The sequence below is a fragment of the Azospirillum baldaniorum genome, assembly GCF_003119195.2.
GTDB lineage: Bacteria > Pseudomonadota > Alphaproteobacteria > Azospirillales > Azospirillaceae > Azospirillum > Azospirillum baldaniorum.
The window spans coordinates 1,675,895-1,732,492 of sequence record NZ_CP022254.1; the positions used below are offsets into that span (position 1 = coordinate 1,675,895).

General features: G+C 67.3%; 48 protein-coding genes, 2 tRNA genes and 2 pseudogenes (1 of these 52 running past the window's edge). 29 read left to right on the forward strand and 23 right to left on the reverse strand.

Going from position 1 to position 56,598, the window contains the following annotated elements; genetic code table 11:
* Positions 1–340 carry the 3' portion of a GFA family protein gene (locus Sp245p_RS21905; RefSeq protein WP_014198418.1) on the forward strand. It extends 77 nt beyond the left edge of the window, so the window shows 340 of its 417 coding nt (coding positions 78–417); the start codon falls outside the window, past its left edge; its stop codon occupies positions 338–340.
* A gap of 141 nt (positions 341–481) precedes the next feature.
* On the opposite strand, the gene Sp245p_RS21910 is transcribed toward Sp245p_RS21905, so the two are convergent.
* Complete coding sequence (locus Sp245p_RS21910) at positions 482–979, reverse strand: hypothetical protein (RefSeq protein ID WP_041812437.1); 498 nt, start codon at positions 977–979, stop codon at positions 482–484.
* On the reverse strand, positions 955–1,371 hold the full coding sequence (locus tag Sp245p_RS21915; protein WP_014198420.1) for a hypothetical protein: 417 nt from the start codon (positions 1,369–1,371) through the stop codon (positions 955–957). Before Sp245p_RS21915 ends, Sp245p_RS21910 begins: the two co-directional genes overlap by 25 nt.
* Positions 1,372–1,796: 425 nt before the next feature.
* Here Sp245p_RS21915 and Sp245p_RS21920 point away from each other — a divergent pair, with 425 nt between their 5' ends.
* Positions 1,797–2,543: an SAM-dependent methyltransferase gene (locus Sp245p_RS21920; protein WP_014198421.1), complete on the forward strand. Its 747-nt coding sequence runs from the start codon at positions 1,797–1,799 to the stop codon at positions 2,541–2,543.
* Between the two features lie 45 nt (positions 2,544–2,588).
* Here the strand turns inward: Sp245p_RS21920 and Sp245p_RS21925 are convergent, their stop codons facing one another.
* Both Sp245p_RS21925 and ruvX read right to left on the reverse strand, forming a co-directional pair.
* Positions 2,589–3,518 (reverse strand): AEC family transporter, encoded by a 930-nt coding sequence (locus Sp245p_RS21925; RefSeq protein ID WP_014198422.1) that lies wholly within the window; start codon positions 3,516–3,518, stop codon positions 2,589–2,591.
* A 7-nt stretch (positions 3,519–3,525) separates the two neighbouring features.
* The gene (gene ruvX, locus Sp245p_RS21930; RefSeq protein ID WP_014198423.1) at positions 3,526–4,101 is read right to left on the reverse strand and encodes a Holliday junction resolvase RuvX; all 576 of its coding nucleotides are present in this window, start codon (positions 4,099–4,101) and stop codon (positions 3,526–3,528) included.
* Between the two features lie 135 nt (positions 4,102–4,236).
* Between ruvX and Sp245p_RS21935 the strand changes: the two genes are divergently transcribed.
* Positions 4,237–4,776: a GNAT family N-acetyltransferase gene (locus Sp245p_RS21935; RefSeq protein ID WP_014198424.1), complete on the forward strand. Its 540-nt coding sequence runs from the start codon at positions 4,237–4,239 to the stop codon at positions 4,774–4,776.
* 37 nt (positions 4,777–4,813) lie between these two features.
* Here Sp245p_RS21935 and Sp245p_RS21940 read toward each other — a convergent pair whose 3' ends face one another.
* Positions 4,814–6,490, reverse strand: a complete 1,677-nt coding sequence (locus tag Sp245p_RS21940) for a methyl-accepting chemotaxis protein (RefSeq protein ID WP_014198425.1) — start codon at positions 6,488–6,490, stop codon at positions 4,814–4,816.
* A gap of 265 nt (positions 6,491–6,755) precedes the next feature.
* Between Sp245p_RS21940 and gatC the strand changes: the two genes are divergently transcribed.
* The 4 genes from gatC (at position 6,756) to Sp245p_RS21960 (ending at position 12,223) form a co-directional block, all read left to right on the forward strand.
* Entirely contained in the window at positions 6,756–7,043 is a 288-nt protein-coding gene (gene gatC / locus Sp245p_RS21945) for an Asp-tRNA(Asn)/Glu-tRNA(Gln) amidotransferase subunit GatC (RefSeq protein ID WP_014198426.1), read from the forward strand.
* Entirely contained in the window at positions 7,043–8,524 is a 1,482-nt protein-coding gene (gene gatA / locus Sp245p_RS21950; protein WP_014198427.1) for an Asp-tRNA(Asn)/Glu-tRNA(Gln) amidotransferase subunit GatA, read from the forward strand. Before gatC ends, gatA begins: the two co-directional genes overlap by 1 nt.
* A 21-nt stretch (positions 8,525–8,545) precedes the next feature.
* Positions 8,546–9,997, forward strand: a complete 1,452-nt coding sequence (gene gatB / locus Sp245p_RS21955; RefSeq protein WP_014198428.1) for an Asp-tRNA(Asn)/Glu-tRNA(Gln) amidotransferase subunit GatB — start codon at positions 8,546–8,548, stop codon at positions 9,995–9,997.
* Positions 9,998–10,096: 99 nt separating this feature from the next.
* Positions 10,097–12,223: a PAS domain S-box protein gene (locus Sp245p_RS21960; RefSeq protein WP_014198429.1), complete on the forward strand. Its 2,127-nt coding sequence runs from the start codon at positions 10,097–10,099 to the stop codon at positions 12,221–12,223.
* Between the two features lie 20 nt (positions 12,224–12,243).
* Here the strand turns inward: Sp245p_RS21960 and Sp245p_RS21965 are convergent, their stop codons facing one another.
* Positions 12,244–12,477 (reverse strand): hypothetical protein, encoded by a 234-nt coding sequence (locus Sp245p_RS21965; RefSeq protein WP_109138835.1) that lies wholly within the window; start codon positions 12,475–12,477, stop codon positions 12,244–12,246.
* Between the two features lie 198 nt (positions 12,478–12,675).
* Between Sp245p_RS21965 and Sp245p_RS21970 the strand changes: the two genes are divergently transcribed.
* A tRNA-Ser gene (locus Sp245p_RS21970) sits at positions 12,676–12,769 on the forward strand.
* Positions 12,770–12,821: 52 nt separating this feature from the next.
* On the opposite strand, the gene Sp245p_RS21975 is transcribed toward Sp245p_RS21970, so the two are convergent.
* A complete protein-coding gene (locus Sp245p_RS21975; RefSeq protein WP_014198431.1) occupies positions 12,822–13,340 on the reverse strand; it encodes a tyrosine-type recombinase/integrase in 519 nt (172 codons plus the stop codon).
* Positions 13,250–13,552, reverse strand: coding sequence for a hypothetical protein (locus Sp245p_RS35045; RefSeq protein WP_014198432.1), 303 nt, complete (start codon positions 13,550–13,552; stop codon positions 13,250–13,252). Before Sp245p_RS35045 ends, Sp245p_RS21975 begins: the two co-directional genes overlap by 91 nt.
* Before the next feature lie 161 nt (positions 13,553–13,713).
* Here Sp245p_RS35045 and Sp245p_RS21980 point away from each other — a divergent pair, with 161 nt between their 5' ends.
* Entirely contained in the window at positions 13,714–14,418 is a 705-nt protein-coding gene (locus Sp245p_RS21980; RefSeq protein WP_014198433.1) for a glutathione S-transferase family protein, read from the forward strand.
* 72 nt (positions 14,419–14,490) lie between these two features.
* The gene (locus tag Sp245p_RS21985) at positions 14,491–15,312 is read left to right on the forward strand and encodes a hypothetical protein (RefSeq protein ID WP_014198434.1); all 822 of its coding nucleotides are present in this window, start codon (positions 14,491–14,493) and stop codon (positions 15,310–15,312) included.
* Between the two features lie 301 nt (positions 15,313–15,613).
* Here Sp245p_RS21985 and Sp245p_RS21990 read toward each other — a convergent pair.
* The 5 genes from Sp245p_RS21990 to Sp245p_RS22010 form a co-directional block, all read right to left on the reverse strand.
* Positions 15,614–15,688: transfer RNA gene (locus Sp245p_RS21990), tRNA-Gln, on the reverse strand.
* A 79-nt stretch (positions 15,689–15,767) separates the two neighbouring features.
* Positions 15,768–17,867 (reverse strand): glutamine amidotransferase, encoded by a 2,100-nt coding sequence (locus Sp245p_RS21995; protein WP_014198436.1) that lies wholly within the window; start codon positions 17,865–17,867, stop codon positions 15,768–15,770.
* Positions 17,864–20,611 carry a DUF4159 domain-containing protein gene (locus Sp245p_RS22000; protein ID WP_109138836.1) on the reverse strand — a complete coding sequence of 916 codons (2,748 nt, stop codon included), beginning with the start codon at positions 20,609–20,611 and terminating at the stop codon, positions 17,864–17,866. The genes Sp245p_RS21995 and Sp245p_RS22000 overlap by 4 nt, the downstream gene beginning before the upstream one ends.
* Positions 20,612–20,779: 168 nt before the next feature.
* The gene (locus Sp245p_RS22005) at positions 20,780–21,679 is read right to left on the reverse strand and encodes a DUF58 domain-containing protein (RefSeq protein WP_014198437.1); all 900 of its coding nucleotides are present in this window, start codon (positions 21,677–21,679) and stop codon (positions 20,780–20,782) included.
* 10 nt (positions 21,680–21,689) lie between these two features.
* Positions 21,690–22,733 carry an AAA family ATPase gene (locus Sp245p_RS22010; protein WP_014198438.1) on the reverse strand — a complete coding sequence of 348 codons (1,044 nt, stop codon included), beginning with the start codon at positions 22,731–22,733 and terminating at the stop codon, positions 21,690–21,692.
* Between the two features lie 204 nt (positions 22,734–22,937).
* Between Sp245p_RS22010 and Sp245p_RS22015 the strand changes: the two genes are divergently transcribed.
* From Sp245p_RS22015 to Sp245p_RS22030, 4 genes are read left to right on the forward strand one after another with little or no spacing between them, the layout of a single operon-like run.
* Entirely contained in the window at positions 22,938–23,522 is a 585-nt protein-coding gene (locus Sp245p_RS22015) for a DUF1285 domain-containing protein (RefSeq protein WP_014198439.1), read from the forward strand.
* A complete protein-coding gene (locus Sp245p_RS22020) occupies positions 23,519–24,205 on the forward strand; it encodes a CoA pyrophosphatase (protein WP_014198440.1) in 687 nt (228 codons plus the stop codon). Before Sp245p_RS22015 ends, Sp245p_RS22020 begins: the two co-directional genes overlap by 4 nt.
* 13 nt (positions 24,206–24,218) lie before the next feature.
* Complete coding sequence (locus Sp245p_RS22025; protein ID WP_014198441.1) at positions 24,219–24,539, forward strand: DUF6111 family protein; 321 nt, start codon at positions 24,219–24,221, stop codon at positions 24,537–24,539.
* A 25-nt stretch (positions 24,540–24,564) separates the two neighbouring features.
* Positions 24,565–25,848 (forward strand): CCA tRNA nucleotidyltransferase, encoded by a 1,284-nt coding sequence (locus Sp245p_RS22030; RefSeq protein WP_014198442.1) that lies wholly within the window; start codon positions 24,565–24,567, stop codon positions 25,846–25,848.
* A gap of 87 nt (positions 25,849–25,935) precedes the next feature.
* Here Sp245p_RS22030 and hemF read toward each other — a convergent pair whose 3' ends face one another.
* Complete coding sequence (gene hemF / locus Sp245p_RS22035; RefSeq protein ID WP_014198443.1) at positions 25,936–26,823, reverse strand: oxygen-dependent coproporphyrinogen oxidase; 888 nt, start codon at positions 26,821–26,823, stop codon at positions 25,936–25,938.
* 20 nt (positions 26,824–26,843) lie between these two features.
* Positions 26,844–27,317 carry a tRNA (cytidine(34)-2'-O)-methyltransferase gene (locus Sp245p_RS22040; RefSeq protein WP_014198444.1) on the reverse strand — a complete coding sequence of 158 codons (474 nt, stop codon included), beginning with the start codon at positions 27,315–27,317 and terminating at the stop codon, positions 26,844–26,846.
* A 256-nt stretch (positions 27,318–27,573) separates the two neighbouring features.
* Between Sp245p_RS22040 and petA the strand changes: the two genes are divergently transcribed.
* The 4 genes from petA (at position 27,574) to Sp245p_RS22060 (ending at position 30,875) form a co-directional block, all read left to right on the forward strand.
* The gene (gene petA / locus Sp245p_RS22045) at positions 27,574–28,143 is read left to right on the forward strand and encodes a ubiquinol-cytochrome c reductase iron-sulfur subunit (RefSeq protein WP_014198445.1); all 570 of its coding nucleotides are present in this window, start codon (positions 27,574–27,576) and stop codon (positions 28,141–28,143) included.
* A gap of 29 nt (positions 28,144–28,172) precedes the next feature.
* Entirely contained in the window at positions 28,173–29,441 is a 1,269-nt protein-coding gene (locus Sp245p_RS22050) for a cytochrome b (protein ID WP_041812444.1), read from the forward strand.
* Positions 29,441–30,205, forward strand: coding sequence for a cytochrome c1 (locus Sp245p_RS22055; RefSeq protein WP_035676897.1), 765 nt, complete (start codon positions 29,441–29,443; stop codon positions 30,203–30,205). Before Sp245p_RS22050 ends, Sp245p_RS22055 begins: the two co-directional genes overlap by 1 nt.
* Before the next feature lie 118 nt (positions 30,206–30,323).
* Entirely contained in the window at positions 30,324–30,875 is a 552-nt protein-coding gene (locus tag Sp245p_RS22060) for a DUF924 family protein (RefSeq protein WP_014198446.1), read from the forward strand.
* On the opposite strand, the gene Sp245p_RS22065 is transcribed toward Sp245p_RS22060, so the two are convergent.
* A complete protein-coding gene (locus Sp245p_RS22065) occupies positions 30,850–31,320 on the reverse strand; it encodes a response regulator (protein WP_052584400.1) in 471 nt (156 codons plus the stop codon). The two genes, Sp245p_RS22060 and Sp245p_RS22065, sit on opposite strands and share 26 nt — an antisense overlap.
* A gap of 267 nt (positions 31,321–31,587) precedes the next feature.
* Between Sp245p_RS22065 and Sp245p_RS22070 the strand changes: the two genes are divergently transcribed.
* Entirely contained in the window at positions 31,588–31,992 is a 405-nt protein-coding gene (locus Sp245p_RS22070) for a DUF423 domain-containing protein (RefSeq protein WP_014198448.1), read from the forward strand.
* 18 nt (positions 31,993–32,010) lie between these two features.
* Here the strand turns inward: Sp245p_RS22070 and Sp245p_RS22075 are convergent, their stop codons facing one another.
* Positions 32,011–32,370: an ArsR/SmtB family transcription factor gene (locus Sp245p_RS22075; RefSeq protein WP_014198449.1), complete on the reverse strand. Its 360-nt coding sequence runs from the start codon at positions 32,368–32,370 to the stop codon at positions 32,011–32,013.
* 256 nt (positions 32,371–32,626) lie between these two features.
* On the opposite strand from Sp245p_RS22075, the gene Sp245p_RS22080 reads away from it, so the two are divergent.
* The 8 genes from Sp245p_RS22080 (at position 32,627) to cas5c (ending at position 40,332) form a co-directional block, all read left to right on the forward strand.
* Positions 32,627–32,854, forward strand: coding sequence for a sulfurtransferase TusA family protein (locus Sp245p_RS22080; protein WP_014198451.1), 228 nt, complete (start codon positions 32,627–32,629; stop codon positions 32,852–32,854).
* Between the two features lie 168 nt (positions 32,855–33,022).
* A complete protein-coding gene (locus Sp245p_RS22085) occupies positions 33,023–33,952 on the forward strand; it encodes a histone deacetylase family protein (RefSeq protein WP_014198452.1) in 930 nt (309 codons plus the stop codon).
* 171 nt (positions 33,953–34,123) lie between these two features.
* A complete protein-coding gene (locus tag Sp245p_RS22090; RefSeq protein ID WP_014198453.1) occupies positions 34,124–34,378 on the forward strand; it encodes an exodeoxyribonuclease VII small subunit in 255 nt (84 codons plus the stop codon).
* Positions 34,379–34,403: 25 nt separating this feature from the next.
* The gene (locus Sp245p_RS22095) at positions 34,404–35,270 is read left to right on the forward strand and encodes a polyprenyl synthetase family protein (protein WP_052584429.1); all 867 of its coding nucleotides are present in this window, start codon (positions 34,404–34,406) and stop codon (positions 35,268–35,270) included.
* Positions 35,271–35,288: 18 nt separating this feature from the next.
* Positions 35,289–37,205, forward strand: coding sequence for a 1-deoxy-D-xylulose-5-phosphate synthase (gene dxs, locus Sp245p_RS22100; RefSeq protein ID WP_014198455.1), 1,917 nt, complete (start codon positions 35,289–35,291; stop codon positions 37,203–37,205).
* 249 nt (positions 37,206–37,454) lie between these two features.
* Positions 37,455–38,363: a sensor histidine kinase gene (locus Sp245p_RS22105; RefSeq protein ID WP_014198456.1), complete on the forward strand. Its 909-nt coding sequence runs from the start codon at positions 37,455–37,457 to the stop codon at positions 38,361–38,363.
* Positions 38,364–38,452: 89 nt separating this feature from the next.
* Positions 38,453–39,205 carry a TlyA family RNA methyltransferase gene (locus tag Sp245p_RS22110; RefSeq protein WP_014198457.1) on the forward strand — a complete coding sequence of 251 codons (753 nt, stop codon included), beginning with the start codon at positions 38,453–38,455 and terminating at the stop codon, positions 39,203–39,205.
* Between the two features lie 455 nt (positions 39,206–39,660).
* The gene (gene cas5c / locus Sp245p_RS22115; protein ID WP_014198458.1) at positions 39,661–40,332 is read left to right on the forward strand and encodes a type I-C CRISPR-associated protein Cas5c; all 672 of its coding nucleotides are present in this window, start codon (positions 39,661–39,663) and stop codon (positions 40,330–40,332) included.
* Between the two features lie 130 nt (positions 40,333–40,462).
* Here cas5c and Sp245p_RS22120 read toward each other — a convergent pair.
* From Sp245p_RS22120 to Sp245p_RS22130, 3 genes and pseudogenes are all read right to left on the reverse strand, one after another.
* Positions 40,463–41,015, reverse strand: a pseudogene (locus Sp245p_RS22120) (IS701 family transposase); the annotation flags it as partial.
* Between the two features lie 69 nt (positions 41,016–41,084).
* Positions 41,085–42,078, reverse strand: a pseudogene (locus Sp245p_RS22125) (IS481 family transposase).
* Positions 42,079–42,767: 689 nt separating this feature from the next.
* Positions 42,768–51,779, reverse strand: a complete 9,012-nt coding sequence (locus Sp245p_RS22130) for a DUF4347 domain-containing protein (protein ID WP_014198464.1) — start codon at positions 51,777–51,779, stop codon at positions 42,768–42,770.
* A gap of 503 nt (positions 51,780–52,282) precedes the next feature.
* Between Sp245p_RS22130 and Sp245p_RS22135 the strand changes: the two genes are divergently transcribed.
* Together Sp245p_RS22135 and Sp245p_RS22140 are read left to right on the forward strand one after the other, a co-directional pair.
* Positions 52,283–52,897, forward strand: coding sequence for a recombinase family protein (locus Sp245p_RS22135; protein ID WP_014198466.1), 615 nt, complete (start codon positions 52,283–52,285; stop codon positions 52,895–52,897).
* Between the two features lie 10 nt (positions 52,898–52,907).
* Positions 52,908–53,144 carry a hypothetical protein gene (locus Sp245p_RS22140; protein ID WP_109138838.1) on the forward strand — a complete coding sequence of 79 codons (237 nt, stop codon included), beginning with the start codon at positions 52,908–52,910 and terminating at the stop codon, positions 53,142–53,144.
* A 680-nt stretch (positions 53,145–53,824) separates the two neighbouring features.
* Here Sp245p_RS22140 and Sp245p_RS22145 read toward each other — a convergent pair.
* From Sp245p_RS22145 to Sp245p_RS22155, 3 genes are all read right to left on the reverse strand, one after another.
* The gene (locus Sp245p_RS22145; protein WP_014198469.1) at positions 53,825–54,769 is read right to left on the reverse strand and encodes an IS110 family transposase; all 945 of its coding nucleotides are present in this window, start codon (positions 54,767–54,769) and stop codon (positions 53,825–53,827) included.
* 633 nt (positions 54,770–55,402) lie between these two features.
* Positions 55,403–56,110, reverse strand: coding sequence for a class I SAM-dependent methyltransferase (locus tag Sp245p_RS22150; protein ID WP_014198470.1), 708 nt, complete (start codon positions 56,108–56,110; stop codon positions 55,403–55,405).
* The gene (locus Sp245p_RS22155; RefSeq protein ID WP_041812449.1) at positions 56,103–56,561 is read right to left on the reverse strand and encodes an Rrf2 family transcriptional regulator; all 459 of its coding nucleotides are present in this window, start codon (positions 56,559–56,561) and stop codon (positions 56,103–56,105) included. Before Sp245p_RS22155 ends, Sp245p_RS22150 begins: the two co-directional genes overlap by 8 nt.
* Between the last annotated feature and the right edge of the window lie 37 nt (positions 56,562–56,598).

The window sequence follows — 56,598 nt, forward strand, 5'->3', positions numbered from 1 at the left end:
GGGAGTGGTGAACTGCCACTGCGGCCAATGCCGGCGCTTTCACGGCCATTTCGGCGCCTACATCACCATCCCCCGCGACGCGGTGGCGTTCGAGAAGCAGGACACGCTGTCCTGGTACCGTTCCTCGGCCAAGGCGCAACGTGGATTCTGCGCGCGCTGCGGCTCCTCGCTGTTCTGGAAAGGCGATGGCGAGGCGTTGCTGGACATTGCCGCCGGCAGCCTGGACCAACCGACCAGCCTGACGACGCTGCGGCACATTCATGTGGCGGACAAGGCGGACTATTACGCCATCGACGACGGGCTGGAGCGCTTCCCTGAAGGCGCACCGGAGCCGCCGTAAATCGTTGGGAAGGCCGTCACCGGCTGGAAGCGATGGAGCCCGCGATGGAACGGATTTCCGTCGCGGGATACCGGAGCCGCCGAAACTCAGGCCCCGAGGCCCAGAATCGCGGACAGATCGTAAGTCGTGCCGGCGCGTGTTCTATAAATACTTGTATATGGTGTCGAGTATTTTTGAGGCGTTGGCTTTGGCATAAGCATCCGTATTGTTGGTTAAGACCATGCCAAAGACCCCAGCGTCGCCGCCGTTCTTGCCACTTGTGAGGGCGTTGGCATTGGCCGCACTGCCTGGATTCCAGCCGCCCACCGTGTCCAACTGCTTGCCAAGCGCCGAGTTCCTGATTTTGGACAGAGCACTTTGAGCATTCGTGCTTCCATCTTTCAAATCGACCGGAGAGCTGTTTTCGCTGGGCTTCATGCTGCCATCAAACAGGATGCGAAGATTTCCGCCACTTTCCGCGCCCTTCTTCGTGAAAACGATATCGAACATGCCGGTGGACCCGCCGCTTTTATTCGTCCACATGCTTTCACCGGTCGTATGCAGCATTTTGGCTATGGCCGGCGGCATTTCCGGTTCGATCAATCCGTTCTTTTCCGCCAGATTCTTTATGGCGGTCAGCGCGGCTCCGCCCGCCGCCAACTGTTCCCGTCTGCGCTCAAACCGAAAGTCTGGTTGACGAGGCTGCGCACCTTCCCCCGGTATTCGGTGTGCTTTTCCCGCCACTCGGCATGGGCCGACAACGCTTCGGGTGTGAAGAGTTCCGCATCCGCGTTCAGTCCCGGTACATTCTTTGCTGCCGTCGCGGCTTGAGCCAGCGAGTCGGCGGTCACGGAAAACTTGGTCGCGCCGTTCATCTTGAACTGCGCTTCGGCCGACAGGCTGATGGTGTCCTGCGGCTCGGATGCGGGGGCCCCGCTCTGTGGCGGAGTGGCCGAAGACGAGGCGCCTGCAACCTGGGCATTTCCTGAGCTTTTTCCAGCACCGATCTGCAGCGGAGATTGGGTGTATCCCGAGGTGGCATTGATGCTCATGGTTACCTCGATTGCAAAGAATATCTATCGTGGGTAGAATTAAACGAATGTCCTAACGTATCTTTAATAAGAAAAACTAATCAGTTATGTATCTAACTAATAAAAATGCATCTATCTGAATGCGTATGGAGGCGTGGTGTCCGATGCGGAAGACATCCTGTCCTGGTGCCGCTCCGTGACGAAGGCATGGCATGGATTTTGTGCACACTGCGGGTCGTCGTTGTTCTGGAATGGCGGCGAGTTCGACCCTTTCGACGCCGCCGCCGTAAGCCACTGGACAAGTCGTCGCACATTACTGCGCCGATCCGGAAACCCAGCCATGGAGAATGGAATTGTGGTAATCTCATTCCATTCGAGTATTTTCGATAATGATGCTCAGGTTGCGGTGAGCATTGTTTGCATTGATTGAGGGGAGAGCGTTGGCAATGGACATTCCACGGATATTCAACATCATGGAAAGCGCCCATCGCATCCACAACCCGATCACCCCGGAGAAACTTGCCACACTCGGCGCTGCGCTTCGTCTGGAGGCGGGGACCCGCTTGCTCGACCTCGGCAGCGGTTCGGGGGAGATGCTCTGCACCTGGGCGCGCGATCATGCCATCGTCGGCACCGGTGTCGACATGAGCCAACTGTTCACGAAGCAGGCGAAGCTCCGTGCGGTGGAACTCGGCGTGGCCGACCGGGTTGCGTTCATCCATGGCGATGCCGCGGGTTATGTCTCCGCCGAGCCGGTCGGCGTGGCGGCCTGCGTCGGGGCCACATGGATCGGCGGTGGAGTCGCCGGCACGATCGAACTGCTGGAGCGCAGCCTGCGCCCCGGCGGAATCATCCTCATCGGGGAGCCCTACTGGCGGCGCCTGCCGCCGACGGACGACGTCGCCAAGGGATGTCTTGCCCGGGCGGTTTCCGACTTTCTCACGCTTCCGGGCCTGCTCGCGTCCTTTCGCCAGCTTGGTTGCGACGTCGTTGAAATGGTGCTGGCCGATCAGGACGGATGGGATCGCTACGAGGCGGCCAAATGGCTGACCATGCGCCGGTGGCTCGAAGCCAATCCCGACGACGAGCTCGCGCAGGATGTCCGGGATAAGCTGACTTCGGAGCCCGAGCGCTACGCCACCCACACGCGTGACTATCTGGGGTGGGGCGTGTTCGCGCTGATGAGGCGCTGAGGGGTCTCACTGCTGAGGGTGCCTCACTATGGTCGTGACGGCCCCTCACCCCGCCAGGGCGACGACCAGCGGCAGCGTGGCGGCGGAGGCGAGGGTCTGGACGGTGATGATGCCGGCCACGAGCGCGTGGTCGCCGCCCATCTGCCGGGCCAGGACATAGGAGCTGGCCGAGCAGGGCAGGGCGTTGAACAGCACGGCGATGGTCAGCGGCAGCCTGTCCACCCCCAGCCACAGCCCGGCCAGCGCCGTCGCGGCGGGGACCAGCAGCAGCTTCAGGACGCTGGACAGCGCCACGCCGAGCCCGGCGCCGCGCGCCGCGGCGAGGTCCAGCCCGGCACCGACCGACAGCAGCCCCATGGGCAGGGCGGCCCGCGCCAGGATGCCGACCACGTCCCCGACCACCGGAACACGGCCGATCCCGCTCAGGTTCAGGGCGGCGCCGATGGCGACGGCGATGATGATCGGGTTGCGCAGAATGCCGGAGACGACCGCGCCGACGCCGCTGCGCGGCGGCGTGCCGTCCGCCACGCGCCCATAGCGCACCATCGCCGTGACGCAGAGCAGGTTGACCAGCGGCACCACCACGGCGATGCCCACCGCCGTCAGCGTCAGCCCGGCGGACCCGTAGAGCGCGCCGGCCCCCGCCAGGCCCACATAGGTGTTGGGCCGGATCGCCCCCTGGAAGACCGAGGTGAAGGCCGGACCGTCCAGCCCGATCGGCCGCCGGACGGCGAGCGCCAGGGCGGCGCCGGCGAAAACTCCCGCCGCCATCGTTCCGCCCATCGAGCCCATGGACAGCGCGCGCAGATCGGTGCGCGTCAGCTCGTCCACGATCAGGCAGGGAAAGAACAGAAGATAAGTCAGCCGGTCGAGCGACGGCCAGGCGGATTCGGGGATCACGGCGCGGCGGCGCAGCCCCTGACCGAACAGGATCAGCAGGAAGATCGGGGCCAGCGCCCCGGCGATGGGCAGCATGGGGCCGTCAGGCGTCTCCGTCGCCGCCGCTGTTGCTGCCGCCGCTGTCGCCGCCAATGTCGTTGTCGTACTCGTCGCGCTCCCGCTGCTCCCGCTCCATGCGGCGGATGTGGGCGAGCGCGTCCAGCGCGCCTTGCAGGATGTAGGCGGCGGCCATCTTGTCCACCACCTCGTCCCGGCGCTTGCGGGTCATGTCGGCCTCGCCGATCATGAAACGCTCCACCGCGGAGGTCGACAGCCGCTCGTCCCAGAAGGCGATCTCGGCGTCCCAGCCCAGCAGGTCGGACCGCTCCATCAGGTTCTTGGCGAAGGCGCGGGTGGATTCGGCGCGCGGCCCCTCCGACCCGTCCATGTTCAGCGGCAGGCCGATCACCAGCCCGCCGATTCCGTAATCGCGCAGCGTCCGCGACAGCTCGCGGGCGTCCTGGGTGAACTTCGTCCGCTTCAGCGTGCCGATCGGCGAGGCGACGACGAAGTTCGGGTCGGACACGGCCATGCCGACGGTCTTGGTGCCGACGTCGAGGCCGAGCAGGCGCTGGCCCCGGCCCAGGCGGGCGGCCAGTTCGGGAAGCGTGTGGATCATGCCGCGAACCATAGAAGCCACAAGCCGGAACGGCAAGTCCGGCGGAGATGTTGGGCGATGCGACGGCGCAGCGAAGCCGCTTGAGTTGTTTTTCCGCGAACTTATTCTATTACGTATGAATTCCGGAGTTCGTCCATGTCCACTGCCGCACCGGCTCCGCCCCCCGCTGCCGCCTACAGCCACCGCTCCCTGTCCGATGCCGACATTCCCGACATCTGCCGGTTCGCCCGTGATCGGGAGGAGCTGTATTTTCTCTTTCCCCGCGCCACGTGGCCGCTGACGCCGCAACAGGTGCGCGATTCTCTGGCCTCGCGCCGCGATCCCACGGTGCTGCTGCGCGGCGGCGAGGTGGTCGGCTACGCAAACTTCGCCACCTTCGAGGAGGGGCGAAGCGCCAGCCTGGGCAACGTCAGCGTGGCACCGTGGGCGCGACGAACGGGCGTGGCGAAGCACTTGGTGCGGGCCATGATGGACCGTGCCTTCGACCATCACGGTTTGCCCGAGCTTGTGCTGCGCTGCTTCAACACCAACACGCCGGGGCTTCTTCTCTACACCGCGCTGGGATTCGTCCCGATCGCCATCGAGGAGCGGACGGCGCCCTGGGGAAACCGGCTTGCTCTCCTCACCCTGCGCATCGACCGGGCGGGCTGGAATGCCGGCCGTGGCGAGGGGTGATACGGCCCGCGTTCCAGCGTCGGGCGTCGCCGCAAGGTCAGGCGTTGCGGATGCGCTGAACGAATTCGTCCACCGACCGGCGCATCGCCTGGGCGTGGTCGCCCAGGCTGTTGGCGGCCTCCAGCACGTCGGCCGCCGCCTGCCCGGCCTCGCGGGAGGCGTCGTTCACCTGCAAAATGCTGCGCGAGGCGTCGGCGGTGCCCTGGGCGGCCTGCTGGACGTTGCGCGAGATCGCTCCGGTCGCCGCGGACTGGCGTTCCACCGCCAGGGCGATGGCTCCGGCGATGTCGTTCACCTGCCGCACCGTGTCGGCGATGTCGCGGATCGCCGACACGGCGTCGTGGGTTTCCTTCTGGATCGCCTGGATCTGGGTCGTGATTTCCTCGGTGGCGCGCGCGGTCTGGTTGGCGAGGCCCTTCACTTCGTTGGCGACGACGGCGAAGCCCTTGCCGGCCTCACCGGCGCGGGCCGCCTCGATCGTGGCGTTCAGCGCCAACAGGTTGGTTTGCGAAGCGATCTGCTGGATGAGCTGGACCACGCTGCCGATGCGCTCCGCCGTGCCGGACAGGCTTTCCACCGTGGCGTTGGTGCGCTGAGCCTCCTCAAGCGCGGCCCGGCTGGTGCGCGCGGCGCTGTCGACCTGATCGGCGATCTCGGTGATGGAGCCGCTCAACTCCTCCGCGGCGGAGGCGACGGTCCGGACGTTGCCCGACGCCTGTTCGGTCACCGTGGCGACGGACGATGCCTGGGCCGTCGTCCGTTCGGCGATGGCCGTCATGCTGCGCGCGCTGCCCTGGAGTTGCCCCGCCGCCGCCGCGACGGCGCTGACCATGTCCTGAACGCCGGTCCGGAAGGAGTCGGCCAGTTCGTTCATCAGCCGCCGCTTCTCCGCCGCGGCGCGCTGGTCAGCCTGCCGGGCTTCCTCCTCCATGGCGCGGTTGCGCTGGAGGCTGTCCTTGAAGACCAGCATGGCGCCGGCCATCGCGCCGATCTCGTCACGCCGGTTCTGCGCGGGAATGGCGATGGAGAGATCCCCGTCGGCGAGCCGGCGCATGGCCTCGGTCATGGCGCGCACCGGTCCGGCCACCGAGCGGGTGGTGAGCAGCGCGGTCAGCAACAGGATCGCCGTCATCGCCAGCGAGATCGACACCCCGATCATGCCGTAGCGTTCGGCGGTGTCGTCATACTCCTTGTCCGCTTCCCTGGCCTCGCGGGCGGTGGAGTCCTTGATCTTCTCGTAAAGCTCGGACATGGCGGCCAGCTCGCGGTCGATCCGGTCGTCCATGGCGCGGGTCCGCGCGTCGGCGGGGCCGCTGCGCAGGATGGGCAGCATTTCCGTCTCGAAGATGTCCACGGCGGCCCGGAAATGCCGCTCGGCCTCAGCCGCCCAACGGCGCTCCTCCGGCGTGTCCATCACCTCGGCGGTCTTGCGGATGTAGAGTTCGGCGTTCCGGCGGACGGCTTTCCACTGCTCGTCGTGTTGCGGGGCGTAGCCGTTGATCTGCGCGTCGGCCACGATCTTGTAGAGGCGCCCGTCATAGCCGGCGAGTTCGGTCAGCGTCGTGGCGTCGGCGACCCGCCGCATTCCCTCCTGCTGCAGGTCGCTCAGCCGCGACATGGCGATGGTGTTGAACAGGGCGACGGCGGCGAAACCCGCCACGCCGATGCCGAAGCCGAGGAAAAGGCGTTTCGCCAGCGTCAGTGATGCGGTCATCGAGAGCCTGCCGGGTTGGGTGGGGTGGGGTGGCTTCGGCGCGAATTTGATTCGTATGTTTGACAATCTAACAGGGAATCCGCGCTCGCACCACGTGGCGTCGGCCCCGGGAGCCATTTGCCGCGCGGTCCTTCTCCCGCGCCTTTCTATCGCCGGTCCGGAAGGGGCCGGGGTGGAAGGGATATCCCTGAATCATTGCGGTAATAGAATTCGGGTGATAGCTTCCAAGCCGTTTTTCCAGACGTTTCGGAAGAGAGTGGAAGGCATGTCGCTCGACAAGGCCACCGTGGCCAAGATCGCGCATCTGGCCCGCATCAAGGTGCCGGACGATGAACTGGATCACCTGGCGGGTGAGCTGAGCCAAATCCTGACCTTCGTCGAACAGTTGGGCGAGGTCGACACGCAGGACGTGCCGCCGATGACCAGCGTGGCCGCGCAGACGCTGCGCCGCCGCAAGGACGAGGTGACCGATGGCGGTTACCGCGACGCCGTCCTTTCCAACGGCCCGGAGACGGCCGAAGGCTTCTACGTCGTTCCGAAGGTGGTCGAGTGATGACCGGTCTTACGCATCTGACCATGGCGGCGGCCCTCGACGGCCTCGCCAAGAAGGAGTTCACCGCGGTCGAGCTGACCGAGGCCCACGTCAAGGCGGTGGAGACGATCCGCCCCCTGAACGCCTTCATCACCGAGACGCCGGAGCAGGCGCTGGCGATGGCCAAGGCCTCCGACGCCCGTCGCGCCAAGGGCGAGGCCGGTCCGATGGAGGGCCTGCCCATCGCGGTGAAGGACCTGTTCTGCACCAAGGGCGTGCCGACCACCGCGGCCAGCCACATCCTCGACGGCTTCAAGCCGGAGTATGAGTCCACCGTCACCAGCAACCTGTGGCGCGACGGCGCCGTCATGCTGGGCAAGGTGAACCTGGACGAGTTCGCCATGGGCTCGGCCAACATCACCTCCCACCACGGCAATGTGATCAGCCCGTGGAGCCCGGGCGAGGTCGGCAACTGGTCGCGCCAGATCGTCCCCGGCGGCTCGTCGGGCGGGTCCGCCGCGGCGGTGGCCGCGCGCGCCGCGCTGGGCGCCACCGGAACGGACACCGGCGGCTCGATCCGCCAGCCCGCCGCCTTCACCGGCATCGTCGGCATCAAGCCGACCTACGGCCGCTGCTCGCGCTGGGGCGTGGTCGCCTTCGCCTCCTCGCTGGATCAGGCCGGCCCGATGACCCGCACGGTCGAGGACGCGGCGATCATGCTGCGCTCGATGTGCGGCTTCGATCCGAAGGATTCGACCTCGGTTGACCTGCCGGTGCCGGACTTCCGCGCCGCCCTGACCGGCGACATTCGCGGCCTGAAGGTCGGCATTCCGAAGGAATACCGGGTGGAGGGCATGCCCGCCGAGATTGCCGCGATCTGGGACCAGGGCATCGAATGGCTGAAGCAGGCCGGCGCCGAGCCGGTGGAGATCAGCCTGCCGCACACCAAGTACGCGCTGGCCACCTACTACATCGTCGCTCCGGCTGAGGCGTCGTCGAACCTCGCGCGCTACGACGGGCTGCGCTACGGCCTGCGGGTCGAGGGCGCCAGCCTGAAGGACATGTACGAGAACACCCGCGGCGCCGGCTTCGGCAAGGAGGTCCGCCGCCGCATCCTGATCGGCACCTACGTGCTGTCGGCGGGCTATTACGACGCCTACTACAACAAGGCCCGTCAGGTGCGCACGCGCATCAAGTGGGACTTCGACGAGGCGTTCAAGCAGTGCGACGTCATCCTGACGCCGACCGCGCCGAGCACCGCCTTCGCCATCGGCGAGAAGATGGACGATCCGATCCAGATGTACCTGAACGACGTGTTCACGGTCCCGGCTTCGCTGGCCGGCCTGCCGGGCATGTCGGTTCCGGCGGGCGTCGGGTCGGACGGGCTGCCGCTGGGTCTCCAGCTCCTGGGCCGGCCCTTCGATGAGGAGACCGTCCTGCGCGTCGGTCAGGTCATCGAGAAGGCCGCCGCCGTCACCGCCACCCCGCCGTTCATGGCCTGAGCCGGACGAGAGAAGAGACCGATGTCGTACATTCAGGGCGAAACGGGCGATTGGGAAATCGTGATCGGGCTGGAGGTCCACGCCCAGGTCATCTCGAACGCCAAGCTGTTCTCCGGCGCCGCCACCGCCTTCGGCGCGGAGCCGAACAGCCAGGTCAGCTTCGTCGACGCCGCCTTTCCCGGCATGCTGCCCGTCATCAACGAGCGTTGCATCGAGCAGGCGGTGCGCACCGGCCTGGGGCTGAAGGCGCAGATCAACCTGCACTCGGTGTTCGATCGCAAGAACTACTTCTACGCCGACCTGCCGCAGGGCTATCAGATCAGCCAGTATCTGCAGCCCATCGTCGGCAAGGGCGAGATCGTGCTGGACCTGCCGGACGGCTCCTCCCGCACGGTCGGCGTCACGCGTCTGCACCTGGAGCAGGACGCCGGCAAGTCGCTGCACGACCAGCATCCCGCCAAGACCTACATCGACCTGAACCGGTCGGGCGTGGCGCTGATGGAGATCGTGTCGGAGCCGGACATGCGCACCGCGGAGGAGGCCGGCGCCTATGTGCGCAAGCTGCGCTCCATCCTGCGTTACCTCGGCACCTGCGACGGCAACATGGAGGAAGGCTCCATGCGCTGCGACGTCAACGTGTCGGTGCGCAAGCCGGGCGCGCCCTTCGGCACGCGCTGCGAGATCAAGAACGTCAACTCGATTCGCTTCGTCATGCAGGCGATCGAGTACGAGGCGCGCCGCCAGATCGAGATCATCGAGGAGGGCGGCAAGATCGACCAGGAGACGCGTCTGTGGGACACGACCAAGTTCGTGACCCGCTCCATGCGCTCCAAGGAAGAGGCGCACGACTACCGCTACTTCCCCGATCCGGACCTGCTGCCGCTGGAGCTGGACGCCGACTGGGTCGAGGACATCAAGAAGACCCTGCCGGAACTGCCGGACGACAAGAAGGCCCGCTTCATCAGCGAGTACAAGCTGTCGCCCTATGACGCCAACGTGCTGGTGTCGGAGAAGGCCCGCGCCGACTTCTACGAGGCGGTCGCCAAGGGCCGCGACCCGAAGCTGGCCGCCAACTGGGTCACCGGCGAGCTGTTCGGCTATCTGAACAAGGCCGGCAAGGAGATCGAGGAGAGCCCCGTCTCGGCGGAGAACCTCGGTGGCCTGATCGACCTGATCGCCGACAACACCATCTCCGGCCGAATCGCCAAGGAGGTGTTCGAGGCGATGTTCGAAACCGGTGAGAAGCCCGCCGACATCGTCGAGAAAAAGGGCCTGCGCCAGGTCACCGACACCGGGGCCATCGAGTCGTCCATCGACGCCGTGCTGGCCGCCAACGCCGACAAGGTGGCGGAGTTCCGGTCGGGCAAGGACAAGCTGTTCGGCTTCTTCGTCGGCCAGGTCATGAAGGCGACCCAGGGCAAGGCCAACCCGGCCCTGGTCAACGAAATCCTCATGGCCAAGCTGAAGGGCTGATTGGGAAGCGGTTGTGACGCCATGCCATGGCATGGTGCGGCGTCATAACCGTTGATTTTGTTCTCCCGTCGGTTTCAAGTGGGGCCGGCGGGAGGCCCAATGATTGCAGATTCGCTGACGGTGGCGCTGTTTGCGCTGTTCGCCGGTCTCCTGGCCGGATTTCTCGCCGGTTTGCTGGCGGCGCGGCGCATTGGACGAAGACGCTTGGCGGAGAACACGGCCCCCCCCTCCGTCGTGACGGAAGAGCGGTTGCGGGCCATCCTGGACACCGCTCCCATCGGCGTCCTCATCAACACGCGCGACGGCGACAACCTCTACCACAGCCCCAGCGCCGCGACCTGTTTCAAAGTCAGCGGCGAGCAACTCCAGCGCGACGGCATGTGGCCGCTCTACCATGACCCGCGGGACCGCCGGGCCGCCATCGATCGGCTCTACGCCGATGGCCTCTTCGATGGACAGGAGGTGTTGCTGCGCCGTGGCGACGGCGAAACCTGCATGGGCTCGCTGAGTTCGACCGTCATCGACTTCGAAGGGCAACGCTGCCACATCAGCTGGTTCTACGATCTGACGGAACAGAAGAAGGCCGACGCGGTTCGCCGCGATCTGGCCGACCGTCTGGAAATGGCGCTGGACGCCACCGGCGCCGCGGTGTGGGACACCGACATCCCGCGGGGGACCTGCTGGTGGTCCGACAGCTTTCCGCGCATGCTGGGCTACGCCGAGCCGCCGGAGATGCCGGCCGACTTCTGGGAGGTGCGCCTGCATCCCGATGACTGGCGGCGCGTGCTGACCACCATCGATGCCCACCTGCGGGGCGAGACCGCGGCCTACGCCTATGATTACCGGCTGCGCCGCGCCGATGGCGACTGGATGTGGATCGCAGCGCAGGGGCGGGCGATTCGCGACGCCGCCGGGCAGGCGGTGCGCTATGTCGGCATCATGACCGACATCACCGAGCGCCGCCGCCAGGAGGAGGAGGTCCGCGCCGGCAAGGAACGGCTGCTGCGGATCCTGGAGGCCAGCCCCATTGCCGTGAACATCACGCGCCGCGACGGCCTGCTGGTGTTCTGCAACACGCAGTCGGAGATCATTCTGGGCCGGTCGCGCGACGACCTGCTGCCGATGCCCGCCGAACGGCTGTACGCCGATCCGGCGGACCGTCAGGCCCTGATCGACCGCTTCGAACGGGAAGGCCCCTTCCGTGACGCCGAGGTGCGCTTCCGCAAGCCTGACGGAACGATCATCTGGGTGCTGTCGAGCTGGGGTGAGATCGAGATGGACGGAGAGCCGGCGCTGCTGACCTGGCTCTACGACATCAACGACCGCAAGGCGGCGGAGGCCGCCATGGCGGCGGCCCGCGACGAGGCGGAGCGCGCTCTGGCCGACCTGCGCGCCGCCCAGGAGAGCCTGATCCAGGCGGAGGCCATGGCCTCGCTGGGCCAGCTGGTGGCCGGGGTCGCGCACGAGATCAACACGCCGATCGGCATCGGCCTTACCGCCGCCAGTCACATCGCCGAACAGGCCCGCGATCTGCGCGTCCGTTTCGATTCGGGCATGCTGAAGAAGACCATTCTGGCCGAGTATCTGGACACGGTGACGGAGGCCGCCCGCCTGCTGGTGTCGAACATGAACCGGGCGGCGGCGCTGGTGCAGAGCTTCAAGCAGGTGGCGGTGGATCAGACCTCCGGCGAGCGGCGGACCTTCGATCTCCGGACCTACATCGACGAGGTGCTGTTCTCCCTGCGGCCTCGCCTGAAGCGCACGTTGGTGATGGTCGACGTGGACTGTCCCGAGGGGGTGGAGATGGACAGCTTCCCCGGCGCGCTGAGCCAGGTTCTGACCAACCTCGTGATCAATGCGCTGATCCACGCCTATGGTGAGGCGCAGCGGGGGACCATCCGGATCGCCGTCCATCCGGACGGTGGCGATCATGTCGTCATCGACTTTTCTGACGACGGATCCGGCATTCCCGAAGACCATCTGGCCAAGGTCTTCGAGCCCTTCTTCACGACCAAGCGTGGCGAGGGCGGTTCGGGTCTCGGGTTGCACATCGTGCAAAGCACCGTGACGGGGGTGTTGGGTGGTACGCTGGCGGTGCGCTCGGTGAGCGGGCAGGGCACGGGCTTCACCCTGCGATTGCCCCGCCGCATCGCGCAGGGGTCCGCCGCACCAACGGCGCTGCCGTCTCGACCGGGATCGGTGTCGGGGCCAGTGGTGCCGGTCTGACGGACACCGGGAGGATTGCGTCAGGCGTGCAAATCCTGAGGCTGCAGATGCTTGGACCGACGGCCGCGCCGCTTGGGCGGCAAGAACGCGGCCGTGGCCCCGTTCTCGCCGCGAACCTCGGCTTTCAACTCCTGAACGCAACGCAACAGCAGCTCCTTCTCACGAAGGTCTTCGCGGTCGGTGATCTCCAGGCAGCTCAGCTTGATCTCGACCAGATCGATCAGCGTTTCGGCGCAGCGGCGTGACAAGCTCATGGCGTCCCCCTGACCAAAGGTTGCTATCGCGTTCTGGTGGTAAGCTATCTCCAATTTTCTAAAAAGTATATAAAATTTTATACAGATTCCGTTCCTTTCGGCCTTGTTCCAAATTTTTGGCGAGTAAGCGTTGACAGGTCCCATCCGGATCGTTAGAACGCACCCACGCCAGCGGCGCCACAGAGCGCCGACCCGGTAGGAGGGGTGGCCGAGAGGCTGAAGGCGGCGGTTTGCTAAACCGTTATAGGGGCTCAAACCCCTATCGTGGGTTCGAATCCCATCCCCTCCGCCATTCCTTTCAAATCAAATACTTAGCTGGCTGATTTGGCGGTTTCCTGGGGATGCTACCTAGGAGAAACCGTTATAGATGTGCCGGTTTTTGTACCGGCCCTCGCCGGGACGTACCCCAGATAAATCTCCGTCGTTCTCACGCTGCTGTGCCTCAGGTGCTTGGGCAGGGCGTAGATGTCCCACCCGTTCTGCAAGGACCGGATGGCGAAGCCGTGCCGCAGATCGTGGCAGCGGAAGGGTCGGAACGGTGTGCCCACCCGCTGTGCCGACCGCACCATCTCCCGAAACCGTGACGACACGTTGAGATAACGCGCGCCCTTCCCGTGCCAGAACACCGCGTCGGAACCCAGGAAGTGGGGCAGGGCGGTCAGCATGGTCAGCATGGTCAGCGTGTCTGGGTCCAGACTGATCGTGCGCAGCCGGCTGGTCTTCGTCTTCAGGAAGGTGACCGTTCCGGCTTTCCGATTGACCAGCTTCCAGCTCAGGCCGGCGACCTCCTCCTGCCGGCATCCTCCTGCCAGCAGCCGGTTTGGGCGAGGAACCGGATCATTCTGGCGAACAGGCCGGGGCACCGCGTGATGACGGCTTTCACGTCCGCGCTCGATGGCGGGTGGATCGACTCGCGCCGCTCACGGGTGAAGCGGCGATTGTAGTCGCGCGCCGGGTTCGCCTCGCACGCTCCCCATTCGACGGCGGCGCCCAAGACGGCCAACACCGTGGTCAGGTCCCGGTTGATGGTGGCGTTGCGGATGTCGCCTCGACCTCCCGGCTGGTTGCTTCTCATTTTGCTCCGCTCAATGTGGCCCCTGTCCTAATGATCGGATATTCAATGATTGCTACTCCATGCCAAGCTGATTGGCGGGCCAAAAGGGGATATCGCCGTGGCCGCCCCCCTGCGGTACCGGATCGTGCCCCCAGCCGGGCTGCAAGTGGATGGAGCCGGCTATGATCACGCTGTACACCTACCCCCACCTTTATGGCTTGGCGGACAACAATCCCTACGGCCTCAAGGTTGTGGCGTTTTTGCGCCTGTGTGGATTGCCCTATCAGCAAAAGCATATCATCGACGCCCATGACGCCCCTCGAGGGCAGTTGCCGTATATCGTGGATGACAGCACTGTGATCGGAGACAGTGATCTCATCATCGCGCATCTGGTCCAACAGCATCACTTGCCGGTCGACGATGACCTTAGTGAGGATGAACGACGCATCGACCATATGATCCGGCGTACACTCGATAATCTGTATTGGGTAATGTCCTTCTCGCGTTGGTCCGATGAACGTTTTTGGCCCTTGTTTCGGAGCCAACTGCTCAACACGCATCCAGACATCACTGAAGCACTTCTAGAGGCAGCACGGAAATACAACCTGAAGCGATACCATTTCCAGGGCATCGGCCGTTATGATCCTGACCAAGTCTACAGCCGCGGCCTCGCTGATCTGAAGGCCATCGCTGGTACCTTGGCGGACCGGCCCTTCCTGTTCGGCAACACCCCACACAGCGTTGACGCGGCGCTGATGGGCTTTCTGCCCAACATCTACCGGTACGAGATCGACACCCCGCTGCGCGCTTTTGTTGCGGAACAGCCCAACCTGGTCGACTTCTGCCGTCGCACGGCTCCGTTGGTGAGTTTGGCGCAGCCCGTATAGGGGAAGCCTTGGCTGGTGGATCTGGACGGGAACCAGCGTCACGTCGGCGTGGCCGTTTGATGGAGGCAATCCGTGCCATTCGCTCGTGCTTTGGCCTACACGGTCTACACGCTGTGGGTTTCGGTTTGCGCTTTCGCCCCGGAGTTGCTCTGGCAAGGGTTCGTGCTGATGCGGGGCCATTTCGGGGCCGCAGAACTGTTTTCCGCACTGTTCATCGGCACGCTCTTCGCCTTCTTCGTTGAACCGCTGGTGGAACGGCTCAAGGCCGGGCGATGGCATTTGGCGCACGCACCATCCGGTGGAATGCTGCTTGGCGTTCTAGTGTCGCTGGCCTTTGGGATTGTCGTCGTGTGTATCCACGAAGCGATGATTGCGTATATCGGCGCTGAACACGCCGGTGACGAGGCTAAGAAAGCCAGTTTGGCAAGAGCGATCGACAGTGCCTGCGAGTGGGCTTCGATTCCAGCAGCGGTCACGGCCGCTTGGTTCGTCTCGGGCACGTCTCGCCGGCTGGCCCTTCCGGCGACGGGCTTAGCGTGTGTATGGATTGTCTTCATCGGCCACTCTTATGGATGGGGTTGGCCGATCGTGGTGACGAGCGCAGTGCCGGGCTTTTTGATCGCGCTGCTTGGCAGCGGAGTCGTTCTTCGCCGTTGGGATGCGAGCACCATTCCGGTGTTGGCGCAGCTCACGGCGTGGGTGGCAGGGATTTGGATGCTACTGGCTTGGGGAGTTCAGGCGGGTTCCGAATTGATCGACAGCCCAGGCTTGCAGCTTTACACGCCGGAGGCCTTCTACGAGGATCTTCGCTTTTACCTTGGCTGGTGCCTGGGCCTCTCGGTCGCCCCTAACCCGGTGCCGGACAATAGGGCACAAAACGATCGCGCAACCTGAAGGGTTCATTGGCTTGCGGTTGAATTCGGAGTTCCAAAATCCATACCATGGGCGAGCTGGCCAGGGGATATTGATTCGCTCGCCGGACAGCTGAGCGTCCGCGTCGCTCAACGTTGCCGGCCAAGCCCAGATGAGCACAAATCGGGCTTCTCCGTGTGCACATGGTGTGCACCGGAAACTTTCGTACAAAATTGGAAAGTGAGGATTTACAACGGGTTCGATTACCATGTGTGCACAGTCTGGTACACATGAAAAGGAACCCGAACCAACCCAAAAACGAGGATAAAATCAGTGGGAAGGGTGGCTGGGGCGCCAGGATTCGAACCTGGGAATGGCGGTACCAAAAACCGCTGCCTTACCGCTTGGCGACGCCCCAACCGATCGGCGCGATCAGCGCCGGAAGGGTCGGGACCATAAGCGGAAACCTGACCCGATTGCAACAGCTTCGTTGATCCTTACCGCCCCTCGCGACGCCACGCCATCAACAGCGCGCCCAGCGCCAGCGCCAGCACCGCGGCCACCGGCAGCAACGGCACCTCGGACACCCCCGTCACCGTGAAATCGCCGTTGGCGCGCAGCCCGATCCAGTCGTTGCCGGTCTGCGTCCGGTCGGGGCGGGTGCGCCGCACGTCGATGCCGGGGCGCACGCCGCCCTCGGTGTCGGAAATCCAATGCACCCCGCCGCCGGTCTCGTCGGCAACGCCCGACAGGCGGTCGCCGGTGGAGCGCACGTCGGCCAGTTCCGGCGGGTTGACAGCGCCCACCACGGCCAGAGCCGTGCGCTCGCCGTCGGTGATGCGGTAGATGCCCGGCTCGCCGGCGACCACGGTGGCGCTGGCGCGGCCGGTGCGGTCCTCGGTCATCTCCAGAGTCCGGGTCTCGTCGGACGGCGTGGTGAGGGTGATGCTGCGCGGGTCGGGCTCCAGAGAGCGGCGCTCCACCGTGATGCGGTTGCCGTCCACATGGGCGCGCAGGTCATTCTCCTCCAGCTCCGGCTCCTTCATCAGCCAGTGGGCGAGGCGGCGCAGAAGCTCGGCTTGCGGGCCGCCACCCTCGAAGCCGCGGCTCCACAGCCACATCTGGTCGGACGCAAGCTGCGCCACCCGGCCCTTGCCGACGCGGTCGAGGATCAGCAGCGGCCGGTCGTCGGCGCCGTTCATCACCACCGCGCCGTTGCCCGGCACGACCTCCACCTGGTGGAACCAGCGGCCCCAGCTCGGCTCGCCGTTCGGGCGGTCGCCGGGCAGGCCGGCGGTCACCGGGTGGCGGCGGCCGACCTCCGTCACGGTCGGCTTGAAGGGGCGGTCGATGGCCTGCCCGGTCGGCTCCGCCGGCATCACCTGGCCCAGCGGCGTGCGGAACAGCGACAGCGGCGTGGCGTAGCCCTGGCCGGACGCCTCCAGCAGGGCGCCGCCCTTCTGCACATACTCGGCGATGTTCTCCAGATACATCTGCGGCAGCACGCCGCGCCGGCGGTAGCGGTCGAAGATGATCAGGTCGAACTCGTCCAGCTTGATCTCGAACAGTTCGCGGATCGGGAAGGCGATCAGCGACAGCTCGCGGATCGGCGTGCCGTCCTGCTTCTCCGGCGGGCGCAGGATGGTGAAGTGGACGAGATCGACCGAGGGGTCGGCCTTCAGCAGGTTGCGCCACGTCCGCTCGCCGGCGTGCGGCTCGCCGGAGACCAGCAGGACGCGCAGGCGGTCGCGCACCCCGTTCACCACCACGGCGGTGCGGTTGTTGGCGAGCGTCAGCTCCTGCCGCGCCGCCTCGACCTCCATCTCCAGCACGTTCTGGCCGCCGTGGTTGACTGGCAGTTCCAGGTGGAAGTCCTGGCCGACCGGCACGCGGATGGTGCGCGGCGGCCCGCCGTCCTGGCGCAGGGTCACCGCCGCGTCGGCCGACTGGCGGCGCGGCATGTCGTCGACCCGGATGGTCAGCTCCACCGGCTTGCCGACGAGGCCGTAGGCCGGCGCCTGGACGATGGCCAAGCGGCGGTCGCCCTCGTCGCGGTTGCCGGTCAGCAGCGTGTGCACCGGGCCGATCTCGGCCAGCCGGGCGAGGTTTTCCGGAACGTCGTGGACCTGCCCGTCGGTGATCAGCACCGCCCCGGCCATGCGGCGGCGCGGCACGTCGGCCATGGCGCGGTTCAGCGCGTCGAACAGGTGCGTCTCGTTGATGGCGGAGGCGCCGGATTCCGCGTCCCCGGCGCGGACCACCCGCAGTTCCAGATCGTCGAAGGCTTTCAGACGCTCGGTCAGGCGCTCCAGCTCGGCCTCGGCGCGGGCGCGGCGGTCGCCGATGTTCTGGCTGGGCGAGGCGTCGAGCACGACGACGGCCACGTCCTTGATCGGCTCCCGCTTCTCCTGCACCAGCGACGGGTTGATCAGGGCGAGGGCCAGCACCGCCACCGCCAGAGCGCGCAGCCAGACGCCGCGCGCCCGGCGGAAGACGGCCAGCGCCAGGATCGCCAGCGCCACCACGAACAGCGGCACCAGGAAGATCCAGGGCAGCAGCGGCGCCAGAGCGATGGAGGTTCCGTCAAGCAGGGTCACTGGCCGAGCCTCTCAAGGATCGCGGGCACATGGACCTGATCGGCCTTGTAGTTGCCGGTCAGCGCGTACATGACGAGGTTGACGCCGAAGCGGTAGGCCATCTCGCGCTGCCGCTCCCCGCCGGGGACGACGGCGTAGAGCGGTTGGCCGTTGCGGTTCGCCGCCCAGGCGGCGGCCCAGTCGTTGCCGCCGATCAGCACCGGAGACACGCCGTCGTTGGCGCGGCCCTCGCGCGCCTCGATCCACAAATTGCCGCCATTGTAGCGGCCGGGGAAATCGTTCAGCAGGTAGAAGGACTTGGTCAGCACGTGGTCGGGCGGCACCAGGGCCAGCGGCGGGATGTCCAGCCCCTGTACCATGCCCTGGAGCGCTTGGTTGCCGCCGACGGCGCCCGCCGACTGGTCGCGCGTGTCGAACAGGATGGTGCCGCCGTTGCGCATGTACTCGTTCAGCCGGGCGCGGGCGCGGTCGCTCAGCGCGCTCTGACCGCCGGACACCGGCCAGTAGAGCAGGGGGTAGAAGGCCAGTTCGTCGGTTTCCGGGTCGACGCCGACCGCCCCGGCGGCCTCCACCGCGGTGCGGCGGGTCAGCACGTCCACGAGGCTTTCCAGACCGGCGCGCGAGGTGTCGTCCACCGTGCCGTTCCCGGTGCGCACATAGGCGAGGTAGGTCTCCGCCGTCACCTTGGTCGACTGCGCGTCGTCGGCGCGGGCGGGGGTCCAGGGTGCCGCGGCCATGGGCAGCGTCACGCCCAGCGTCAGCAGGATCGCGGCGGCGGCCCCGGCGCGGCGGCGCTTGCCACCCCCCTTGCCGCCAAATCCCCAGCCGCCGAGCAGGCCGCGCAGCATGAGGGCGATCAACAGGTCGATCATGGCGAGCGACAGGGCGATGCCGAGCAGCGCCGGCTTCAGCGCCACCTCGCCCCGCGTGCCGTAAGGGCCGCGGGCGACCCCGCCGGGCATGGCGCCCAACGGCTCGATCCGCGTCAGCGTGGCGGTCAGGTTGAGGGCGCGGCGGGCCTCCTCGGTGCCGTAGAAGCCCGGCGGGTGGCGCGGGCCGATCACGTCGGCCCCGGCGTCCCCGGCGATGGGGAAGGCGGCGGCCGGCGGCGGCACCAGCCGGCCGAAGCCGTCCAGCACCTCCAGCGGCTCCAGCGTGCCGCCATGGGCGCCGCCGGCGACGCCGCCGCTCAGAGTCACCAGACGGCGCAGCATGTCGACGAACAGGCCGGACATCGGCAGGTTGGACCATTCCGGGCTGGCGGTGGTGTGGACGAGCACGATGTAGCCGTCTCCGCGCTTTTCCGAGGTGACCAGGGGCGTGCCGTCCTGGAGCCGCGCCCAGGTGCGGTCGGCGAGGTCCAGCGCCGGCTCGGCCAGCACCTGCCGCGAGACGGCGACGTCGTCGGGGATGTGCAGGCCGGCGAAGGGGCTGCGGCCGTCGAAGGGCTGGAGCTTCGCCGGCTCCGACCAGGACAGGGCGCCGCCCAGCGCCCGGTCGCCCAGACGCAGGCGCACCGGGACCAGACGGTCGGGATTCTGGGCCAGCCGCGGCCCGGCGAAGCGCAGCAGCACGCCGCCCTTGCGCACCCAATCCTCGATGGTCTGGGCCTCCTGTCCGGTCAGGGCGCCGATGTCCGACAGGACCAGCACGGCGAGGTCGCGCTTGAGAAGCTCGTCCGGCTCGCCGCGGCGCACCTCGTTGTAGGGGGCCAGCGCCCGTTCCAGATAGTGCAGGTCCGACAGCAGCGGCTGGTTCTCGCCGTTGGCGCGGCCCGAGGCCAGCCCGACCGGGCGGCGGCGCCAGCGCTCGTCGAGCAGGACGGTGGCCCCGGCGGTGGTGTCGTTCTCCACGCGCAGGCTGGCGGCGTCGTTGCGCAGCTCCGCCGGTACCTCGAAGCGCACCTCGCGGGTGAGTTGCCCGGCGTCGAAGGCGACGGGCTGGCGGGTCAGCAGGCGGCCGTCGGCCCCGGACAGGCGCACGGTGACGCTTTCCGGACGGGAGGCGTCGGCGCGCACCACGCGGGCCGTCAGACCGGCGCCCTCCGATGAGGGGGGGAGCAGCAGGTGGGGCGGCTTCTCCGCGGAGTCGTCGAGGATCTCCAGGGAGCCCATGCGCTGCAGCGTTTCGGCGAGGCCGCGGGCGGTGCGGTCGCCGATGCCGTCCGACAGCCAGACGGTGTGGGCGGAGCCGCGCGCGGCGAGACCGCGCACCGCCTCCAGCGCGCCGGCGCGGTCGGTCGGCCAGGGGTGCGGCTCCAGCGCCTGGATCAGGCGGCGGGCTTCCGAGGCGGGCAGGGGCGGGCTGGCCTTCACCGCCTCGCCCCCGGCGGGCCGGGCGGTCGGCAGCAGGACGACCGGACGGTTCTGCCGCTCCGCCTGCGACACCAGCTCCTCCATGGCGGCGCGGCGGCCCGTCCAGTCGCGGCCCGACGCCCAGCCGTTGTCGACCAGGAGCAGCAGCGGCCCACTGCCCGGCAGGGCGGCGCGCGGGTTCAGCAGCGGCCCGGCCAGCGCCAGGATCAGCAGCGCGGCGACGATCAGGCGCAGGATCAGCAGCCACAGCGGGGTGCGGGCCGGAGTTTCCTCCCGCGCCGTCAGGTCGCGCAGCAGCCGGATGGCGGGGAAGCGCACCACCCGCGGGGCCGGCGGCGTGACGCGCAGCAGCCACCACAGCACCGGCAGGACGGCCAGGGCGGCCAGCACCCACGGAACGGCAAAGGCGATCGGTCCGAAACCCAGCATCGGCGTCTACGCTGTTGGAGGATGAAGAATCGGGTGCGAAGCAATTGCCCCCTCCCTACCCCTCCCCCGCTTCGCAGGGGAGGGGATTTTGCGTACTGGCCCTCCCCTGCGAAGCGGGGGAGGGAGGGACCCGCGAAGCGGGAGGGTGGGGGCAACGCGCCGCTCCACCTAAACCGCCTCGCGCGCCAGGGCGCCCCACAGCCCGAGCAGGGCGGTCTGGGGCGGCCGGTCGGTGCGGTGGACGGCGTAGGTCCAGCCGGCGGTGCGGGCCAGGGCGTCGAGACCGTCCTGGTGGGCGCGCAGCCGCTCCAGGTAGGTCTCGCGCACCGCCTCGACCCGCGGCACCAGGAGTTCCTCCTCGCCTTCGAAGCCTTCGAACTCGACGCGGCCCTCGTAGGGCAGGGTCTCCTCCGCCGGGTCGAGGATTTGCAGCAGATGGCCGCGCACGCCGCGTCCGGTCAGGGCCGACACGGTGGCGTGGATCTCCGGCAGCGGCGACAGCAGATCGCCCACCAGCACCACCTGGGCGTGGCGGGGTAGCGGTTCGGGCTGCGGCAGCGCGTCGGGAGAATGGGCGTTGCGCGGGTCGGTCATCTGACCGGCCATGCGGTTCAGGGCGAACTTGCCATGGTCCGGGCGCTGGCCGGAGTTCAGCAGGCCCACCCGCTCGCCGCCGCGCACCAGCAGAACCGCGGCGGCGAGGGTCAGCAGGTCGGCGCGCTCCCGCTTGGTCGGCAGGCCGTTGACCGAGCGGTAGTCCATGGAAGGCGAGCGGTCGCGCCACAGCCAGACGGTCTGCGCGGCCTCCCACTCGTTCTCGCGCACATAGACGGGCTGGGTCTTGCCGGACTGCCGCCAGTCGATCATCTGCGGCGAGTCGCCGGGCTGGTAGCGGCGGAACTGCCAGAAGGTCTCGCCCAGCCCGACGCGGCGCCGTCCGTGAACGCCCTGCGCCACCGTGGAGGCGACGCGCTCCGCCGCGACCAGCAGCGGCGGCAGGGTGGCGGCCAGCCCCTCCGCGCGCTGCTGCGCCCGCAGGGTGGTGGCGCCAAGGGTGGGACTGGCCATCGGCGGGTCCTTACGACAACGGGGCGCAGAGGCGGTTGATGATGTCGTCCAGCGTGATCCCGTCCGCCCGCGCCGCGAAGTTCAGCGCCATGCGGTGGCGCAGCACGGGCTTCGCCAGGGCCACCACGTCGTCCAGCGACGGCGCCAGCCGCCCGTCCAGCACCGCGCGGGCGCGGGCGGCGAGCATCAGCGCCTGGCTGGCGCGCGGGCCGGGACCCCAGGCGACGTGGCGCTGCACCTCCGGCAGGTCGGTCGCCTCCGGACGGCCCCGCCGCACGAGGTCGAGGATGCCGTCGACCACCCCCTCGCTGACCGGCACGCGGCGGACCAGCCGTTGCGCCACCTGGAGGTCGGCGGGGGAGAGCACCGTCACCGCCTGCTCGTCCAGTGAGCCGGTGGTGGCGATCATCATCCGCCGCTCGGCGTCGCGGTCGGGGTAATCGACGTCGATCTGCATCAGGAAGCGGTCGAGTTGGGCCTCCGGCAGCGGGTAGGTGCCTTCCTGCTCCAGCGGATTCTGGGTGGCCAGCACGTGGAAGGGCTGGGGCAGGGCGTGGTAGTGGCCGGCGACCGACACGCGCCGCTCCTGCATCGCCTGGAGCAGGGCGGATTGGGTGCGCGGGCTGGCGCGGTTGATCTCGTCGGCCATCAGCAGCTGGCTGAACACCGGCCCGGGAATGAAGCGGAAGGAACGGCGGCCCTGCTCGTTCTCCTCCAGCACCTCCGACCCCAGGATGTCGGCGGGCATCAGGTCGGGCGTGCACTGGATGCGCTTCTCGGCGAGGCCCAGCACGGTGCCCAGCGTCTCGACCAGCCGCGTCTTGGCGAGGCCCGGCACGCCGATCAGCAGCACGTGGCCGCCGGCCAGGAGCGTGATCAGCGTGAGGTCGATGACCTCCTGCTGGCCGAAGATGATCCGGCCGATGCGGTCGCGGACGTGGGTCAGCCGGCCGCCCAGCGCCTCGATCTCCGCCATGAGCTGGTGCGGGTTCTCGGCGGCGGGAAAGTTCTGGCCCGGATTGGCCCCCGGATTGACGGCGTCGGTTGCGCTCACGTCTCTGCTCCCGTTTAAGACCATTCACTCTGGTGGGCAACCATGACCGCCCAATCATGACCGCCCAATCATGACCACTGGGGCCGAAACGGCCATCGTGGCAAATCCGCCAGTTCGGACCTATGTGACGAGTATGGCGAAATTACGTTGCGCGGCCAGTTCCCTCTGTGCCCCTCAGGCCCGAAAAAGACGAGAAGGCTAGCGATGAAGGTCGGCAATGACGGGGCGAATGACAAGCGCCCAAATGAAACGCGCTCAGGTGGAGAGAGCGGCGAAAGCCTGCCCCTCCCTCTCCCCCTGGCCGCAAGGGAGCAGCGGTTCGACATCCGCATCGCTCGCGACGGCACGTGGTTCCACGAGGGCGACCCGATCCGGCGGATCGAGCTGGTCAAGCTGTTCGCCACGGTCCTGCGGCGGGACGAGTCCGGCGACTTCTGGCTGGTCACCCCGGTCGAGCGTGGGCGGATCGTGGTCGAGGACACGCCGTTCGTCGCCGTGGAAATGGCCGCAAGTGGACATGGAGACGAACAGGTCCTGTCGTTCCGCACAAATTTAGACGAATGGGTCGAATCTGGGCCGGATCATCCGATCAGGGTCGTCCACAATCCTGAAAATGGCGAACCGACGCCCTATATCCTCATAAGAAACGGGCTCGAAGCGCGAATTCTCCGGCCGGTCTACTACGAAATGGTGGACCGGGCCGATACGCGCGGCCATGATGGTGAGGCTGAGGTGGGGGTATGGAGCAAGAAGGTCTTCTTCGCGCTGGGCAGGCTGCCTGGCGGGTGAGTCTCGACGAGGTCCGCAAGCGCTTTCCGGGAAGCGCCGCCGCCGACCTGCGCCCGGCCAAGGTGCGCGGCGACCACGATCTGAATCCCGGTTTCGAACCCTCCCAGGGCAAGCTGCGGGAGGCCGCCGTCCTGGTGCCGCTGGTCGACCGTCCGGAGGAGTTGACGGTCATCTTCACCCAGCGCACAGCCAACCTGACGGCCCATGCCGGGCAGATCAGCTTCCCCGGCGGCCGGATGGAGAGCGACGACCGCGACCCGGAGGACACCGCCCTGCGCGAGACCGAGGAGGAGATCGGGCTGGGGCGCGACCATATCGAGGTGCTGGGTCGGCTCGACACCTACGTGACGCGCACCGGCTTCCGGGTGACACCGGTGGTCGGGCTGGTGCGTCCTCCCTTTCAGGTGACTCCCGACCCGACCGAGGTGGCGGAGGTTTTCGAGGTGCCGCTGGCCGCCATCCTCGACCCGACCAACCCGCAGCGCCACAGCCGCGAATTCCAGGGTGCGCAACGCTATTTCTACGCCTTCCCCTACCAGCAGCGCTTCATCTGGGGGGCGACGGCGGGGATGCTGGTGAATCTCTGCGATGTCCTGCGTGCCGAGGGGATGGGCGAGGGGCTGGGGTGTGACGGCCTGGGGAGCGATCGCCTGGGCGACCTGCCCGCCGGCGGACCATCGTAGGGCGGGCGGCGCGGTGCTGCGGATTTTCCTGACGGTCATCCTGCCCCTGGTCCTGCCCACGGCCGGTTACGCCCTGTATGTGCTGGTGGTCGAGCGCCGCCGCCGCGAGGCGGAGGAGGCGCACAGCCCGGCGCCGTGGTGGGCGACGGCGCCCTGGCCCTGGCTGGTCTTCGCCGGGGTGGCGGCGATGGCGGTGACCCTGGGCTCGGTCGCCATGACCAGCGGGGTGCCGCCGCACACGCCCTACACCCCGGCCCATGTCGAAGACGGGAGGGTGGTTGGCGGCGGGGCCTCCGGCAGCGGGCCATCTGGGAGCGGCCCGTCTGGCAATTGAGCGTTCCACGGGCTAGCCTGCCGCCATGACCGTCAACGCCCGCATCGCTCCCCAGCCCTGGATGACCGCCCCCGAGACGCGCGCCGTGTTCGACGCCCTGGCCGCCGGAGGGGCGGACGCCCGCTTCGTCGGCGGTTGCGTGCGCGACGCGTGGCTGGGCCGCAAGGTCAAGGACATCGACATCGCCACTCATGCCCCGCCGGAGCGGGTGATGGCGCTGCTGAAGGCCGCGGGCATCGGCGCCATTCCCACCGGGATCGAGCACGGCACCATCACCGCCGTGGTCGGGAAGGCTCATTACGAGATCACCACGCTGCGTCGAGACGTCGAGACCTTCGGGCGTCATGCCCGCGTCGAATTCACCGACGACTGGCGGGAGGACGCCGCCCGGCGCGACCTGACCATGAACGCCCTGAGCTGCACGCTGGACGGCTGCGTCTACGACCCCTTCGGGGGATTGGCGGACATGGCCGCCGGGCGGGTGCGCTTCGTCGGCGACCCGCGCCAGCGCATCGAAGAGGACGTGCTGCGCCTGCTGCGCTTCTTCCGCTTCCACGCCCATTACGGCCGCGGCGCGCCGGACGAGGCGGCATTGGCCGCCTGCGCGGAGATGGCCCCCCGCCTGCCCACCCTGTCCGGGGAACGGGTGCGGGGCGAGCTGTCCCGCCTGCTGGCGGCGCCCGACCCGGCGTCGGCCTGGGCGTTGATGATCCGGCTCGGCGTGATGGTCCATCTGCTGCCGGACGCGGTGCGCACCGCTCGGCTGGACGGTCTGGTCCGGCTGGAGCACGATCTGGACGAGCCGCCCGAGGCGGTGCGCCGCTTCGCCGCCGTGCTGGACACCGACCGGGCGGGGGCGCTGGCCGTGGCCCAGACCCTGCGCCTGTCCAACGCCGACCGCGACCGCCTCGCCGCCCTGACCGAGCCGCCGATGGCCGTGTCGCCGTCCGACGGTCCGGTGAAGCGGCGGCAGGCGCTCTACCGGCTGGGCGACGCCGGGCTGTACCGCGACCTCGTGCTTCTGGCGGCGGTGGATGCCCCCGGCCCGATGGCGCTCGACGCGGTGAAGGCGGCGCTGGCGACCGCCGAGGATTTGCCGTCCCTGGCCCTCCCCATCGCCGGGCGAGACCTGCTGGCCATGGGGATGCCGCGCGGCCCGGCGGTGGGCGCGTTGCTGAAGCAGGTCGAGGCGTGGTGGATCGCCGAGGACTTCCAGCCGGGACGGGACGAGTGTTTGGCGGAGGCGAAAAGGCGGTTGGAAAATCCCTCTCCCCTCCGGGGAGAGGGTGCCCGCGCAGCGGGCGGGTGAGGGGGATGTGCTTGTGCCGAACATACCGACACGCACAACCCCCTCACCCTGACCCTCTCCCCGGAGGGGAGAGGGAAATGTCCGTGTTTACGGCCACTTCACCTCGGGCGGCATGCTCATCAATATGGCCTCGGTGTTGCCGCCGGTCTTCAGGCCGAAGGTCGTCCCACGGTCGTAGAGCAGGTTGAACTCGACGTAGCGGCCGCGGCGGATCAGCTGGTGCTCGCGCTGCTCCGCGGTCCAGGGGCGGTTCATGTGGCGGCGGACCAGGGCGGGGAAGACCTCCAGGAAGGCCAAGCCCACGTCGCGGGTGAAGGCGAAGTCGGCCTCCCAGTTCCCGGAATCCAGATTGTCGTAGAAGATGCCGCCGACGCCGCGCGCCTCGCCCCGGTGCGGCAGGAAGAAGTAGCGGTCGCACCATTCCTTGTAACGTGCGTAGCAGGTCGGGTCGTGGCGGTCGCAGGCGTTGCGGAAGGCGGCGTGGAAATCGGCGGTGTCCTGCTCGTCGGGCACCATCGGGGTCAGGTCGGCGCCGCCGCCGAACCAGCCGAGGCTGGTCACGATGTGGCGCGTGTTCATGTGGGTGGCCGGCACCAGCGGCGAGCGCATGTGCGCGACGAGGCTGATCCCCGACGCCCAGAACCGCCCGTCCTCCGCGGCGCCGGGGATGTTGGCGCGGAACTCCGGGCTGAAGGTGCCGTGCACCGTGGAGACGTTGACCCCCACCTTCTCGAACACGCGGCCGCGCATCACCGACATCACGCCGCCGCCGCCCTCGCCGCCGCCATGGTCGGGGCGCTGCCAGGGCTTGCGCTCGAAGCGGCCCGGCGGCAGGTCGGCATGGGTGCCGGTCAGCTCGTCCTCGATCCGTTCGAACTCGGCGCAGATGCGGTCACGCAGTTCGGCGAACCAGGCGCTGGCCTGAGCCTGACGGGCGGTTCTGATGTCCATGGCGTCGGTGGGGGAGGTGGTCATGGGCGGGCGTCCGGCGTCGGTCAGGGCGAAGGAAGGGGCGAGGGTCTGGGCAATGCGGCCGTCTGCCGCAGGGCTTCACCCAACACCATCGCGGCACTCAGCGCAACATTCAGCGACCGGGCGGGCGGCATCAGGGGGATGACCAGCCGGGCGTCGGCCGCCGCGTGGACCTCGTCGGGCACCCCGGCGCTCTCGCGCCCGACCATGATCCGGTCGTCCGGCGCGAAGGCGAACTCGGTGTAGGGAACGGCGCCGCGGGTGGTCAGCAGCACCAGCCGCCCGCCCTGCGGCAGCGCCCGGTAGGCCGCCCAGGAGCTGTGCCGGACCAGGGCCAGCTGGTCGATGTAGTCCATCCCGGCCCGGCGCAGCTTGCGGTCGTCCAGAACGAAGCCGCAGGGCTCGATCAGGTCCAGCGGCACCCCGAGTCCCGCCGCCAGACGCATCAGAGTCCCGGCGTTCTGGGGAATGTCCGGTTCGAAGAGAACGAGGCGCATGAAATTCCCTTTTGGTTCAGCGAAGTCTAATGGTGCACCGCAAAGCGCGACAAGTTGTCCCGATGACAAAACCTTTTCAAGGCGTTGCCGCGACTGTATACCGCACCCCGGATACCCGGGACATACAACCCCGGTCGACGCGGCGCGCACCCACCCACCCAGTGAGCGGACATGCCCGTCAAGTCGTGATAAACACTGGTCCACGTGTCATAGGGCGCTTCGGCGCGCCGCGTATGCCTTGAGGAGATTAACGCTTATGGCTCAGACCACGCATCCGCCCGGGACGGGTGGCCACGCGGCCCCCGGCGGCGAGGGGGCTTCCCGCCGTGATTTTCTCTACCTCGCCACCGGGGCCGTGGGTGCCATTGGTGTCGCGTCGGCCGTCTGGCCGTTCATCGACAGCATGAACCCGGCCGCCGACACCCTCGCGCTGGCTTCGATCGACGTGGATCTGGCCCCGGTCCAGGAAGGCCAGGCGATCACCGTCACCTGGCGCGGCAAGCCGGTCTTCGTCCGCCACCGCACGGCGAAGGAGATCGAGGAGGCGCGCACCGTCAACCTCGGCGAGCTGCGCGACCCGGCCGCCGACGACGCCCGCGTCAAGAAGCCGGAATGGCTGATCGTCGTCGGCATCTGTACGCACTTGGGCTGCGTGCCGCTGGGCCAGAAGCCGACCGATCCGCGCGGCGACTACGACGGCTGGTTCTGCCCCTGCCACGGCTCGCACTACGACACCGCAGGGCGCATCCGCAAGGGTCCCGCCCCGGCCAACCTCGTCGTTCCGCAGTACGCTTTCACGAGCGACACCGCGGTCCGGCTCGGCTAAGCGGCCCTTAAGGTTCTGGAGACCCCAAGATGGCTCAGGCTCACGCCCCCCAGTTCAAGAATCCCGTTGTGAAGTGGATCGACAGCCGCCTGCCGATCTTCACGATGCTGGACCATGAGTACAACCAGTATCCGATGCCCCGGAACGTCAACTATCTGTGGGCGTTCGGTGCCATCGCCGGCATCATGCTGGTCATCATGATCGCCACCGGCCTCGTGCTGGCGATGCAGTATGCGGCCAACACGCACATCGCCTTCGAGTCGGTGGAGCGCATCATGCGCGACGTCAACTACGGCTGGCTGCTGCGCTACGTCCACGCCAACGGCGCGTCGATGTTCTTCATCGCCGTCTACATCCACATGTTCCGCGGTCTCTACTACGGCTCCTACAAGGCGCCGCGCGAGATACTGTGGATCCTCGGCGTGCTGATCCTGCTGGCCATGATGGCGACCGCCTTCATGGGCTACGTGCTGCCGTGGGGCCAGATGAGCTTCTGGGGCGCCACCGTCATCACGAACCTGTTCTCGGCCTTCCCGCTGGTCGGCGACCCGATCGTGACCTGGCTGTGGGGCGGCTTCTCGGTCGACAACCCGACGCTGAACCGCTTCTTCGCGCTGCACTTCCTGCTGCCGTTCGTGCTGCTGGGCCTGGTCGTCCTCCACACCGCCGCCCTGCACGTCTCCGGTTCCAACAACCCGCTGGGCATCGACGCCAAGGGCCCGCAGGACACCGTGCCGTTCAACCCGTACGTCACGATCAAGGACGGCTTCGCGGTCGTCGTGTTCCTGATCTTCTACGCGGCCTTCGTCTTCTTCGCGCCGAACTACCTCGGACACCCGGACAACTACATCCCGGCCAACCCGCTGGTCACCCCGGCGCACATCGTTCCGGAATGGTACTTCCTGCCGTTCTACGCGATCCTGCGCGCGATCCCGGACAAGCTGGGCGGCGTGCTCGCCATGTTCGGCGCCATCGCGGTGCTGGCGGCTCTGCCGTGGCTCGACACCTCCAAGGTGCGCAGCTGCAAGTTCCGTCCGATCTACCGCCAGTTCTTCTGGATCCTCGCCATCGACGCCCTGGTCCTCGGCTACGCCGGCGCGATGCCCGCGGAAGGCGTGTGGCTGCTGGTCGCCCGCATCGGCACGGCCTACTACTTCTTCCACTTCCTGATCCTGCTGCCGCTGCTGGGCAAGCTGGAGCGTCCGTTGCCGCTCCCCGCCAGCATCTGCGAACCGGTTCTGAAGGGCGGTGGCCGCGTTGCCGCCGGCGCCCACGCCAAGCCCATGGAGAAGGCATAATGCGCTCTCTGAAGTCTGCCATCCTCTCCGCGGCCGTCGCCCTGGGTCTGGCCGGCGCCGCGCAGGCGTCGGAAGCGGTGCACATTCCCAAGCAGGAGTGGTCGCACAGCGGCGTGTTCGGCACCATCGACAAGGCCTCGGCGCAGCGCGGCTTCCAGATCTACAAGGAAGTCTGCTCGACCTGCCACTCGGCCAAGCTGGTCCCGATCCGCACGCTCGCCGGCATCGGCTTCAACGAGGACGAGCTGAAGGCGATCGCCGCCGGCTATGAGGTCCAGGCCGGTCCGAACGACGCGGGTGAGATGTTCATGCGTCCGGGCATCCCGGCCGACCGCTTCCCGTCGCCGTTCCCCAACGACAACGCCGCCCGCGCCGCCAACAACGGCGCCCTGCCGCCGGACCTGTCGCTGATGGCGAAGGCCCGCGTCGGCGGCGAGGACTACCTCTACGCCTTCCTGACCGGCTTCGAGGAGAACCCGCCGGAAGGCGTGACCCTGATGCCGGGCATGAACTACAACAAGTACTTCCCGGGCCATCAGGTGGGCATGCCCAACATCCTGATGCCGGACGGCGTGACCTACGCCGACGGCACCCCGGCGACGGTGCAGCAGCAGGCCCACGACATCAGCACCTTCCTGACCTTCATCGCCGAGCCGCACATGGATGCGCGCAAGCAGATGGGCGTGAAGGTGATCCTGTTCCTGATCGTGCTGGCCGGCCTGATGTACGCCACCAAGCGCAAGCTGTGGAGCACCTTGCACTGAGCCGCGTCCCGGCCCGGTGTGGATGATTGAAGACTGGACAGGGCGCCTTCGGGCGCCCTGTTCTTTTGTGGGCGAGGTTCTTGACCGGCGACCCCATTCCCAGGCGAAGGTGGTGCAGATGACTGACAGGCTGATCGACGAGATCGTGGATTTCTGGTTCGACGAAGCGATGAAGCCCTACTGGTTCCGCCAGTCCGACAGTTTCGACCGGACGGTGCGCGACACGCTGCTTCCCCATCACGAGGCGGCGGCGGAGGGCCGGTACGATCATTGGCTGGAGGATGTGGACGGCTGTCTGGCGCTCTGCGTCCTGCTCGATCAGGTGCCGCGCAACGTCTTCCGCGGTTCGCCGCGGGCCTTCGCGACCGACGGCAAGGCGCTGGCGGTGGCCCGCCATGTGGTGGAGCAGGGCTACGACCTGGAATGCACCGAGGACGAGCGGATCTTCCTCTATCTGCCGTTCGAGCATCAGGAGGACATGGACTGCCAGGAACTGTCCTGCACCCTGTTCCGGGAGCGGGTCAGCGATCCGGAGGTCGTGGATTACGCCGAACGCCACCGCAAGGTCATCGCGCGCTTCGGGCGGTTTCCCCACCGCAACGCGGTCCTCGGCCGCGAGACGACGCCGGAGGAGGCGGAATTCCTCAAGGAGCCGGGTTCGTCCTTCTGACGGCATCGCCCTCCGGCATCCCGGGCTCCAGCCAGCGCTTCAGGGCGGCCAGCAGTTCAGGGCGGCGCACCGGCTTGGGCACGTAATCGTTCATGCCGGCGACCACGCAGCGGTCGCGGTCCTCGGCGAAGCCGTGGGCGGTGACCGCGATGATCGGCACCGCGGCCCGCGGCCCGGTCATTGTCCGGATGGCCCGTGTCGCGGCGATCCCATCCACCTCCGGCATGGCGACGTCCATCAGCACGGCGTCGTAGGGCGCTTCCGCCGCAGCGACGGAGGCGACGGCCTCGGCCCCGCCGTCCGCGGTGTCCACGGTGAAGCCGACCTTGCGCATCAGCGCCGCGGTCAGCAGCCGGTTGGTCGGGCTGTCGTCAACCACCAGCAGACGTCCGCCGCGCGCCAGGGCCCAGGCGACCAGCCGGTCTTCCAGGGGCGATGGCGGCACGCTGGGGGAAACCGGCGCCGTGCGCGGCGTCGGTTCGATATGGAGGGTGTCTTGTGGCTGTCGGTGCAGAATGTTGTGATTCACGACGAGCCTTTGGCATTTTGCAAATCAATTTGCGCCGGACCGCCGCAGACTCTCGGTTTCCCGAGGGGATAAGATGGCCGGCCTGCCCAACCAAGCAAAGGGTGGGCCAGTTGGTTACGAGATCGAACTTTTCCCGCCGCCCGCGATGGACGGAACGCGGGTACGCCAGCGTGGAGAGGACGTATGGGACTGGTTGATCGGCTTTGGGTGGCCTTCGCGGCCCTGAATGGTGCGGTTGCGGTGGGGGCCGGCGCTTATGCCAGCCACGGGCTTGCCGGCGACCCGCGGGGGCAGGAGTTGTTCCGGCTGGCCGGGCAATACCAGATGTGGCACGCCCTGGCCCTGATTGCCCTGGTCGCTCTGCTGCGCACCGCCGATGGCCCGGCGCGCTTGGCGCTGCGCTTGTCGGGGTGGCTGTTCGTGGCCGGAATTGTGCTTTTCAGCGGGACGCTTTACGCCACGGCGACCAGCGGCCCGCTCTCCTTCGCCATGACGGCCCCGACCGGGGGCAGCGCCTTCATCCTGGGCTGGCTGGTCCTGGCCCTGACGGTTCTCCTGTTCGGGCGGCGCTTCTTCGGAAAGGCTTGAGCCAGGAGGGAGCCGCGTTCAGGCCGAAGCGCCACTGGGCTCTTCGGCGGAGGCGGGGGACTCATCGTCCTTCTTGCGGCTGACGGGTGCGCAGAACAGTTCATGGAGCGTCGCCATGATGGTCTGCGCCTCGTGCCCGTTCAGCGAGTAATAGATGTTCTGGGCCGCACGGCGCGTCCGCACCAGCTTGTCGCGGCGCAGGCGGGCCAGATGCTGGGACAGGGCCGACTGGCTGAGGTCGACCAGTTCCTCCAACTCGCCGACCGACTTTTCACCCTCGGCCAGGTAGCACAGGATGAGCAGGCGGCGCTCGTTGCTCATGGCTTTGAGCAGCGTGCTGGCCCGCCGTGCGTTGCTCTGCAGATCGGCAATGTTCATGAAACGACCGTTTCCATCGGCGCCAAGCAACAGCGAACCGTTGCGCCCACCCCTTGCGCCGCAGCACCGCCGTTTATCGTTCGTGTTCAATCATATGGAAGAGTGTACCGCGCTGTCTACCCGTGGATGTCCCGTAGTCGAAAGAATGTTCCCCGTTCCGTGAAACCACTGTTCAACGGGTTGAGGCGCGGGCGCCACCGTTCTAGACTCATTGCCTCGAATCGTTGCGGCGGAGCCCGAAGGAGTGCAAGGAACGATGGCCGACCAGACGCTCGACGCCAGGGGGCTGCAATGCCCGTTGCCGGTGCTGCGCGCGCGCAAGGCGCTGAAGACGGTGCCGCCCGGATCGACGCTGACCGTCGAGGCGACCGACCCCAGCGCGCCCAAGGATTTCGCCGCCTTCTGCGAAGCCACCGGCAACCGGCTGGCCTCCAGCGTGGAGGAGGGGGGCGTCTACCGTTTCGTGATCGAACGCTGCGCCTGACGGAGCCGCGAAACGGGATGGCTTGCACGTCCGCCGCGCAAAGGGGGTGGGGGTGGCGGTTGGGGGATGTGACGATAAGCCCCGCAATCATCCTGTACTTTCATTAGCGATCCGGGAAGAATGGGTGCAGGGAAATGCCTCGAACACGAACGAAAAAGACAGAAAAGCATGTTCACCACCCTGTTCACCCACGCCGCCTGCCTGGACCACGACACAGGGCTGGGCCATCCGGAATGCGCCGACCGGCTTCGTGCGGTGCTGGCGGCGCTTGAGACCGAAGAATTCTACATGCTCGAACGGCAGGAGGCGCCGCTCGCCACCCTCGAGCAACTGTCCCGGGCGCACCCGCGGGAGCATGTCGAGCGCATTCTCGCCCTGGTGCCGGAGGAGGAACACGCCGGCATCGACGCCGACACGGTGATGTCCCCCGGTTCCGGCGAGGCCGCGCTGCGCGCCGCCGGGGCGGTGGTCGCGGCGGTGGACGCGGTGGCGTCGGGCTATTCGCGCAACGCCTTCTGCGCCGTGCGCCCGCCGGGGCATCATGCCGAGCATGAAAAGGCCATGGGCTTCTGCCTGTTCAACAACGCCGCGGTCGGCGCCTATCACGCGCGGGCGGTGCACGGGCTGCAGCGGGTGGCGGTGATGGATTTCGACGTCCATCACGGCAACGGCACGCAGGACATCTTCCAGCGCGACCCGGACCTGCTCTATTGCTCCACCCACCAGTCGCCGCTCTATCCCGGCACGGGCGACGCGGGGGAGAAGGGCGACTACGGCAACTGCGTCAACGCGCCGCTCGCCGCCATGTCCGGCTCGCCGGAGTTCCGGCATGCGATGACCCACATCATCCTGCCGGCCATCGACCACTTCAAACCGGACCTGCTGATCATCTCCGCCGGATTCGACGCCCATTCGCGCGACCCGCTGGCCGGACTGCACCTGACCGACGACGATTTCGCCTGGGCCACGCGCAAGCTGGGCGATCTGGCCCGCACCCACTGCGGGGCGCGCATCGTGTCGGTGCTGGAAGGCGGCTACAACCTGCGCGCCCTGGCCTCGGCCACCGCGGCGCATGTGCGCGAACTGATGTACTGCTGAGCCTTCCGGTTCTTTCCGGCCGGTTTTTCAAGGCCGGTTCTTCCGGCTAGGCCCGCGGTGGGAGCGTAATACGCCCGCCGCGGGCCTTGCGCATTTGGGGGCTGAGCCATAATTTCGGGTTTCGGTCCCATCGCGGGCACCCCATCGTATGGATCATTGGCCGGATGGATCATGGCTGACCTCGCAAACATTCCCCCGGACATCGCCGCTCTCAGCTTCGAGGACGCGCTGTCCGAACTGGAACGCATCGTGCGCCAGCTCGAAGACGGGCGCGGCAAGCTCGACGACGCGATCTCCTCCTACGAGCGCGGCACCGCGCTGAAGCGGCATTGCGAGGCGAAGCTGCGGGAGGCCCAGGCCAAGATCGACCGCATCACCGTTGCCGCCGACGGCACCCTCGGCACTGAACCCGCCCGGATCGACTGACGTGCAGACCGACCTCAAGACAGCCATGGCCGACATGGCGGCGGATGTGGAGCGTGCGATCCTGCATCTCCTGCCGACCACCGACCTCCCCGAATCGCGTGTGCTGGAGGCGATGCGTTACGGCTGCCTGAACGGCGGCAAGCGGCTGCGCCCCTTCCTGGTGTGCCAGTCCGCCGCCCTGTTCGGCGTCAATCCGGATTGCGCGCTGCGCGTCGCCGTGGCGGTGGAGTTCGTTCACAGCTACTCGCTGGTCCACGACGACCTGCCGGCGATGGACGACGGCGACCTGCGCCGCGGCCAGCCGACCGTGCACCGCAAGTTCGACGAGGCGACCGCCATCCTGGCCGGCGACGGGCTGCTGACCTACGCCTTCGAGGTGCTGGCCGATCCGGCGACCCACGAGGACCCGAACGTGCGTTGCCAACTCGTGGCGGCGCTGGCCAAGGCGGCCGGGCCGCACGGCATGGTCGGCGGCCAGATGCTCGACCTGATCGCCGAGCATGAGACCTTCGACCTCGGCACGACGACGCGGCTCCAGCGCATGAAGACCGGCGACATGATCGCCTTCTCCTGCGAGGCCGGCGGCATCCTGGGCAAGGCCCCGCCGCCGCAGCGCCTCGCGCTGCGCGCCTACGCCCATGACCTCGGGCTGGCCTTCCAGATCGTCGACGACCTGCTGGACATCGAGGGGACGGAAGCGGAGACCGGCAAGTCGGTCGGTCGCGACGCGGAAGCCGGAAAATCCACCTTCGTGTCCATCCTCGGGCAGGACCGCGCCCGTTCGCAGGCCGCGATGCTGGCCGTCCAGGCCAAGGCGCATCTGGAGATCTTCGACGGACGTGCCGATATCCTCAAAGCGGTCGCCGACTTCGTCGTCGCGCGGCGGACCTGAACGGAGGACGTTCCAAACGTGACCCCCAACGACAAGACGCCGCTTCTCGACCTCGTCCACACCCCCGCCGACCTGCGCGCGCTCAAGCCCGAACAGCTCCGGCAGGTGGCCGACGAACTGCGGACGGAAACCATCAGCGCGGTGTCGGTGACCGGCGGTCATCTGGGCGCCGGGCTGGGGGTCGTCGAACTGACCGTCGCCCTGCATTACGTGTTCCAGACCCCGGACGACCGGCTGATCTGGGACGTCGGGCACCAGTGCTATCCCCACAAGATCCTGACCGGGCGCCGCGACCGCATCCGCACCCTGCGCACGGGCGGCGGGCTGTCGGGCTTCACCAACCGGTCGGAGAGCGCGTACGACCCGTTCGGCGCCGGTCACAGCTCCACCTCCATCTCCGCGGGGCTGGGCATGGCGGTGGCGCGCGACCAGCTGGGCCGCGACAACCATGTGATCGCCGTGATCGGCGACGGCGCGATGAGCGCCGGCATGGCCTACGAGGCGATGAACAACGCCGGGTCGGCGAACAGCAAGCTGATCGTCATCCTGAACGACAACGACATGTCCATCGCCCCGCCGGTCGGCGCGATGAGCGCGTATCTGTCGCGGCTGATCTCGTCGAAGCCCTATCTCAGCCTGCGCCATCTGGCCAAGGACATCGCGGAGCAGCTGCCGCGCCCCCTGCGCACGGCGGCGCGGCGGGCGGAGGAGTACGCCCGCGGCATGGTCACCGGCGGCACGCTGTTCGAGGAGATGGGCTTCTACTACATCGGCCCGATCGACGGGCACAATCTGGACCATCTGCTGCCCGTCCTGCAGAACGTGCGCGATGCCGGCGACGACAAGCCGGTCCTGATCCATGTCGTCACCAAGAAGGGCAAGGGCTACGGCCCCGCCGAGGCCTCGGCCGACAAGCTGCACGCGGTCGCCAAGTTCGACGTCGTCACCGGCGCCCAGTCCAAGCCCAAGTCCAACGCGCCGACCTACACCCGCGTCTTCGCCAACGCCCTGATCGCCGAGGCCGAGCGCGACCCCGGGGTCCTCGCCATCACCGCGGCCATGCCCTCGGGCACCGGGCTCGACCTGTTCGGCCAGCGCTTCCCCGACCGCTGCTTCGACGTCGGCATCGCCGAGCAGCACGCCGTGACCTTCGCCGCCGGGCTGGCGACCGAGGGCTTCAAGCCCTTCTGCGCGATCTACTCGACCTTCCTGCAGCGCGCCTACGACCAGGTCGTGCACGACGTCGTGCTGCAGCGCCTGCCGGTGCGCTTCGCGCTCGACCGCGCCGGTCTGGTCGGGGCGGACGGGGCGACCCACGCCGGGGCCTTCGACGTGGCCTATCTGGGCTGCCTGCCCGACATCGTGCTGATGGCGGCGGCGGACGAGCTGGAGCTGATGCACATGGTGGCGACCAGCGCCGCCATCGACGACCGCGCCTCGGCGCTGCGCTACCCGCGCGGCGAGGGGGTGGGGCTGGAACTGCCGGAGCGCGGCGAGGTGCTGCCCATCGGCAAGGGCCGCATCCTCCAGGAAGGCACCAAGGTGGCGATCCTCAGCTACGGCACGCGCCTGGCCGAGGCGCGCAAGGCGGCGGCGGAGCTGGGCGCGCGCGGGCTGTCGACGACGGTCGCCGACGCGCGCTTCGCCAAGCCGCTGGACGAGGAACTGGTGCGCCGTCTGGCGCTGGAGCACGAGGTGCTGATCACCATCGAGGAGGGTTCGGTCGGCGGCTTCGGCAGCTTCGTGCTGCAGCATCTGGCGATGGCCGGCCTTCTGGATGGCGGGCTGAAGATCCGCCCGATGGTCCTGCCCGACCGCTTCCTCGACCATGACAGCCCGGCCAGGCAGTATGAGGAGGCCGGTCTCGCCGCCCGTCACATCGTCGCCACCGCGCTGCAGGCGCTGGGGATCGAGGCGGCGGCGGTGCGGGCCTGACTCCGGACGGAAAGCGCTGCCGCTCGACCCCGAATGTCGAGCCTGGACGAAGGGGCTAATGCCATTAGCCTAAGGTCGCGCGGGGCGCTTTCTCTGGTGCGGCTGGGACCGCTGTCTTACAATTCGAAAACAATAGATAATTAACGTATCCGGCGGGACTGGGTGTTGTCGAACATGCCTCAGGTGTTTGCAGCGGGTGCAGGGCGCGCATCCGACGAGAACGGCGCTTCGCCTCAGGATGGCCCGGGGATGTTCCGGTCCATCGTTGAGTCGTCTCCGACGCCCACCGCCGTGGTCGACGGAACATCCTTCCGTTGTCTTTACGCCAACGCCGTCATGCGCGCCCTGGGTTTGGAAGCCGGGCACGCCCTGGCCGACCGTTTTCCGGAAGCCTCCGACGAGCGCATGGCCGAGGCGCTGCGCAATGGCGAGGGCGCTCGCCTGCGGATCACCGGGCCGGAGGAGGTGTCCTGGGACCTGACCGTGGCCGCGCTCGACGGCGGCCCGTCGCTTCTGGTCACCCTGCGTCCCGCCGAGGCCGAATCGACCGAGACCGCCCATCACCACGCGCGGGAGGTCAGCCACCGGGTCAAGAACACGCTCCAGCTGGTGTCCAGCCTGTTGACGCTCCAGACCTTGTCGGCCAAGGACCCGGACATGCGCCGCGCCTTCCAGGAGGCGTGCAGCCGCATCGGCACGGTGACCCAGGCGCACCAGCGCGTCCATGCCGCCGCCCGCGGCAGCCTCGTCGATTTCGGGGCCTATCTGAGAGACGCCTGCCGGGAGATGGAAAGCCACTTCGCGGTGGGCGGGCCGGAACGGCGCATCGCCGTGACCGTGGAGCAGGCGATGCTGCCGGTGGATTCGGTGATTCCGCTCGCCCTCATCCTCAACGAACTGGTCGGCAACGCCACCAAATACGCTTATGTGGCGGGCAGTCCGGGGGACATCGAGGTCAGCCTCGTGCCGCGTGACGAGGGTGGTCGTCGCCTGACCGTCGCCGACCATGGGCGTGGCCTGCCGCCGGGCTTCGAGGTTGCGCGCGCCGACTCGCTGGGCATGAAGGTGGCGCGGGCCTTCGCCGGCCAGTTGAAGGGCAAGCTGCGCGCGGAGCCGAACGCTCCCGGCACGCGCTTTGTCCTGGATCTGCCTTTCTGATCCTCCGTCGCCTGTGACGGCTCATCGCCTCTTGCCGAACGCCGCGTCCTGCGCCATGCATCCAGCCTCGTCGACGGGGGAGTTCTGAGATGGCGCGGGTGCGTGCGGATGTGGCGCTGGTGGAGCGCGGATTGGCCGAAAGCCGGGCCAAGGCGCAGGCGCTGATCCTGGCCGGACTGGTCTATTCCGACACCAAGCGCATCGACAAGGCCGGCGACACGATCGCCGAGGACGCTCCGCTGTCGGTGAAGGGGCAGGACCATCCCTGGGTGTCGCGCGGCGGGCTGAAGCTGGTCAAGGGGCTGGACGTCTTCGGTTTCGACCCCACCGGCCTGACCGCCGTGGACGTGGGCGCCTCGACCGGCGGTTTCACCGACGTGCTGCTGACCCGCGGCGCCGCCAGGGTCTATGCGGTGGATGTCGGGCATGGGCAACTGGCCTGGAAGCTGCGCAACGACCCGCGTGTCGTGGTGTTGGAAAAGACCAACGCCCGCCACCTGACCAATGCCGAGATCCCCGATCCGGTGGACATGGTGGTGTGCGACGCCAGCTTTATCGGACTGGAGGTGGTGCTTCCCGCCGCCCTGGCTCTGGTCGTTCCGGGCGGGCGGCTCGTCGCGCTCATCAAGCCGCAGTTCGAGGTCGGCAAGGGCCGTGTCGGCAAGGGCGGGGTGGTGCGCGAACCGGACCTGCACCAGGAGGTCTGCGACCGCATCCGTGGGTGGCTCGATGCCCTGCCGGGTTGGCGCGTGCTGGACATCACCGAAAGCCCGATCACCGGTCCCGAAGGGAACAAGGAGTTTCTGATCGGGGCGGTGAAGGACCTCTGGATGGAACCATAAACTGTTGCGAGAGCACCCATAAACCGCACTCCGCGGAACCATAAAATGGTCCGCCACAACCGCGCGCCAAGAACGCCGGCCAGGATGCTGGGCGGCTGTAAAACAACATCCTATGGACAATTTTCCTTGTGAAATATGATGCGCTTTCTGCGTGTTGTGGCCGCTTGGCCAAGGCTCGCTTTTGGATGGCTTCCATGGTCAGGAAGGGTAGGTCTCGTGAAGGCTGAGAAATAATATTTCTTCCTCCCATCTATAAATAAAAATAAGCGTCTAACGAATATAAATTCGACCAATATCTTCTGATGGACCTAATAGAGAGCCAAGATAATCAGTATTGAATAGGATGAAATCCTATATATCAGTGAATTTTTCTGTATTTCACTTACGAATGCCCGATTTCAGGGGGATGAAATTCGGTTATCCTGCTGGGGAACGCTCATCGCAGGAGGTTCTCCATGCCGCACAGCGTCATATTGCGCGTCTCGGGGGCTCGGGCTTGCTTTTCTCGCGCGGAGTTCAAAACCGAACGCGTCTCCTACGATGTCATTACTCCGTCCGCCGCTCGCGGTATCTTCGACAGTGTGTATTGGCGCCCCGGGCTGCGTTGGATCATCGACCGCATCTATGTCCTCAATCCGATCCGCTTCCAGTCGCTGAGCCGCAACGAGATCGGTGACCGCATCCCGGTTGCCTCGGTGCGCCATGCCATGCGGAACGGTGCTTTTCAGACCCTGCCGCGAATCGCCGCCGACAACCGGCAACGACGCGCCGCCACCATCCTGGTCGAGGTCGATTATCTCATCACCGCCCGCCTCACCCTGACCGATGACGCCCCGGTTGGGGACCGGCTGGACATCCCCCTTGGCATCTTCACCCGCCGCGCCCGGCGCGGCCAATGCTTCCGCTTCCCCTGCCTCGGCACCCGCGAGTTTCCGGCCGACGTCATGCTGTGGGAGGGATCCCCGCCGATGCACCAGTTCCCCGGCGACCAGCGCGACCGCGACCTCGGTCTCATGCTGCTGGACATCGATTACGCCAAGAATCATGCCTCCCGCTTCTTTCATGCCGTCCTGCGCGACGGCGTCATCGACGTTCCGCCTTTCGTTGCGGCGGCGGTGCGGCCATGAGTGTCCTTTCCGCTCTCGTCGCCCATTACGACCGGCTGGAGCGCTGCCATGACGTTGTCCCCTTCGGCTTCACCCGCGAACGCATCACCTACGGCCTCGTCCTGTCCACCGATGGTGAAGCCGTTGCCTGCATCGCCCGCGCCATTGCCGGCTTGGTGGCGAACGCCACGTCGGCCGGGATGTGGCCCTCGCGCCGATGCGCGTCATCCAGCCAGTCCTCGGGCAGATAGAGGCGGCAGTCGATCAGTGCGTGGCCACGCTCGGTAGCGTAGGCCAGGAACACACCGACTTGGCAGTTGTCGATGCGCCCGGCGGTGCCGGAGTATTGCCGGGCCACGCCGACGGAATGCTCGCCCTTCTTGAGAAAGCCGGTTTCATCGACGATGAGCACACCGTCACGGCCGAGCTGCTCGATGATGTAGGCGCCGCATACGTCGCGGACGCGATCCTGGTCCCACAGCACATGGCTGAGCACCCGCGGCGTGCGCCAGAGCCGGGCGTCGCCGATCTGTTCGGCCAACTAACTGCCAGCCGTTCTTGCGCTTGGCGCCGCCGAGCAGCCCTTCCAGGTACTTGCGGGCCTGCCGACGCGGCTCGGCACGCGCGAATTCACTGGAGATCCGGCCGAACAGCTCATCGAGCCGCGCCGGCCAACCCGTCAACACATCCAAGGTTGCGGTCATGGGAGCCTCCAAAAGCGGAGACTCCCTTCAACAGCTCACACCCCCAGCCTCTCAGGCTCAACTGTAGAACTAGGTGTCCGGATGCCATACGTCCTTGGCGGCATACACCGTGAGCTGAGCGGCAACCTTGGCTTTGGTCAGGGAGCAAGGATCGGGAGGTCGATAGGCAGGGTTGGCCAGCTCGGGTTTCGCCTTCAGGCGCTCGCGGACGACCTCGTCGGGTGAGTGGCCTTTGAGGACGCGTTGCCGGCGGGCATTATAGGCAAGCTTGTAGCCGCGCAGCAGGCGCTCCAGGGCGTTGTGCGTGCCGATGCACGTCCCGTCCAATGCGGCCGTTGAAGCGTTCGACCATGCCGTTGGTCTGCGGCGTGTAGGGCTTGGTCGTGCGGTGTTGCACACCCAGGGCGCGGCAGGCCGCCTCGAAGCCGTCGGCGGTGAAGCAACTGCCGCGGTCGGTCAGCACGTGGGTGATGGTGAAGGGAAAGGCGGCCACGGCCTCTCTGAGGAAGGCGGTGGCGCAGGCTTCGGTTTCCTCGTCCTTGACCGCCAGATGGACCATGCGCGAGGCACGGTCGATGGCGACGTAGAGGTAGCGTTTGCGGGCCCCGGAGCCGATCACGTGCAGCTTCGGCAGGTGCTTGATGTCGATGTGCAGGAAGCCGAGGGCGTATTCTTTGAAGTGCTTGGTGCCCTTCTTGGGCGCGTCGGTCGGGCGGTCGGGCAGGCGCCCAAGGCCCTCGGCCTTCAGGATGCGGTAGATGGCGTCGCGGTTGAGGTGGGGCAGGAAGTGGCGCACCGTAAACGTGAGGTCGTCGAGTGGGAACCCGGTGCTCCGGCGCAGCTCACAGACGATGGCGCGCTCTTCCTCGGTGGCCCGCCAGCGCAGGTGCTGGGGCCGCGAGGAGTGATCCTGAATGTCCTCGGAACCACGCTTGCGCCATTTGCGGATGGTTTCGGTGCTGACGCCGTAGCGCTTGGCCAGCACGCCCGAGGGTTCGGTCGAGGCGGCGATGGCCGCGCGTACCGCCGGAGTGGTGCGGGCGTTGGGATGGATGTGGTACATGGCGGCTCCTCCCGGTCGGGGCCGAACAGGCTCAGCGTCGCCGCCACGCGGGATGATGCCCGCCGCGTCCGGCCCGTCAACCCTGGCCCTGGCGGGCCACCGCCGGAGGCGGCTGTGGGGTTGACCGGCCGTCGCGCGGTGGGCGCTTTGGGCTTGTCATGGCGACGACGGGCGGGACTGCGCCAATAGCCGGCCTACTGTGGCGCAGGACCCAAGCGCCTTTCGATCCACCAGCCATATTCCTGAATGGCCCAACAGACCGGGTCCCAACAACGTTCCGCCATCAAACAGCTAGGAGGGCACCGTCAAATCAACGGTGACGGTTTGGAAGGGGGGCTCTGTTCAAAGTTTGCCGGCAGGCGGTGGTGATGCCCGTAACCATCAGCTCGTGATTGCCGGCAAACTTTGCAACAGAGCCGTACAGCCAAACTGCGTGCGCGATCAGTTCAGCTGGGAAGCGGTGGCAGTAGTGGGGATCGGGCTCGCGTCTCATCTCGCTACCATGCCCGGCGCACCTCCGGCTCGCCAGCCCCGCAGTTTATGTGATGATGCCATCCAGAACGCAGGTGGTTCAGACCCTCAGCTCGTCAATCAACCGTGAAGTTGACAGTACCGTCGGCGGAGTGGAAGGGGCGGCTTGGCTCACAGGCGGGCGACCTCCGGGGTGCGGGGGCCGCCCAACCGCCCGATCAGGAAAACCAGCGCGCGACATCCCCGGTCTGGCCCTGGATGGTAACGCTGCTGCCGGGCCGCAGATCAAGCACCGTGCTGCCGCCGACGACCCGCGCCGAGGCGATCACACCAGCGAGGCTTATCGAGGCGTCGGTGAGGGCCAGCCGGTCGGTGCCCGCGGTAAAGTCCATCACCACCGATCCGCCGCTCCCGGTGCCAAGCGCGAAAAGGTCGCTTCCGGCTCCGCCCCACACAGTGTCGGCCCCGTCGATGAGGAAGATCACGTCGTTGCCCTCCCCACCGTCGATAAGGTCCGCACCGGCTCCGCCGAAGAGGGTATCGTTGCCGGCCCCGCCGAGCAGCGTGTCGTTGCCGGCCCCGCCGTCCGCAATGTCGTTGCCGGCATCCAGCGACAGCAGGTCCGCACCGGCTCCGCCGAAGAGGGTATCGTTGCCATCGCCGCCGAAGAGGGTGTCGCTGCCGTCGCCGCCGTCCGCAATGTCGTTGCCGGCCTCCAGCGACAGGATATCGTCGCCCTCCTGACCGAAGGCGGCGTCGTTGCCGTCGCCGCCGAAGACGGTGTCGTTGCCGCCCTCGCCGAACAGCAGGTCGTTGCCGGCTCCGCCGGACAGGATGTCGAGGCCATCACCGCCGATCACCCAGTCGTTGCCGTCCTCGCCGAACAGCATGTCGTCGCCGGTGCCGCCGAACACATAGTCATCGCCGGTGCCGCCGCCGACGGTGTCATTGCCGGCACCGCCGAGCACCGTGTCGTTGTCCTCACCACCATGCACCAAGTCGTCGCCGTCGTCGCCGGACAGCAGGTCGTTGCCGGTGGTGGAGGCGATGGTGTCGTTGCCGCCGCCCCCCGACAGCGTGTCGTCGCCGGGCCCCATCCGCATGAACTGGGCGCTGGAGTCGCCGTAGGCCGCGTTGTTGCCCGCGCCGCCGCCAATCCGCGCCTCGCCCAGGATCACCGCGACGCTGACGTTGTCCAGGTTGACCTCGGTGCTGCCCGCAGCCTGCCGGGTGTCCAGCACGACCGCGGCCACACCGTCGCCCTGATCCGCCGTGCCGCGGATGGTCACCGGGCCGGTGGTCGCACCGCCGGAGCTGGCGGTAACCACGATCTGGCGCACCGTGACCGGCGTCGCAGAGCCGAGAGCGCTGGTGGCCGCCGGCATCCGCGAGGCGAGTTGCTGCAGCGCGGCCTTTTCGGCCTCGTCAGCGCCGGCGGCGAGCGTCAGCAGGCTGTTGCTGAGCGTCTGGCCGGCCACCGCGCTGCTCTGCTGCGCCGCCGGGCCGCTGGCGACCAGCCGGGTACCCGCCGACACGCTGGCCGTCAGCATCGGTTCGCCGTCGTCCTCGGTCTGGTCGGTCAGCACCACCTCGGCGAACCCGCCGGCCTGTTCCGACACCGCCTCGACGTCCACCCGCTCGTGGCCGTCGCTGTCCACACTGCTTTCGTTGGTGACGTTGGTGCCGGAGCCGGTCTCCACCGTGCGGAAGCGCTGGATCACGTCGAGCGGAGCGGAACGGTGCCCATCGGCATCCACCGCCACCAGGATCAGGTCGGTCAACGCGTTGTTCGGCAGCGGCACGTCGATCGTGAAGGCCGTCTCCGCCGCCCCGAGTTGGACCGAGGTCAGCAGCGTGTCCTCCGGATCGAGGACGCCGTCGTTGTCCAGATCGCGCCACACCTCCACCTTCGAGCCGGCGTCGGCGGTGCCGGTGACCCGGGCCGTGGGGTCGCCGGTGGTGCTGTCGTCGCGGGTGGCCGTGGCGAGCGCGATGGACGGCGGATCGTCGTCGGCGTTGCTCAGCGCCACGTCCGCCGGATCGAGCCCGGCGTAGCGGCCGTCGGTGCTGGTGATCGCGCCGAGCACCAGGTCGTAGGCCTGCGCGCCATCGTTCACGCTGTCGTCCAGGCCGGTGACCGTGACCGTCTGCGGGGTGTCCCAGTTGGCCGTGGTGAAGGTCAGGCTGCCGGCCGAGATCCGGGCCTCGCCGGGCCTTGAGACGGACAGCGGAATGGTCACGTCGCCGCGCGGACGGGTCGCCAGGACGATGGCGACGGTGACGGCGCCGCCGGCCTCGCTGGTCACCGACCCGGACGGGGTGGCGATGACGCCCGCCGCGCCCAGCGTGTCGATGGAGAAGGCGGGGGAGGACGCCGTGGCCGCCGGCGCGTTGCCCGCCGCGTCGGTCCAGCCGGTGCCGAGCGTGACGGTGCGGCCCGTCGCCTCCACGTCCAGGTTCGGCGTCAGCGTGGCGGTGAAGACCAGCCCGTTGGAGTCCGCCTGGACCGTCAGGTTGGACAGGGTGGCGTCGCTCACCGACAGGTCGTCGAGCGCGAAGCCGACCGGAGCCTCCGTGAAGGTGATGGTGAGGGTCGCGGCCCCCGTCTCGTCCAGGCTGGTGTCGCTCAGCGTCAGGGTGGCGGACGGGGCGCCGGTGTCCACCGTGATGGTGAAGGGCGACGAGGCCGTGGACACGTTGCCTGCGGCGTCGGTGGCTGTGGCGGTGAAGCTGTGCGTGCCCGCCGGCAGAACCGTGCCGGTGTAGTCGAAGGTCCAGGCGCCGGACCCGTTGGTGTTCGCCGTGCCGATGGAGTTCCCTCCCAGCTTGACGGTCACCAGGGCGTTGGCCTCCGCCGTTCCGCTCAGCACCAGTGTGGTGTCGTTGGTCAGCCGGTCGCTGGACGAGCTTCCGGTGTCGCTGGAGAAGCCGGTGATGGCCGGCGCGGCGGGAGGCGCGTTGTCCACCGTGGCGTTGGTCGTGTCCGCCCGCGTTGTGACGTTGCCCGCATTGTCGGTCACGGTGACCGAGACATTGCGGTTGGCCGCCTCCAGCGCACCGGTGGTGATGGTGTGGGTCGCGGTCCAGACGCCGTTGCTGTGGGTCGCCGCGACTGCGGAGCTGCCGCCGAACTGACTGAAGTCCACCGATACGCCGGCCAGCGTGTCGGTGTTGTTGTCGCCAGTAACCGTGCTGTGCCAAGTCATGGTGACCGTGTCACCGGCCTTGTAGGCGCCGCCCGGGCCCGAACCCCCGGAGATGGAAATCGCCGCGTCCGTCACCGTGGGGGCGACGTTGTCCACACTGGCGTTCATCCCGTCCGCCCGCGTGGTCGTGTTACCGGCGTCATCGGTAACGGAAACCGAAACATTTCGGTCCGTGGCATCGATGGAGCCCACGGTGATCGTGTAGGTCGCCGTCCAGACACCGTTGCTGTTGGTCGCGGCAACCGCGGAGCCACCTCCAAACTGGCTGAAGTCCATCGTCACGCCGGCCAGCGTGTCGGTGTTGTTGTCGCCGGCCAGTGTGTTGTCCCAGATTGCGGTGACCGTGTCGCCGGTCTTGAAAGAACCGCCGGTTCCGGTCGCGCCGGAGATCGAGATGTTCGCGTCGGTGACGGTGGGGGCGACGTTGTCCAGCGTGGTGTTGGTCGTGTCGGCCCGCGTGGTCGTGTTGCCGGCATCGTCGGTGACGGTCACGGAGACGTTGCGGTCCGTCGCGTCGACGGAACCGCCGGTGATGGTGTATGTGGCGGTCCAGACACCGTTGCTGTTGGTCGCCGCGACCGCGCTGCCGCCGCCGAACTGGCTGAAATCCACCGTCACGCTGGCCAGCGTATCAGTGTTGTTGTCGCCGGCGAGCGTGTTGTTCCAGATCGCGGTGACCGTATCGCCGGCCTTGAAGGCGCCGCCGGTTCCGGTCCCGCCGGAGATCGACAGATTCGCGTCGGTGACGGTGGGGGCGACGTTGTCCACCGTGGCGTTGGTCGTGTCGGTCCCCGTGGCCGTGTTGCCGGCGTCGTCGATGACGGTCACCGAGACGTTGCGGCTGGCGGCGTCGATGGAACCGGCCGTGATCGTGTAGGTCGCCGTCCAGACGTCGTCGGTCTGGCTCGCCACGACCGCGCTGCCGCCGCCGAAGGCGGAGAAGTCGAACGTCACGCTGGTCAGGGAATCGGTGTTGTTGTCACCCCCCACCATCCTGTTGTCCCAGGTCGCGGTGACGGTGTCGCCGATCTTGTAGACCCCGCCGGTTCCGGTCGCGCCGGAGATTGCGATGAAGCTGTCCCTCGCCCACGGTTCCCGGTCGTCCACGACGGCGTTGCTGCTGTCGATGCCGGTCTTCGTGTTGCCGGCGTCGTCGGTGGCGGTGACGGACACATTGCGGCCCGTGGCGTCGATGGAACCGCTGACGATCGTGTGGGTGGCGGTCCAGACGCCATTGCTGTTGGTCGCCGCGACCGCACTGCCGCCGCCGAACTGGCTGAAGTCCACCGTCACGCCCGCCAGCGTGTCGGTGTTGCCGTCGGCGGTGCCGTTCCACACCACGGTGACGGTGTCGCCGATCTTGAACGCCCCAGCGATCCCGGTCGCGCCGGAGATCGAAATGTTCGCGTCGGTGACGGTGGGCGCGATGTTGTCCACCGTGGCGTTGTTGGAGTCCGCCGTCGTCGTCACGTTGCCGGCATCGTCGGTGACGGTCACCGAGACGTTGCGGTTGGTGGCGTCGATGGACCCGCCGGTGATGGTGTGGGTCGCGGTCCAGACGCCGCCGTTGTTGACGCCGGCCACTGCGCTGCCGCCGCCGAAAGCGGAGAAATCGAACGTCACGCTGGACAGCGTGTCGGTGTTGTTGTCGCCGTTGAGGAGCGTGTCGTCCCAGGTCGCGGTGACGGTGTTGCCGATCTTGAAGGCGCCGCCGGTTCCCGTCGCGCCGGAGACCGAAATGTGGCCGTCGGTCACCGTGGGGGCCTGATTGTCCACCATGGCGTTGGTCGTGTCGGCCGTCGTCGTCGTGCCGGCCCCCGCCAGCGAGGCGGAGACCGAGACGTTGCGGCTCGTGTCGTCGATGGAACCGGCGGTGATGGTGTAGGTCGCGGTCCAGACGCCGTTGCTGTTGGTCGCCGCGACCGCCGAACCGCCGCCGAACTGGCTGAAGTCCATCGTCACGCCGGACACGGTGTCGGTGTTGTTGTCGCCGTCGACCGTGTTGTCCCAGGTCGCCGTGACGGTGTCGCCGATCTTGTAGGCGCCCCCGGTGCCGCTGCCGCCGGAGATCGCGATGTTGCCGTCCGTCACCGTGGGCACGGCGACCTCCAGCGTGGCGTTGGCGGTGTCCGCCACCGTCGTCACGTTGCCGGCGTCGTCGTTGGCGGTGACCGACACGTTGAGATTCGCGGTGCCGCCGGGCGCGGCGGTGATGGTGTAAGTGGCGGTCCAGACGCCGTTGCTGTTGGTCGCCGCGACCGCCGCGCCGCCGCCGAACTGGCTGAAGTCCACCGTCACGCCGGCCAGCGTGTCGGTGTTGTCGTCGCCGCTCAACGTGTTGTCCCAGGTGGCCGTGACGGTGTCGCCGATCTTGAAGGCGCCGCCGGTGCCGCTGCCGCCGGAGATCGACAGATTCGCGTCGGTCACCGTGGGCGCTCGGTTGTCCACCGTGGCGTTGGCGGTGTCGGCCCGCGTGGTGGCGTTGCCGGCGTTGTCGGTGACGGTCACCGAGACGTTGCGGTTGGTGGCGTCCATGGAACCGGCGGTGATGGTGTAGGTCGCGGTCCAGACGCCGTTGCTGTTGATCGCCGCAACCGCCGAGCCGCCGCCGAACTGGCTGAAGTCCATCGTCACGCCGGACACGGTGTCGGTGTTGTTGTCGCCGTCGACCGTGTTGTCCCAGGTCGCCGTGACGGTGTCGCCGATCTTGTAGGCGCCCCCGGTGCCGGTGCCGCCGGAGATGGCGATGTTGGCGTCCGTTACCGTGGGCGCCGCATTGTCCAGCTTGTGGTTGGCGGTGTCGGTCAGCGTCTTGCTGTTGCCGGCGTTGTCGGTGACCGTGATCGAGACGTTGCGGCCGGTGGTGTCGAGGCCGCCGGCGGCGATGGTGTAGGTCGCCTGCCACACGCCGCCGGTGTTGGTCATGGCAACAGCGGAACCGCCGCCATACTGGCTGAAATCCGCCGTCACGCCGGCGATCGTGTCGGTGTTGTCGCTCCCGTCGCCGCTTGCGCTGTTGTCCCAGACCGCCTTCACCGTGCTGCCGATGCGCAGCGTGTTGTTCGTGCCAACCAGCGACGCTTGGCCCGCCATGTTGCCCAGCGTCAGCGTGGGCGCCACATTGTCCACCGTGGCGTTGGTGCCGTCGGCCCGCGTGGTGCTTCCCGAGGCCGTGGTCGCGGTGACCGAGACGTTGCGGTTGGTGGTGTCGATGGACCCGGCCGTGATGGTGTAGGTCGCGGTCCAGACGCCGTTGCTGTTGGTCGCCGCGACCGCCGAACCGCCGCCGAACTGGCTGAAGTCCATCGTCACGCCGGTGAGGGCGTCGGTGTTGTTGTCGCCGGTGGCGGTGTTGTTCCAGGTCGCGGTGACGGTGTCGCCGATCTTGTAGGCACCGCCCGTCCCGCTGCCGCCGGAAATGGAGATGTTCGCATCGGTGACGGTCGGGCCGGTCGGGGCGGCGCTCATCGTGATGTCGGCGAAGGCGCCGTTGTCGGTGATCGTGAAGGTCGTCAGGCTGGGAGCGTCGGTGAAGGTGATGACGACGTCGGACCCTCCGCCAAAGGTGCCGTTCTTGTCCCAATCCACCGTCAGCGTCTTGGTGCCGCTGTCGTACTGCAGATGGCTCGCGCCGAGCATCTGGGCAGCCCCACCGGTCAACCGGATGATGTCGCCGCTCTCCAGCGTCGTGATGACGTCGCCGTTGGGATCGACGAAGACGTCGTTGCCGGCACCGCCGGTCAACGTGTCGTTGCCGGCGCCACCGGTCAGGGTGTCGTTGCCGATGCCGCCCTCCAGGGAATCGTCGCCGTCCCCGCCGTTCAGGGAATCGTTGTTTCCGCCGCCGATGAGGGTGTCGTTGCCGTCTCCGCCGTTCAGCGTGTCCCGACCGTCCCCGCCGTTGATGGAGTCGTTGCCGTCCCCGCCTTCGATCGAATCGCTCTGGGCCGTCCCGGTCAGCACGTTGTTTCCGCCGCTGCCGAAGATCTTGAGGCCGCCAGCCAGCGTCACGGCGGACGCGTCGACATTCACCGAAGCGTTGCTGGCCGCGCCGTTGACGTCGCCGGTTATCGCGATGGTGAAGTTGTTGCTGCCGTTCTTCAGATTGCTGTTGAGGGTGAGGGTGTCACCGTCGGTCGCGCTGTAGAACCGTATGGTGTCGGAGCTGGTACCGCCGTCGATGGTTTCGTTGGCCGTGTGGTGGGAACCGGCGGCAATGCCGAAAACGTCGTTGAAGCTCCCCCCGAAGAGGGAGTCGGTTCCGGCTCCGCCGATGATGGTGTCGTTGCCGGTGCCGCCGATGATGGTGTCGTCCCCATCGCCGCCATCCAGGACGTTGTCCCCGTTGCCGCCGTTGATCGAGTCGTTGTAGGCCGATCCGGTCAGGACGTTTTTTCCGGCGTTGCCGATGATCGTGACGCCGCCCGTCAGCGTCACGGCGGACGCGTCGACCCCCACTGCCGAGTTGCTGGTCGTGCCGTCGGCTCTGCGCGAGACGTCGATGGTGATGGTGCCGTCGCTGTCGGTCAGGTTGCTGTTGAGGACCAGAACGGCGCCGGACGACGAGGAGACGAAGCGGATGACATCGTTTCCGGCGCCGCCGTTGATGGTTTCGTTGGTGGGATGATCGGCAACAGCGGAAATGAGGAACACGTCATCGCCATCGCCGCCGATCAAGGTGTCGATGCCGGCGCCGCCGCTCAATGTGTCGTCGCCATCGCCGCCGACCAGGCTGTCGTTGCCGGCGCCGCCGTCCAGGGTGTCGTTGCCGGTGCCGCCGACGATCGAGTCATCGCCGTTGCCGCCGCTCAGGCTGTCGTTGCCGGCGCCGCCGAACAGGGTATCGTTGCCGTTGGCGGCGCTGATCGTGTCGTTCTGGGCCGTTCCGGTAAGCGTGTTGGCTTCGCCGTTGCCGGATATGGTGACGCCGCCCGACAGCGTCACGGCGGACGCGTCGATGTTCACCGCCGCGTTGTTGATCCCGCCGGTCGCGGTGCCCGATATCACGATGCTGATGGTGCCGTCGCTGTCCGTCACGTTCCCGTTGAGGACCAGGGTGTCCCCGGCCGTCGTGCTGAAGAAGCGGATGGTGTCGTCGCCGGCCCCGCCGTCGATGATGTCGTCGGCGGTGTAGTCGGAAAGGCTGCCGATGCTGACGGTGTCATTGCCGTCACCGCCGACCAGCGAATCGTTGCCGGCGCCGCCGATAAGAATGTCGTTGCCGGCGCCACCGACGAGGGTGTCGTTGCCGGTGCCGCCGTCCAGGTAATCGTTGCCGTCGCCGCCCTCCAGGCTGTCGTTGCCGGCGTCGCCGTAGAGGCTGTCGTCGCCGTCGCCACCGTCCAGGGTGTCGTTGCCGTCGTTGCCCCTCAGGGTGTCGTTGCCGGCAAGGCCGGCGATGCTGTCGTTGCCGACGGTGCCGGTCAGCGAATCGTTGCCGGCGGTTGCGGCGAGGGGAGCCAGCGCATGGGCGTAGCCCTGGAACACCAGGGACGACGTTTCCAGGCTTCCGATCCCGGTCTCCAGAACCCAGTTTCCGCCGGCGGCGAAGCTGCCCGTCCGGTCGATGGAGGCCGCGACGTCGGCTCCGGTCGCCGTGGCCAGGGCGGCGACGAACGCCGCGCCGTTTCCGCCCGCCACGTCGCAGCCGTACAGCAGCAGGTCGCCTCCGTCCGCCAGCGCGCCGCCCAGGGCGGCCAGTTCGGCGGAGCGGGCCGCCACGGCAGCGATGTCAAGAACGAGCGTTCCCAGCCGGAGTTGCCCCTCGGCGCCATGGCTCAACACATGGATGGCGTCGTAGCCCTCCTTGCCCGCCGCCCAAGCCGCCATCTGCGCCAGCCCGTCCGCCGCGCCGTCCAGGAGCACGACGTCGATTCCGGCCGCCACGCCCGCCACGAGAGTCTGCCAGTCGGCAAGGCCGGTATCGATGAACACAACCTCCTTGCGCCCGCCATCAGCGACGGGATCGGCCGTCCGCGGAATCGACCCGGCGACGGCGGCGGCGATGAGGGTGGTCGTATCCATGTTTGCGCCCCTGCTTGTTTCCATCGCTTAGGGCAACCGGCCTATCGCATTCGCTCTAAGATTGTTTCGCAATAGAAAGATTGCCTATTAATTTCTATCTATCAGAATGCATATTGCGTGTTCAATCGACGGAGCGTTATGTCGCAAATTGCAATATATTGCCACGATGCAACAAAAATGGCTCTGTTGCAAAGTTGGCCGGCAGGCGGCGGAATGGCTGGACGTTGGAGGGAGGCCCCCCAGGGCTTGCTTAGAATGCCGATCAAAACCTCTACCGATTCGTGTATAATCAACGACTTGAGCCTATGGAGGCGGGGTTATGATCCGCGTTCTTAGCCAAGCATCCCGCTGCTCTGGAGCTGCTGAAGCAATGCCTCCACCGCTCGGTTTGGCCACCAGAGTGCCGTCGCGCAAACGAGCGGTTACGCGACAGTAGCGGCGCGACGGTGCGAAGCGGCGGAACGTGTTGCAAAACCTGTCGCGTTATGCTGTCGTGAAAGGGCATGGATCAAACGCGACACAACATCCCCGCACCGCATCTGATCGGCTACGCTCGCGTCTCGACCGAAGACCAGCGGCTCGATCTCCAGCTCGCTGCCCTGGCCGCCGCCGGGGTGGCCGAGGCCGACGTGTGGAGTGACAAGGCGAGCGGCGTCCGCTCCGACCGTCCCGGCTTGGCCGGCGCCCTGAAGGCATGCCGCCGCGGTGACGTGCTGGTGGTGTGGCGGCTCGACCGCTTGGCCCGGTCCACCGCCGAGCTGCTGCGCATCGCCGACGATCTGAACACGCGCGGGGTGGTGCTGCGCAGCCTGACCGAGAGCATCGACACCGGCGGCGCCGTCGGCCGCCTCGTGTTCACGGTGATTTCGGCGATGGCCGAGTTTGAGCGCAACCTCATCAGCGAGCGGACCAAGGCCGGCATGGCAGCGGCGCGAGCAAAGGGGCACCGCGGCGGCCGTCCGGCCAAGCTGACGGACCGTCAACTCGGTATGGCGGAGCGTCTGCTCGCCGATCCGGCCACAACTGGCCAGCAGGTCGCCGACCAGTTCGGGGTGCACCGGGGGACCTTGTATCGGGCGCTCGCCGATTACCGGCGGCGGCGCGAACTCAAGTCGTGAAAGGTCGACGATGCGGTATCAAGATGAACTCACCAACCTGATCCGCGACGCATTGGCATCAGACGGAACCGACCCAGGGACAGTGCGCGTCAAGGGGTTCGCCCGCCGCTATCAGATCCTGCTGGCCGAGCAGTTGGACGGCCGGGACGTGGAGGCCGCCGTCGCGACGCTGCGGGGCGAGGTGGAGGCCGCCGGCTTCATGTGGGGCGCGCTCAAGCGCGCGGCGCGAAAACAACCTGTGTCGTGAAAGCAACCGTGTTTTGCTAAGCGGGAACTACGCCTTTGGACGCAGTTCTTGTTTGGATCCCGCGTGTCTTTAATGTCGAGTTAAAGGAGGTGGCCGTGTGGCAGCGGAGCAGGAAACCCAGGTAACGGCTAGATTCTAGAAAACACGGCGTTTCCTCTAAGCGTCCGTTTCGGCAGACCTTTTCACGAGGATGAGGACCTTGCGGCATTTGCTCTCATTCGAAGGATTTCATGTGCGACGTCGCGAGCTTGCCGCCCATTGGCTATTGCTTCATCGGCACAGATACGGGCCTCTACAGCCGCACTGAGGAGCGTTTCAGACCTGGCTCTGGCCCGGCGAGCCATGTCCTGAAGGCGGCTCGATTGATCTTGGAGTTGTTGCCGTAGCATGGGCAGTCTTTCTCTATGGCGCAGAGAATGAACAGCCGAAGTGGGGTGTCGTCTCTGGTGTAGACCCAATCGAGGCACACTGAGAGTTTACCTGGGTTTTCTGCTCCGCTGCTACTCACCTTTCGGCCGGCAAACATATGGTCTGGAGCGCGCGATTGAACCGGCGGTGCTCCGCGTCAAGGCGGGCGCAAACGCGCCCCCGCCCTGCGGGCGGCCTTGGCCTTGACCCGTCCGCGCCGCCGGTTCGATGTGTTCGGCATCGGTCGACGGCGAGCGCCGACCGTCGGCCTTTCACGCCGGTTTGGCTTCCCAATTGGCTCCCTGGGCGACCATGGCGTTGAGGCGGACAATCAGTTTGCGCATGCAGGCGGCCAAGGCGACCTTCGGTGGCTTCCCTCGTCCGATCAGGCCCTCGTAGAAATCGGCGATGACGCCCTTGGCGTGGGTGGCAGCGGACAAGGTGGCCAGATACAGGGCACGGCGGACATCGGCCCGCCCGCCGGCGATGTGGCGTTGGCCGCGCAAGGTGCCGCTGTCGCGGTCGAAGGGTGCGACGCCGACCAGGGCAGCGATCTTCCCGCCGGAAATCCGACCCAACTCCGGCAGCAGGACGGCCAGCGTCACCGCGGTCAAAGGACCGATGCCCGGTGCGGTCTGGAGATCTTGCACCGTTCGGGACAGGGATGACAGGGTTTTGGCCGTCTGTGCGATGGCGGCGTCCAGCGTGGCGATCTCCTGTGCCAGATGCTCGACCGCGTTGGTCAGCGCCTCCCGGGCGGCGGCTGGGGCATGGGGGATGCCCTTGCCGAGATCAGCGCGTTTGCTGACGAGCAGGCGGCGCGCCTTGATCAGGCCGGCCAGTTCCTCGCGGGCCGGGTCGGCCGGAAGCAGCAGTTCCGCCGTCTGGGTGGCTGTGAACTCAGCGATCACCGCCGCGTCGAGGCGATCGTTTTTGGCCCGCCGCCCCTTGGCTTTGGCAAAATGGCGGACCCGCGCTGGATCGAACACCCGGACCGATACCCCGGCGGCGCGCAGTGCGTTCCGAACCGGACGTTCATAGCCGCCGCTGGCTTCCAGACCGACGACGCCGATTGCCCGTTCCGTGATCCAGGCCACCAGCTCCCGGTGTCCTTCGGACGTGTTGGCCACCCGATGCCAGCCGGCGCCGGGGAACACGGCAACATCCAGGAAATCCTTCCCGCAATCGATCCCCACGGCTCGTTCAGATTCCGGCATCCTCGTGATCCTTCCTTGTGATGCGAGCTCGTGCTCAAGCAACCGTTCGGACTTGCAAGGATGGTTGGCCGCCCTCAAGCTTTCACTCGGCTTCGGAGCCTTGGGCGCGACGGGGTCGGTCAACCTGGACGACAGGTCGCCACCAGCCGTCCAGGGTTAAATATGGACTGAGCTTGTCATACAAGGGCGCGGCCATGGCTCTGTGTGATGATTGGCGGTGCCCGGCTAAAGCGTCGTGTGCCCTGCACCTCTGGCGGTCTCCGGAGTACGGGGCATGCGACCTCGCGCGGACAGTGGAGACGAAAGCGGGCAGCCGGGAGGCCGGCGCCGAGGCTTGCGCGGCCTACCGCGCCGATGATCCCAAGCCTTGGCTGATGTCGTGAAAGGGTGCATCATGGAAATGCGCCATGAGCTGCTTTTCAATGTCGATCGCCGCTCGTCGACGCTGTAGCTGGAAGCTTGGCCGACCGTTTTCGAGGACGGCCGAGCGCCAGGAGCGGAAGCGAAGCATGCGTTCCAGATGGTGATGGGCATGACCATAATCGACGTCGCCGCGATCGAGGCGGTTCGCGGCCCTATGTCGGCCCATCAAAGACTTTGCATACTGCTCAGCGCCCAGCTATGGGGCACACTTCATGCGTGAGCGACCCAGCCGCGCCACGTGAACGCCGAGTAGAACAGTTGGGCATCAGTAAAGCCACCCTTTTGCAGAACAGCTTCGTCTTCCTCGGGGCTCAACATCTGCACACTCGCCTCCACGGCGCTGCGAGCAGCGTTTGCCTGTTCGGGATCAGCCCCCGAAGCAACGGCATAGGCGGCGTAGCGATCCAGCCAGAGGCCGCGTTCGGGCGGCCGTTGCGGGAAGCTGCCGTGCGCGGCTACGAACGGCGCACCGGGGACGAGCCGCCGATGGATTTGGCGAACCGTCCTCTCGCGTTCCGGCGGCGCCAGGAAGTGCAGCGTCAGCAGGCAGGTTGCCGCATCGAACGGCCCTTCGGGAGCGTCGTCGATATACCCCTCGACTAGCTCGACCCTGTCCATGTGCGGCCCAAGCGTGCGCTCCGCCAGCCGCAGCATTTCCGCAGCCGGATCGACGCCGACGAAGCGCCAGTGGGGATGAGCGTCGGCCAGGGCCTTGAGTTCGAGTCCGCCGCCGGCCCCCAGCACAAGCACGCGCGCAATGCGCGGCGCTTTTTCCGCCAGGAGCACGCCGGTCATCCGGTGCAGCCCGTCCAACCCGGGAACGAAACGCTTGGGCCCCTCGGCGTAGCGGGCAACCGCGTCCGGATCGGAGAAGGTCTTCAGGAAGTGGTTCGCGCCATTCGCGCTATCGTCAGGCATGGTCGGTTCCGGTCTGTTTGGACGGGTGGCGCTCAAGGCGCCGGTGGAAGTCGGCGCTGAGTGCCGCCAGCGTCACACCCTGGAAGGAGGCAAGAAGAAGCTCCTGCGCTTGGTGGAGGGCTTGGTCCAGTGCAGCGTTGACCACCTGCTCCACCAGGCACTGTGGCGCCTCGCTCCGATTGCCGATCGCGAATAGCGGCGGGCGGCCCAGGGCCTCGTAGACATCACCCAGGGTCACGCTGTTCAGGTCGCACGCCAGACTCCAGCCGCCGCCATGCCCCTTCTCCGACCGGACATAGCCCTGCTTCTTCAGTCCTGCCATGGTCCGGCGAATGACAACGGCGTTGGTTTGCATCGCCCGCGCCAACACCTCGGACGTGACCGGCCCTTTGTGCTCGGCCATGTGCAGCAGCACATGGAGAACACCGGATAAACGAGTATCGCGGCTCATGTATCATACCTTGTTACATGATGAGGGGTGCGTCAAG

What these genes read in the sequence shown, in the direction of transcription:
- Sp245p_RS21925 (WP_014198422.1), bottom strand. Translation starts at nt 3,518, where the DNA reads ATGCTGCCCATCGCCGGGGCGCTGGCCCCGATCTTCCTGCTGATCCTG.
- Sp245p_RS22040 (WP_014198444.1), bottom strand. Translation starts at nt 27,317, where the DNA reads ATGCGCCTCGTTCTCTTCGAACCGGACATTCCCCAGAACGCCGGGACT.
- Sp245p_RS22015 (WP_014198439.1), top strand. Translation starts at nt 22,938, where the DNA reads ATGAAGGTCGGCAATGACGGGGCGAATGACAAGCGCCCAAATGAAACG.
- Sp245p_RS21980 (WP_014198433.1), top strand. Translation starts at nt 13,714, where the DNA reads ATGATCACGCTGTACACCTACCCCCACCTTTATGGCTTGGCGGACAAC.
- Sp245p_RS21965 (WP_109138835.1), bottom strand. Translation starts at nt 12,477, where the DNA reads ATGAGCTTGTCACGCCGCTGCGCCGAAACGCTGATCGATCTGGTCGAG.
- Sp245p_RS22030 (WP_014198442.1), top strand. Translation starts at nt 24,565, where the DNA reads ATGACCGTCAACGCCCGCATCGCTCCCCAGCCCTGGATGACCGCCCCC.
- Sp245p_RS21915 (WP_014198420.1), bottom strand. Translation starts at nt 1,371, where the DNA reads ATGAGCATCAATGCCACCTCGGGATACACCCAATCTCCGCTGCAGATC.
- Sp245p_RS21935 (WP_014198424.1), top strand. Translation starts at nt 4,237, where the DNA reads ATGTCCACTGCCGCACCGGCTCCGCCCCCCGCTGCCGCCTACAGCCAC.
- Sp245p_RS22145 (WP_014198469.1), bottom strand. Translation starts at nt 54,769, where the DNA reads ATGCCGGAATCTGAACGAGCCGTGGGGATCGATTGCGGGAAGGATTTC.
- Sp245p_RS22130 (WP_014198464.1), bottom strand. Translation starts at nt 51,779, where the DNA reads ATGGATACGACCACCCTCATCGCCGCCGCCGTCGCCGGGTCGATTCCG.
- Sp245p_RS22000 (WP_109138836.1), bottom strand. Translation starts at nt 20,611, where the DNA reads ATGCTGGGTTTCGGACCGATCGCCTTTGCCGTTCCGTGGGTGCTGGCC.
- Sp245p_RS21960 (WP_014198429.1), top strand. Translation starts at nt 10,097, where the DNA reads ATGATTGCAGATTCGCTGACGGTGGCGCTGTTTGCGCTGTTCGCCGGT.
- Sp245p_RS21940 (WP_014198425.1), bottom strand. Translation starts at nt 6,490, where the DNA reads ATGACCGCATCACTGACGCTGGCGAAACGCCTTTTCCTCGGCTTCGGC.
- Sp245p_RS21920 (WP_014198421.1), top strand. Translation starts at nt 1,797, where the DNA reads ATGGACATTCCACGGATATTCAACATCATGGAAAGCGCCCATCGCATC.
- Sp245p_RS22050 (WP_041812444.1), top strand. Translation starts at nt 28,173, where the DNA reads ATGGCTCAGGCTCACGCCCCCCAGTTCAAGAATCCCGTTGTGAAGTGG.
- Sp245p_RS22085 (WP_014198452.1), top strand. Translation starts at nt 33,023, where the DNA reads ATGTTCACCACCCTGTTCACCCACGCCGCCTGCCTGGACCACGACACA.
- Sp245p_RS22140 (WP_109138838.1), top strand. Translation starts at nt 52,908, where the DNA reads ATGCGGTATCAAGATGAACTCACCAACCTGATCCGCGACGCATTGGCA.
- Sp245p_RS22095 (WP_052584429.1), top strand. Translation starts at nt 34,404, where the DNA reads ATGGCCGACATGGCGGCGGATGTGGAGCGTGCGATCCTGCATCTCCTG.
- ruvX (WP_014198423.1), bottom strand. Translation starts at nt 4,101, where the DNA reads ATGATCCACACGCTTCCCGAACTGGCCGCCCGCCTGGGCCGGGGCCAG.
- Sp245p_RS35045 (WP_014198432.1), bottom strand. Translation starts at nt 13,552, where the DNA reads ATGAGAAGCAACCAGCCGGGAGGTCGAGGCGACATCCGCAACGCCACC.
- Sp245p_RS22005 (WP_014198437.1), bottom strand. Translation starts at nt 21,679, where the DNA reads ATGGCCAGTCCCACCCTTGGCGCCACCACCCTGCGGGCGCAGCAGCGC.
- Sp245p_RS22150 (WP_014198470.1), bottom strand. Translation starts at nt 56,110, where the DNA reads ATGCCTGACGATAGCGCGAATGGCGCGAACCACTTCCTGAAGACCTTC.
- Sp245p_RS22090 (WP_014198453.1), top strand. Translation starts at nt 34,124, where the DNA reads ATGGCTGACCTCGCAAACATTCCCCCGGACATCGCCGCTCTCAGCTTC.
- Sp245p_RS22075 (WP_014198449.1), bottom strand. Translation starts at nt 32,370, where the DNA reads ATGAACATTGCCGATCTGCAGAGCAACGCACGGCGGGCCAGCACGCTG.
- gatB (WP_014198428.1), top strand. Translation starts at nt 8,546, where the DNA reads ATGTCGTACATTCAGGGCGAAACGGGCGATTGGGAAATCGTGATCGGG.
- Sp245p_RS22155 (WP_041812449.1), bottom strand. Translation starts at nt 56,561, where the DNA reads ATGAGCCGCGATACTCGTTTATCCGGTGTTCTCCATGTGCTGCTGCAC.
- Sp245p_RS22070 (WP_014198448.1), top strand. Translation starts at nt 31,588, where the DNA reads ATGGGACTGGTTGATCGGCTTTGGGTGGCCTTCGCGGCCCTGAATGGT.
- Sp245p_RS22055 (WP_035676897.1), top strand. Translation starts at nt 29,441, where the DNA reads ATGCGCTCTCTGAAGTCTGCCATCCTCTCCGCGGCCGTCGCCCTGGGT.
- Sp245p_RS22080 (WP_014198451.1), top strand. Translation starts at nt 32,627, where the DNA reads ATGGCCGACCAGACGCTCGACGCCAGGGGGCTGCAATGCCCGTTGCCG.
- petA (WP_014198445.1), top strand. Translation starts at nt 27,574, where the DNA reads ATGGCTCAGACCACGCATCCGCCCGGGACGGGTGGCCACGCGGCCCCC.
- Sp245p_RS22135 (WP_014198466.1), top strand. Translation starts at nt 52,283, where the DNA reads ATGGATCAAACGCGACACAACATCCCCGCACCGCATCTGATCGGCTAC.
- hemF (WP_014198443.1), bottom strand. Translation starts at nt 26,823, where the DNA reads ATGACCACCTCCCCCACCGACGCCATGGACATCAGAACCGCCCGTCAG.
- Sp245p_RS22105 (WP_014198456.1), top strand. Translation starts at nt 37,455, where the DNA reads ATGTTCCGGTCCATCGTTGAGTCGTCTCCGACGCCCACCGCCGTGGTC.
- Sp245p_RS22060 (WP_014198446.1), top strand. Translation starts at nt 30,324, where the DNA reads ATGACTGACAGGCTGATCGACGAGATCGTGGATTTCTGGTTCGACGAA.
- Sp245p_RS22110 (WP_014198457.1), top strand. Translation starts at nt 38,453, where the DNA reads ATGGCGCGGGTGCGTGCGGATGTGGCGCTGGTGGAGCGCGGATTGGCC.
- gatA (WP_014198427.1), top strand. Translation starts at nt 7,043, where the DNA reads ATGACCGGTCTTACGCATCTGACCATGGCGGCGGCCCTCGACGGCCTC.
- cas5c (WP_014198458.1), top strand. Translation starts at nt 39,661, where the DNA reads ATGCCGCACAGCGTCATATTGCGCGTCTCGGGGGCTCGGGCTTGCTTT.
- gatC (WP_014198426.1), top strand. Translation starts at nt 6,756, where the DNA reads ATGTCGCTCGACAAGGCCACCGTGGCCAAGATCGCGCATCTGGCCCGC.